Raw genomic sequence first — 57,262 nt, forward strand, 5'->3', positions numbered from 1 at the left:
TTGTTGCGGCCCTAATCACCTGCAATCAAACTGCGCTGGCAGTGATGCCACCACTCCCGATAAAACAGCCAGAAGTTAGTGCTGAAGAAATATGGGCACAAGGGGCGTGGAAGCCGCCATTTCCGTTCACCCCCGATGATATTCAAGAAAAACTGATACAAGTGTTGCGGACACCCGCTGACGATCTGTCGAAAGAAAAAATCGAAAAGATTTTTGATATGACGATTCAGAATTCAGAAAAACTATATCCTGCGTCACTTAATGCTGACAGCAGGTGGTACAAGGTTTTTAGCAATGCCACCGTCGACTGGTATTTCGGAACGGGAATTACTGTTGTGCCCAAAGCCAGCTATTTCGGATTTGATTGGTGGGACCGCGGAAGGTCTCCTTATCCCTACGTGGTACCTATGTGTCTGGATGCTCGTTCGTTGGCGGATAAGATCGCATCTCTGAATTTGGGGTGGATTGAAGAAAAGTCCGATCCATTACAGATGCCTCAACTCGATGCCTATTTTTTTATAGAAAAAGAGGAGAGCGCATATCGATAAATTATTTACATTTCACAAGGTGCATGACCCTCTTCAGCTTTTCCGTCAGGACTAACCACTAGGGCCTGATCATCCTGACCGGTAACAAACATGCGAGTGAGCGTGATTAACACAAAGCGGGGAAGGGTTGCATTAAGGAAAAAGCGCACGGCATGGGGGAGTAGGACCTTCAAATTTTTTCTAAAAAATCCCTTGAAAACCAAAATCCCCATCCCTAGATCGGTACCAGCAGATGCTCGACGTTGAGGTCTGCGACGAAAACATCGCTTAACTGAAAGGATATTTTTATGCGTACTTTTGATCTCTCCCCCCTGTACCGTACCGCTATCGGCTTCGATCGCCTGGCCCAGATGTTCGACAACGCCCAGCGCGCTGATCAGCCCAGCTATCCGCCGTACAACATTGAACTGGTGGCCGAGGACAAATACCGGATCACCATGGCCGTGGCCGGTTTCGCCCGCAGCGAAATCGACATCGAGACCGAAAACGAAACCCTCAAGATCACCGGCCGCAAGCAGAAGGAAGACAAGCAGGTCAACTTCCTGCACCGTGGCATCGCCGCCCGTGACTTCGAACAGCGCTTCCAGCTGGCCAACCACATCAAGGTGGTCGGTGCCAATCTGGAAAACGGCCTGCTCAACATCGAGCTGGTCCGTGAAATCCCCGAAGCGCTGAAGCCGCGCAAGATCGAAATCGGTGCCGCCGAGGACAGCAACGTCCAGCGCCTGGAACGCGCTGCCTGATCGCTTCACTGCAGCAGGGTGCGGCCTTCGTCTGCAGGGCCGCACTTCCATCAACCGCCCGTCTCACCGGGCGGTTTTTTGCGTGCGTCACCACGGTTGTGATTGACGACAGTTACCTGCTTGGTTACGTTACACACTTCACCGTACTTCAGTCACCGCTCACGACCCGGCACGCCCGTACGTCGGACCAGCTGCTCAAAACAAATTGGCACAGGAGCAATATCTTGCGTATATTGCGTCGGCCACAGGGAGAAACGCGTGAACGACCACCGATACCAGCACATCAACCCCGAACCCTTGCTCGATGCCATGGGTGGCGATGCCGCTGCCTGCCGCCACATGTTCGGCACCTTCGCCCAGAGCGCCCCCGCCACCTTCGACCGGCTGGCGCAAGCCATCCGCGCCGATGACGCAGCCCAGGTCAAACGCGAGGCACACAGCCTCAAAAGTATGACCGCCCTGGTCGGGGCCGGCGTGCTGACCGAACTGCTCAAGAGCGTGGAAACCCAGTCCCGCGCCGAACCGCCCCAAAGCGCCCAGCCGCAGCTGCCCGAATTGCAGAGCTTGTTCACCGCCGTTGCCGCCGAAGTGCGCCATTACGTCGACCAGGTCGGCGTGGCGCAATAAAGCACGCTGCCCGGCGCGTCTTTCCGCATTTTTCGCACTTTTTGCACTTCCCCCCGCAGACGCCTTCCCTCAGGCCTCCCCTCGTCACATCCTTCATAAATTACCGACTCATCAGTCAGTAACCTGACGTACATCAATCGGGTTTCCAGCAGGGCTCTTCATAATGTGGTCACTCCAGATGAAGCTTTTGACGAAGCTTTCCGTCGCTCCATTTCCTGCCGATGCCGAGAATCACGATGTGCGAACCCTCTCTGCGAATCCGTCCCTTGCTGGCTGCCTTGCCGCTCCTGCTGGTGGCCTGCCAGTCGATGGCGCCGGATTACCAGCGGCCCGCTGCACCGGTGGCGGCGCACTATCCGCAGCAGGCCGATGGCGCGGGTGAAGCCGCACCGGCACTCGGCTGGCAAGCCTGGTTCCGCGATCCGCAACTGCAAGCCCTCATTACCCAGGCTCTGGCCAACAACCGCGACCTGCGGGCAGCGGCCTTGCGGGTCGAGGAGGCGAGGGCGCTCTACGGCATCCAGCGCGCCGACCTGTTTCCCACCGTTGGCGCACAGGCAGGCCTGGATCGCTCGCGCACTCCGGCCGACCTCAACCTGACCGGACGCCCGCTGGTCGGCAGCGCCTATCAGGCCGGCGTGGGCCTGAGCACCTGGGAGCTGGACCTGTGGGGCCGCCTGCGCAGCCTGGATGACGCCGCGCTGCAAACCGCGTTGGCCAGCGAAGCCACCCGCCGTGCCGCGGCCCTGAGCCTGGTGGCCCAGGTGGCCGATGCCTGGCTGGAGCTGGCCGAGATCGACGAACGCCTGGCCATTGCCCGCGATACCATCGCCAGCCGCCAGGAGAGCTATCGCATCTTTGCGCGCCGGGTCGAGGTCGGGGCCACCTCGCGTCTGAACCTGACCCAGATCGAAACCCTGCTCACGCAAGCCCAGGCCTTGGGCGCACAGCTGGAGCAGCAACGCGCACAACGTCTGAATGCACTCACGCTGCTGGTCGGTTCGCCGCTGGAGCTGCCAGTCGGCCAGGCGCGGCCGGCACTGGAGTCTGCGTTCCCGGAGCTGCCGCCCGGCACGCCCTCGCTGCTGCTGACCCGCCGCCCCGACGTGGCCGCTGCCGAACATCGCCTGCAAGCGGCCAATGCCAACATTGGTGCGGCACGCGCGGCCTTCTTTCCCGGCATTTCGCTCACAGGCAACCTTGGCACGGCCAGCGCTGAACTGAGCGGATTGTTCCGCGATGGCAGCCATGCCTGGAGTTTCTCGCCCAGCCTGTCGCTGCCGATCTTCACGGCAGGCCGCCTGCGCAACAACCTGAACCTGGCCGAAGTGCGGCGCGACCTGGCCGTGGCCAATTACGAAAAAACCATCCAGTCCGCCTTCCGCGACGTCGCCGATGCGCTGGCCGCGCGCCAGTGGCTGACCCGCCAGCTGGCCATTGCCGAGACGGCTGTGCAAGTGCAGACCGAGCGGGCGCGCCTGTCCACGCTGCGCTATGACAACGGCGCTGCGCCTTTCCTCGACGTGCTCGATGCCCAGCGCGACCTGCTCAGCGCACGCCAGCAGCGGGTGCAGATCCGGCGTGCGCTGCTGTCCTCGTCGGTGGCGCTGTATGCGGCGCTGGGTGGCGACAGCAATGCGCCTGCGGCTTTCCCCCTTTCTTCCGGACCCCGACCATGACGCTCCCTCACGCCAAGAAACCCCTGCTGGCCGCCGCGCTGGCCGTGCTCCTCGCCGGCGGTGCGGCCTATGCCTGGCTGCGCCTGCATCACAGCGGCCCCGGCGAGGGATTCGCCAGCGGCAACGGCCGCATCGAAGCCACCGAAGTGGATGTGGCCACCAAGCTGGGTGGCCGGGTCGATGCCATCCTCGTCAATGAAGGCGACTTCGTCGCAGCCGGCCAGCCGCTGGCCCGCATGCAGGTACTCTCGCTGGAAGCCCAGCGCGACGAGGCCCAGGCGCGCCAGCAGCAATCGGTCTCGGCCGTGGCCAGTGCCGAGGCCCAGGTGGCCGTGCGCGAGAGCGATCATCAGGCCGCGCTGGCCCAGGCCGCGCAGCGCGCCAGCGAGCTGGATGCGGCACGGCGCCGCCTGGCGCGCTCGGAGGTGCTGGTCAAGGAAGGCGCCTCCTCGCTGCAGGAAGTGGACGATGACCGTGCCCGCGTGCTCAGCATGGAAGCGGCCGTCACCGCCGCCAAGGCACAAGTGACCGCCGCCCAGGCTGCCGTCGCTGCCGCCCGCACCCAGGTCAGCGGCGCGCGCGCCACGGTCACCGCTGCTGTGGCCACGGTCCAGCGCATCAAGGTCGACATCGACGACAGCACGCTCGTGGCCCCGCGCGCCGGACGCGTGCAATACCGCATCGCTCAGCCGGGTGAAGTGCTGGGCGGGGGCGGCAAGCTGCTCAACCTGGTGGACTTGAGCGATGTCTACATGACCTTCTTCGTTCCCGAGACCGTCGCCGGCAAGCTGGCGCTGGGTGGCGAGGCACGCATCGTGCTGGACGCCGCCCCGCAATACGTGATCCCGGCGCGTATTTCGTTCGTGGCCAGTACCGCGCAGTTCACGCCCAAGACGGTAGAGACCGCCAGCGAGCGGCAGAAGCTGATGTTTCGCGTCAAGGCGCAGATCGATCCGGCGCTGCTGCGCCAGCACCTGACCCTGGTCAAGACCGGCTTGCCCGGCGTGGCCTGGGTGCGGACCGACAATGCGCGTGACTGGCCCGCCACGCTGGCGGTGAAGGTCCCGCAATGACAGAGAGCCTTGGCCAGAGCCTGGTGGCGCGCCTGTCGGGCGTGTCGCTGCGCTATGGCCAGAAGCCGGCCTTGCAGGCGATCTCGCTGGAGATTCCGGCCGGCTGCATGGTCGGCCTGATCGGGCCCGATGGCGTGGGCAAATCCAGCCTGCTCTCGCTGGTGGCCGGTGCACGCGCCCTGCAGGAAGGGGACGTGGAGGTCCTCGGTGGCGACATGCGCCGCGCCGCACATCGTGAAGCGGTCTGCCCGCGCATTGCCTACATGCCGCAGGGTCTGGGCAAGAATCTGTATCCGACGCTGTCGGTGGAGGAGAACCTGCAATTCTTTGGCCGACTCTTCGGCCAGTCCGCGCAGGAGCGTCGCCAGCGCATCGATACGCTCACCGCCGGCACCGGCCTGTCGCCTTTCCTGGCGCGGCCGGCGGGCAAGCTCTCCGGCGGCATGAAGCAGAAGCTGGGGTTGTGCTGTTCGCTGATCCACGACCCTGACCTGCTGATCCTGGACGAGCCCACCACCGGCGTCGATCCGCTCTCGCGTGCGCAGTTCTGGGACCTCATCGCGCATATACGCCAGCAGCGGCCCGGCATGAGCGTCATCGTGGCGACGGCCTACATGGAAGAAGCCGACCGCTTCGATTTCCTGGTGGCCATGGATGACGGCCAGATCCTGGCCACCGGCACGCCTGCCGAGCTGCATGCGCGCACCGGCACGGCGGCACTGGAAGAGGCCTTCATCGCCTTGCTGCCACCCGATAAACGGCGCGGCCACCAGCCCGTGCAGGTGACACCGCTGGACCCGGCGCGGCAAGCCGAGATCGCCATCGAAGCGCGCGGACTGACCATGCGCTTCGGCGATTTCGTGGCGGTGGACCATGTGGACTTCCGCATCCGGCGCGGCGAGATCTTCGGATTCCTGGGCTCCAACGGCTGCGGCAAATCCACCACCATGAAAATGCTGACCGGCCTCCTGCCTGCCAGCGAAGGCCAGGCCTGGCTGTTCGGCCAAGCCGTCGATCCGCACGACATGGCTACGCGGGCGCGTGTGGGCTACATGTCGCAGGCCTTTTCGCTGTATGGCGAATTGAGCGTGCGCCAGAACCTGGTGCTGCATGCGCGGCTGTATCGCGTGCCGCAGGAGCAGATCGCGGCGCGCACCGACGAGATGGCGCAGCGCTTCGGCCTGCAGGAGGTGATGGACAGCCTGCCCGAAAGCCTGCCGCTGGGCATCCGCCAGCGGCTCTCGCTGGCCGTGGCGATGGTGCACAAGCCGGAGCTGCTGATCCTGGATGAACCGACTTCGGGCGTGGACCCGATCGCGCGCGACCTGTTCTGGCAATTGATGATCGATCTCGCGCGGCGCGACCAGGTGACGATTTTCATCTCCACCCATTTCATGAACGAGGCCCAGCGCTGCGACCGCATTTCGCTCATGCACGCCGGGCGCGTGCTGGTCAGCGCCACGCCGGAGGAACTGATCCGCCAGCGCGGGTCGGCTACTTTGGAACAAGCCTTCATTGGGTACCTGGAAGAAGCGGCCGGGAAGGGCGCAATGCCGTCTGCGCCTGAAGTAAAAGTCACATCGGCCCGGAACCCCGCGCCAGCTGGCGATGGCCGCCTGCGCACCAGCCTGGGCCGCGCCCTCAGCTACAGCCAGCGCGAAAGCCTGGAACTGCGGCGCGACCCGGTGCGCGCCACCCTGGCCTTGCTGGGCACGGTGATCCTGATGTTCATCATCGGCTATGGCATCAACCTCGACGTGGAAAACCTCAGCTATGCCGTACTCGACCGCGACCAGACCGGCCTGAGCCAGAACTATGCGCTGAACCTGTCGGGTTCGCGCTACTTCATCGAGCAGCCGCCCATCCGCGATTACCAGGACCTGGACCGCCGCATGCGCAGCGGCGAGATCTCCCTGGCCATTGAAATCCCGCCCGGCTTCGCCCGTGACATCGCACGCGGCAAGCCGGTGGAAGTAGGGGCCTGGGTCGATGGTGCCATGCCCACGCGCGCCGAGACCGTGCGCGGCTATGTGCAGGGCATGCATCAGCTGTGGCTGGCCGACATGGCTACGCACCGGCTGGGCCAGCGCCTGGCGCAGCCGGCCACCATCGAGACGCGCTATCGCTACAACCCTGACGTCAAGAGCCTCCCGGCCATGGTGCCGGCCATCATCCCGCTGCTGCTGATGATGATCCCTGCCATGCTGACGGCGCTGTCGGTGGTGCGCGAGAAGGAGCTGGGCTCCATCCTCAACCTCTACGTCACGCCGGTTACGCGCACTGAATTCCTGCTGGGCAAGCAGCTGCCGTATCTGGTGCTGGGCATGCTCAATTTCGCCATGTTGACCCTGCTGGCCGTGACCGTGTTCGGGGTGCCGATCAAGGGCAGTCTCTTCACGCTGACGCTGGCAGCGCTGGTGTTCATCATCTGCTCGACCGGCTTCGGGCTGCTTGCCTCGACCTTTACGCGCAGCCAGATTGCGGCCCTCTTCGTGACCATGATCGGCACCATCATTCCGTGCGTGCAGTTCGCCGGACTGTTGAATCCGGTCTCTTCGCTCGAAGGCATGGGTGCGCTGATCGGACAGGTCTATCCGGCCACGCATTTCCTCACCATCAGCCGTGGCGTGTTCAGCAAGGCGCTGGCGGTGGGTGACCTGGGCGCCTCGTTCTGGCCGCTGGTGCTGGCGGCCCCCGTGATCCTGGGGTTGTCGGTGTGGCTGCTGAAGAAGCAGGAGCAATGAGATGCGCCGCGCGCCTGCCAGCCTGTCCAACATTTTTCGTCTCGGCGTCAAGGAGCTGTGGAGCCTGCTGCGCGATCCGGCCATGCTGGTGCTGATCGCCTACACCTTCACGCTCTCCATCTATGTCGCCGCCACGGCCATGCCGGAGAGCCTGCACAATGCCGCCATCGCCATCGTCGACAACGATGGCTCGCCGCTGTCGGCACGCATTGCGTCCTTGTTCTATCCCCCGCATTTCAAGGTGGCCCGGCTGGTGACGGCGCGCGAGGCCGATGCCGGGCTCGATGCAGGAGACTACACCTTCGTCTTGGACATCCCGGCGGATTTCCAGCGTGACGTGCTGGCCGGACGCGCGCCGGCGGTCCAGCTGAACGTGGATGCCACGCGCATGAGCCAGGCTTTCACCGGCAACAGCTACATCCAGCAGATGGTCAGCAACGAGGTCACGCAATTCGTGCGGCGTAGCGAGGCCGCAGGCGATGCGCCGGTGGGACTGGCCTTGCGCATGCGCTTCAATCCCAACCTGGAGCAATCCTGGTTCGGTTCGCTCATGGAGATCATCAACAACGTCACCATGCTCTCCATCATCCTGACGGGGGCGGCACTCATCCGCGAGCGCGAGCACGGCACCATCGAACACCTGCTGGTGATGCCGGTGAGTCCGGCCGAGATCATGCTGGCCAAGGTGTGGGCGATGGGCTCGGTCGTGGCACTGGCGGCCTTGATGTCTTTGCTGCTGATCGTGCGGGGCGCCTTGCAGGTGCCCATCGAGGGCTCGCTGGCGCTGTTCATGCTGGTGACGGTGCTGCATCTGTTTGCCACTACCTCGATGGGCATCTTCATGGCCACGCTGGCACGTTCGATGCCGCAGTTCGGGATGCTCACCGTACTGGTGCTGTTGCCGCTGCAATTGCTGTCGGGCGGCTCCACGCCGCGCGAGAGCATGCCTGTACCGGTACAGGACATCATGCTGGCTGCCCCGACGACACATTTTGTCGCGGCGGGGCAAGCCATACTGTACCGGGGCGCTGGCCTGGAAGTGATCTGGCCGCAACTGCTGGCCATCCTGGCAATTGGCCTGGTCCTGTTTGTAGCTGCACTGGGCCGGTTCAGAAAGACCATCAGCCAGATGGCGTGATGGAGGAGGGCGCGCGCAACTGCGCTGCCCACATGACTAGCGATGCAATCAACCGGGAGCAATCACCATGGACTTCAACAGCCCCTCTACCTGGATACCGCTCATCAGCATTGCGCTGCTGCTGATCGGCTACGGCCAGCGCGCGCAACGCTGGGCACCTTATTGCATGCTGGCGGGGGCGTTTGGATTGCTGGGGGTGTTGGTGTATCGGGTGTCGGTGGCGATTGGGTGACGCGGTTTCAGGTGCCGCCATCACCATACGCTTTACTGATGGCGCGCAGTGCCAGCAACGCGGCAGGGAGGTCATCCGGACTGTCCAGTGACTCCACAGCGGCCTTCAGGTACTCGATGGCCAGTACAGGGTTCGCGCGCAGTTCGGCGATTTCACGCTCGTGGTGAGAAACCGCAGCCTTGATCTTGTTCATGGTTGACTCACTGATGTCGCCTGTTGCTGGCATAAATCATTTAAATAATATTTCCGGTCATCATTGGCAGGCGCGGGGCCTTGCAGATCTTCGTTCGGGAGTCGCTTGAAAGAAGACCAATGTTTCCGTGGCAGTGATACGAATCCGCTTTGGCACAGGGCTGGAATCACTTGCGGTTTTTCGCTACAACGCAGGTCATTGTTGATGACACAGCGTTCAGCCTCGGCGATGCCCAGTGCGGGGAGTGGGTCCTCTGAAATCACCATGAGGCTGTATTCGATATCCGGGAAAACCTGCTTGCCATGCAGTCTCCAATATTTCTCATGAAGGCTGCAGGCATACATCGCGAGGGCCGGTAGCAGGACGGTGGCTGCCAGTGCCACGGCAACCAGCATGGTATTGGCGACCGTTTGCCGTGTCTTTTTGAGCAGAAGATGGCCGATAAGGGGAAATGTGATGGAACATCCCAGCGCCCACAGCAGCGGGTCGTCCGGGCAACTTTCTCCGCAATTCGTAATGAAGGCGGTATTGAGCGCTCCCGCTGCAGTTCCGCCTGCAATGCCCACGAGGCTTAGAAATGGAAGCGCAAAGCAACTCTTCATTTTCAAAGCGCGTCTCTTAAAGCCTTACAGCGCGGCGAGGCAGTGTCGACGTCGCAAGTCAGGTTGGCATACTCTGATTCAGCTCTCTCGCCGGCGCACTCCTTGATATCAGTCCATTCGTGAAAATAATCCTCGGCCCTGCCGCCCGGGAAATTTGCTTTGGTGCCATCCGCAGACCAATAGAAGACGTCGGCTCCCATGGCCACCGCCACCAGCGAGTTGGCTTCCAGACCGGGGACGATTTGAGTGGTGGAGTCCCGGATGATCTTGCCTGTACGCAGATCGGTAATCGTATAAAACGCATCCCCGGACGCCAGAAGGAACCAGCGATATGGGTCAGTCCAGTACCAGCGCTCGCCTCCCCGGAAATTGTATTCAGTCAGAGCACACGTGCCTGCAGGATTAAGGGCGATGGAGATAGGTGGATAGTGTGGGCGTATCAGTGTGCTGTATTTGCGCAGGGTGCCGTAGGAGAGCAACAGCACTATGGCCGCTGCAAGGAGATAGTTCATCGGACGTGCCATTACGCCTCACTCATCTGAGGTCGGTGGGCCGCAAATGTATGGACGCGGTGGGGAAAGATGTAGCGTAATCGAGCCACGAGGCTCTTGGATTTGTCCGGGATTCTGTCTTTCACTGGGATGTTTCTCATCTTGCACGCTCCTCACTTTCAACAATGAGCGCGCATTCTCCCCAGCTGGCGTTGGCTCTTCCACGCCAACACCCAAAACTCCACCCCGCATTCGAAATGCTTCGACCACCCCTTGCCCACGAAGCAATCAGTTGTGCAAGCCATCAAAAAAATCGCCCCCTGCCAAACTGCGCAGGGGGCGACTTCACCGCAAAAAGAAACCGGGTATCAACCCTGCGAACGCAACCCCGTCGCCTTGATGCGCGATTCCAGCACGCGGCCCTTGCGTGCGCGCTTGCCCACGTGCGCCAGCAGCTTCTCGCCGCTCAAGGCAATCTCCTTGGGCTTGCTCATGTTGCCGGTGCCATGGACCACCACACCCTTCTGGCTGATGGCCTGGGCGGCGACCAGCTTCTCGTTCTTTTCCAGTTCCATCAGATTCACGCCACGGCCACCGGAAGACAGCGTCTTCATCTCATCGAGGCCAAACACCAGCAGGCGGCCATTGGCCGACACGCAGGCCACGGCGCTGGCATCGGCCGCCACCGGCGTCGGTGCCAGCGGCAGCGCACCTTCATCGAGCGTGAAGAAGCTCTTGCCGCCCTTGACGCGGCCAAACATGTCGGAGGCCTTGGCAATGAAACCAGCCGCCGCATCAGAGGCCAGCAACAGCGTGGTATCGGCCGGACCGGCAAAGTAATGCTGGATGCTGCTGCCGCTGGCCAGTTCGATCAGCGTGGTCACAGGCACACCATCGCCGCGCGCATTGGGCAGCGCGTTCACCGCAATCGTGTAGACCCGGCCGTTGGAGCCGAAGGCCAGCAGGTTGTCCACGGTGCGGCATTCAAACGCGCCATACAGGCTGTCACCGGCCTTGAAGGTGAACTGCGTCGCATCGTGGCCATGGCCGGTGCGCGCGCGCACCCAGCCCTTCTGCGAAATGATCACCGTCACCGGCTCATCGATCACCTTCTGCTCGAAGGTGGCGCGCTCGGCTTCTTCGATGATGGTGCGGCGGGCATCGCCGTAGGTCTTGGCGTCGCCTTCGATTTCCTTGATGACCAGACGCTTCATCGAGGACGGATTGTCCAGCAGGTCCTGCAGCGTGGTCTTCTCGTTGCGCAGTTCGGCCAGCTCCTGCTGGATCTTGATGGCTTCCAGTCGCGCCAACTGGCGCAGGCGGATTTCCAGGATGTCTTCGGCCTGGCGGTCGGAGAGCTTGAAGGCGTCCATCAGGGCCGGCTTCGGTTCGTCCGATTCGCGGATGATCTTGATGACCTTGTCGATGTTCAACAGCACCGCTTCCCGGCCTTCCAGGATGTGGATGCGGTCGTTGACCTTCTGCATGCGGAACTGCGTGCGGCGCGTCACCGTCTCGAAGCGGAAGCTGATCCACTCGGTGAGGATGTCAGTCAGGTTCTTCTGGCGCGGACGGCCATCGCCGCCGATCATCACCAGGTTCAGCGAGGCACTGGTCTCCAGCGAGGTCTGCGCCAGCAGCGTGTTCATGAACTCGGTCTGGTCCTGGTTCTTGGACTTGGGCTCGAACACCAGGCGCACCGGCGCTTCGCGGCCGGACTCGTCGCGCACCGCATCGAGCAGGCCCAGGATGGCCGCTTTCTGCGCCTGCTGTTCAGGCGTCAGTGACTTCTTGCCCAGCTTCAGCTTGGGGTTGGTCAGTTCTTCGATTTCTTCCAGCACGCGCTGCGAGGAAACACCCGGCGGCAGTTCGGTGATGACCGCCTGCCACTGGCCGCGCGCCAGGTCTTCGATCTTCCAGCGTGCTCGCACCTTCAGGCTGCCACGGCCGCTCTGGTACATCTCGGCGATGGTCGACTTCGGCGTGATGATCTGGCCGCCACCGGGGAAGTCCGGGCCGGGGATCAGTTCCATCAGCTCGGCGTGCGTGATCTTGGGATTGCGGATCATCGCCACGGCGGCCTTGGCCACTTCGGTCAGGTTGTGCGAGGGGATTTCAGTGGCCATGCCCACGGCAATGCCGGAGGCACCGTTCAACAGCAGGAAGGGCAGGCGCGCCGGCAGGAGGCGGGGCTCTTCGGTGGAGCCATCGTAGTTGGGCTGGAAATCCACCGTGCCCATGTCGATTTCATCGAGCAGCAGTTTGCTGATGGGCGTCAGACGGGCTTCGGTATAGCGCATCGCCGCTGCGCCATCGCCATCGCGCGAACCGAAGTTGCCGTGGCCGTCGATGAGAGGATAGCGCAGCGAGAAATCCTGCGCCATGCGCACCAGCGCGTCATACACCGACTGGTCGCCGTGCGGGTGCAGCTTGCCCAGCACGTCGCCGACCACGGCGGCGGACTTGCGCGGCTTGGCCGCCGAGTTCAGCGACAGTTCGTTCATCGCGTAGAGGATGCGGCGCTGTACCGGCTTCTGGCCGTCGGCGACATCAGGCAGGGCGCGGCCCTTGACCACCGAGATCGCGTAATCGAGATAGGCGCGTTCGGCGAAGGTGGACAGCGTCAGCGATTCGCCATCGGGCGCAGCCGGGGCTTGGTCAAACAGGGTCGGTTGATCGGTCATGGAGCTTGTCTTGTTGTGTTCGTGTTGACTGGGTTAATCGTTGATGGCGGGCTCGCGCGGGGGCAGCGTCACCTTCAGGCGCGCATTGCCGCTGGCATTGGCATTGGCGTTGCCGCGCTCGCCTGCGGCCAGGCGCAGCGCGCCGGCGGGCCGATACAGTTCATAGAACCGCGACACCAGCCGCACATAGCCCTGGGTCTCGGGATAGGGCGGGATCTTGTTGCCATACTTCTGCACCGCGCCTTCCCCGGCGTTGTAGGAGGCAATGGCCAGTTCCACGTGCTGCGGGAACATCGCCATCAGATCGCGCAGGTAGCGCGCGGCCAGGCGGATGTTGATTTTCGGATCGGTCAGCTTCTGGTGCAGCGTCTTGCGGCGATCTCCCTGCAGGCCGTAGCGCTCGGCGGTGTCGGGCAGGATCTGCATCAGGCCGACCGCGCCTTTGCTCGAGACGGCCGTGGCATTGAAGCCGGATTCGGCCGTCATCACCGCCTTCAGCAGCGCCGCATCCAGGCCGAATTCGCCGGCCGCTTCGGTGAGCAGGTCGTCGTACTTGCGCGCATCGCGATGAGCCAGCATGGTCCGCACGAAAGGCGGATCGGCCGGGGTCACCGCTTCCTTGCTGCCGGGATGGTTGAGCAGCGATGCACTGCTGGCCATGAGCTTGTCCGGGTCGTCCAGGGTCTGGGCATAGAAGTGCACCGCGCCATCGGCATCGGTGTACCGGTACACAATGGTCTTGGACTTCTTTGAAGCGGCAGCCGTACCGGTACTGTCCCGGCCACTGTCCGCTGCTTCCACCCGCATGTGCTGTACACCATCGGCATCGGTGTACCGGACCACTTGCTGCGACTGTACCGGTCCGGCACAGAGCAGCGCCGCCGCACCCAAAAGGGAGGCGAGAGCGCTGGTGTGCAGGAACGCGGGGCGGCGCATGTCAGATGTCCGCTTCGGCTTCGTTGCCGTGCTCTTCGATCCAGGCGCGACGGGAGGCCGCTTCGCCCTTGCCCATGAGCATGTTGAAGCGCTCTTCCGAGGTCTGCACGCCAGGCTCGCCGAAGCTGATCGGCAGCAGGCGGCGCGTGTCCGGGTTCATGGTGGTTTCCCACAGCTGCTCGGCATTCATCTCGCCCAGGCCTTTGAAGCGGGAAATGCTCCAGGCACCTTCCTTCAGGCCATCCTTGCGCAGCTTGTCTTCGATGGCTTCAAGTTCGCCATCGTCCAGCGCATAGAGCTTCTGCACCGGCTTCTTGCCGCGTGCAGGGGCATCGACCCGATAGAGCGGCGGGCGCGCCACGCAGATGTGGCCGTTCTCGATCAGCTTGGGGAAGTGACGGAAGAACAGCGTCAGCAGCAGCACCTGGATGTGCGAGCCGTCCACGTCCGCGTCCGAGAGGATGCAGATCTTGCCGTAGCGCAGGCCGGAGAGATCGGGCGTGTCGTTGATGCCATGCGGATCGACGCCGATGGCCACCGCGATATCGTGGATTTCATTGTTGGCGAAGAGGCGGTCGCGCTCGGTTTCCCAGGCGTTCAGGACCTTGCCGCGCAAGGGCAGGATGGCCTGGAATTCCTTGTCGCGGCCCATCTTGGCGGAGCCGCCGGCGGAGTCGCCCTCCACCAGGAAAATTTCATTGCGCGTTACATCCGAGGATTCGCAATCGGTCAGCTTGCCCGGCAGCACGGCCACGCCTGAAGATTTCTTCTTTTCGACCTTTTGCGCCGAGCGCAGGCGGCTTTGGGCCTGCTTGATGACCAGCTCGGCCAGCTTCTTGCCGTATTCCACGTGCTGGTTCAGCCACAGCTCCAGCGCCGGACGCGAGTAACCGGCGACCAGTCGCACGGCATCGCGCGAGTTCAGTCGTTCCTTGATCTGGCCCTGGAATTGCGGGTCCAGCACCTTGGCCGAGAGCACGAAGGAGACGCGCGCAAACACGTCCTCGGCCAGGAGTTTGACGCCCTTGGGCAGCAGCGAATGCATTTCCGCAAAACTCTTGACCGCCGAGAACAGGCCTTCGCGCAGGCCCGATTCGTGGGTGCCGCCGTTGGAGGTGGGGATCAGGTTGACGTAGGACTCCCGCACCACGGCACCTTCCTCGGTCCAGGCCACCACCCAGGATGCGCCTTCGCCCTCGGCGAAGCCTTCGGCATCCTTGCCGGCGAACTGTTCGCCTTCGAACAGCGGGATCAATGTTTCGCCGCTGCCGGTCTGCGCCAGTTGCTCCATCAGGTAGCCGCGCAGGCCTTGATCGTACTGCCAGTTCTGGGTGTCGCCGGTTTTGGCGTTGATCAGCGTGACCTTCACGCCCGGCAGCAGCACCGCCTTGGAACGCAGCAGGCGCTGCAGCTCGCCCAGCGGAATGGTGGCCGAGTCGAAATACTTGGCGTCCGGCCAGACGGTCACGCGGGTGCCGGACTTCTTGTCCTCGCGGGTGGCGGGGCGCGACTGCAGTTTCTCGATGACGTCGCCGCCCGAGAAGGCCAGCGTGTGCACGCCGCCTTCGCGCCAGACCGTGATTTCCAGGCGCGTGGCCAGCGCATTGGTGACCGAGACGCCCACGCCGTGCAGGCCGCCCGAGAAGGCATAGGCGCCACCGGAGCCCTTGTCGAACTTGCCGCCTGCATGCAGGCGGGTGAAGACGATCTCGACGGTGGGGACCTTTTCTTCCGGGTGCAGGCCGACCGGGATGCCGCGGCCATCGTCCTCCACGCTGACGCTGCCGTCGGCGTTGATGGTGACGATGATGCTCTTGCCGTAGCCGCCCAGCGCTTCGTCGGAGGCGTTGTCGATCACTTCCTGGAGGATGTGCAGCGGATTCTCGGTGCGCGTGTACATGCCCGGACGCTGCTTGACCGGCTCCAGTCCCTTGAGGACACGGATCGATGATTCACTGTAATCGGACGGGGTTGTTTTTTTGGTTGCCATGCAGATGAGTGGTCGTGGCTGATGCCGGAGGGTTGTTGTCTGTTCGTCCAGCGCAGCAGCCCGCCAAGGGGCCATCTTGCGCTGCAAAAGCGCATTCTAATGAAAATTCCGTGGATTCGGCGTCTGGCAAGGCGGAATGTTCCCTACCGGGCAGGACTTGTCGGTAACAGCATGTAAATGCGGCTAAAAGCGCGCACAAAAAAGGCTTGCGCGCACGCAAGCCTTGTCACGGGAGCAAATCTCCGGATCAGGCGGCCAGCAGTCCTTCCACCGCCAGGGCGATCGCCAACAGGCGCTTGTCCTCGCCGCCGGCCGCCGCCAGCGACAGTCCGACCGGGGCAGTGCCGGGCACATGGCAGGGCAGGGAAACGGCGCAGCCATCGAGGAAGTTGATCAGCGTCGGGTTGCGCAGGATCTTGCCATTGGCGGCGTAATAGGCATCGTCGCTGGCTTGCAGCTCGGCAATACGCGGCGCCACGATGGGTACGGTCGGCATCACCAGCGCATCGTAACCGGCCAGTTGCGCCTGCACTTCGGCGATCCAGCGCGGGCGGGCGTGCAGCACGTCGAGCAGGTCGGCGGCGCTCATGTCCTTGCCGCGCAGGATGCGCGAAACCACGCGCTGGTCATAGCCGGCGGCGTTCTCGGCGATCAGGGCGCGATGCCAGGCGTAGGCTTCGGCAGCGGTGAAGCCGCCCTTGGCGTTGATGGCGGCCAGGGCGTTGAAGGCCGGCACCTCAGCTTCGACGATGACGGCCCCGGAGGCGCGGAGTTTGTCCAGCGCGGCGCGATAGGCCTTGCCGACGGTCTCGTCCATGGCGTCCAGCACCACATTGGTCGGGGCCAGCAGGCGCAGGCCGCGCAGCGGGTGGGCGACTACGGACACATAGGCTTCACCGGCCAGTACAGCGTCCATGATGGCGCAGCACTCTACCGATACAGCCAGCGGGCCAATCGAGTCCAGGTAAGCGGACAGTGGCAGTACACCTTGCATGGACACCCGCGAGGCCGTGGGCTTGAATCCGGTCAGGCCGTTCAGTGCCGAGGGGATGCGCACGGAACCGCCGGTATCGGACCCGACCGCCGCAAAGGCCATGCCATCGGTGACCGAGATGGCCGCGCCGGAAGAAGAACCTCCGGGAATGCGGCCGCCTTCCACGTTGCGCTCCCAGGTGTTCTGCGGCGTACCGTAATGCGGATTGATGCCAAGACCCGAGTAGGCGAACTCGGTCATGTTGGTCTTGCCGATGACGATGGCACCGGCCTTCATCAGGTTCTGCACCACGGCCGCATGTGCGGTGGCAGCGGGCTTGCCGCGCAGGACCACGGAACCGGCCAAGGTGGTTTCGCCGGCCACGTCAAACAGATCCTTGACCGAGACCGGTACACCTTCCAGCGGCGACCGGCACAGTTTGGCCGCGCGCAGGGTATCGGAAGCGCGGGCAGCGGCGCGCGCCTGGTCGGCGTAGACGCTGGTGAAGACGCGCGCGCCTTCGCCGGCCGGATCGGCGATGCGGGCCAGGGCTTGTTCGGTCAATTGCAAGGAAGTGATGCGGCCGGCATTGAGGTCGGCGGCCAGTTGGGAGAGTGTGCTCGGCATGATGAGGGAGTCGGTGTGGTCGGAGGACAAATTCGCAGATGCGCAAGTATCGCATTGCCTGGCGCATCCAACAAAGGCGCATGGGCGGCCCCTTGGGCCGCCCCGGAAATTCAGGCCACCTCGGCCAGCGACTCGGCCACGTAATGGTGGCGCAGGGCGCGTTGGCGGCGCGGGTCGAACAGTTCCATCGTGAAGGAGGCGGCCGGACGGATGCCGCCGATGGCTCCCACGGTGCCGCAGGTCATGCCGCAGCCCTCGGGCAGGGTGGCGCCGCCTTGCGTGAAGCGCGCGATCAGGTCGCCGGGCGTACGCAGCGAGGCCAGCGTGCCTTCCTGGTAGAGCTTGGTTGCGCCGTCTTCCTCGATCCAGGAGCGGATCACCAGTTCATCCCAGTACTCGGCCACTTCCGAGAGCTTCCACGCGCTGTTGCCCACGGGCTTCACGCACGCCTGCTTGGAGAAGGCCACGCTGTGCGCTTCCAGCTTGCGGTCGGTGTGGTCGGAGGCAATCGAGACATACAGCTCGCCACCGCTGTTGAAGACGAAGGTCTCCACTTCACCGGACGACGCCTCGCCCAGCACCTGCACCTGCGCGGCTTGCGAGAGCTGGTTGGCCGAGACGCGGTAGAACAGCGGCACCGCGCTGGGACGCGAGATGCCCAGGGCCTCCAGTTCTTCGATGTGATGCTCGATGGCCGCCATGTCGCGGCCGGCCCAGCCGGCGATGACCAGGGTATCGATCTCGGCGTGGAGGGGGGATTGGTCGGGGAGGGTAAAGGTCAGCTTCATGAGTTTCTGTTCCTACAGGGTGATTCAGGAGAGGCTGGCCGGGGAGACGGCCAGCCTGGGGAGAGAGATCAGTGCTTCTTGACGAACACCACCACCAGGAAGCTGGCGAGGAATTCGAGGGCGGCCACGAAATACAGGCCGGAGGAGAGCGAGCCGGTGCTGGTCTTCAACGCGCCGATCATGTAAGGGGCGACGAAGCCGGCCAGGTTGCCGATGGAGTTGATGAGGGCGATGCCGCCAGCGGCTGCCGTGCCGGCCAGGAAGGCGCCGGGAATCGACCAGAACACCGGGAAGGCCGCCAGGATGCCGATGGCCGCCAGCGTCAGCGAGCACAGGGCCAGCGTCGCATTGCCCAGCGTCATGCCGGTGGCGATCAAGCCGATACAGGCGATGAGCGTGGCGATGGCGCTGTGCAGGCGGCGCTCGCCGGTCTTGTCGGAGTGGAAGCCGTTCCACACCATCGCCAGCGTGCCGGCCACGAAGGGGATGGCCGAGATCAGGCCGATCTGCAGGTTACCCTTGACGCCGATTTCCTTGATGATGGACGGTGCCCAGAAAGCGATGGTGGCATTGCCGCTGACCACGCAGAAATACACGGCGGCGCAGATCCAGACGCGGTAGTTGGCACAGGCATCCTTGAAGGAGAAATGCTTGCCCGGTGCGCTGTTCTCGGCGGCCAGCACTTGCGTGACGGCAGTTTTTTCAGCATCGCTCAGCCACTTGGCATTGGCCGGTTTTTCCGGCAGCCAGGCCAGCACGGCGAAGCCCGCCAGGATCGACGGAATGCCCTCGATGATGAAGAGCCATTGCCAGTTGGCCAGATGGCCCACGCCTTCCATGCCGCTCATGATGAGCCCGGCAATCGGGCCGCCGACTGCACCGGCGATGGCAAAGGAGGTCATGAAGAGGCCATTGACGCGGGCACGGCGCTTGGCCGGGAACCAGTAGGTGAGATACAGCACCACACCGGGGAAGAAGCCCGCTTCAAAGATGCCCAGCAGGAAACGCAGCACATAGAAACTGGTCGGCGTGGTGACGTAGGCCATGGCCATCGAGGCCAGACCCCAGAGGATGGTGATGCGCGCCAGCGTCTTGCGGGCGCCGATCTTTTCCAGCAGCAGGTTGCTTGGCACTTCGAAGAGGAAATAGCCGATGAAGAAGATGCCCGCGCCCAGGCCATACACCGCCTCCGAGAACTGCAGGTCCTGCAGCATCTGCAGCTTGGCGAAGCCGACATTGACGCGGTCGATCCAGGCCAGCACGAACAGGAAGACCAGGAAGGGAATCAGGCGCCAGGCGATCTTGCCGTAGGTCGCCTCGAGGCTGGCACTGCTGCTGGCCGGGGGCACCGCGGTGGCCGCAGCGGATGGGGAATACGACATGGAAAACCTCCTCAAGTGTGGCCGGCGTCCGTGTGACGGCGCCGTGTTGTGTTCTGCATGGATGGGATGGGAGCGGCGGCAAGTACTGCTGGGCCGGGCATGTTCCGGTGCCAGCCCGAAGGCGCCGGTCTGAATTCAGTATGGGGATGCAGGGCAGGCGCTGTCCAACAAGAAAATCTGAACGGCCTTGATTGAAAAATCTTATGAGCAAAAGCAGGGCGCTGTTTGCGTCAGGATGGTGCTGTTCATGCGTGCCCGCGCATCGGCGCGCCGGGCAGCGTGCAGGCGGGAGGGCGGGCGATCTCAGCCGAGCGGGGCGGGCAGCCGCGCAATCTCCTGGCCCCAATTGAGTGCGAAGTCGGACGCCGTTTCCTGCGCGATGCGCGCCACGGTTTCGGTCAGCGGATTCTCATGGTCCGAGCGGAAGCAGGCGATCAGTGCCAGTGCCGGGAACTCGGTATCCACGCGCAGCAGGTGCAGGCTCTCTTCGTTGAGTTCGCGCTGGATGATGGCCGGCGGCACGGCCGTGATGCCGAATCCATCGGTGGCCAGGCGGATCATGGTGGCCACCGAGGCGATGCAGTTGATGTGCAATGTGCGCTCACCCCGCTCGCTGCCCGAGAACAAGCGCTCGATGACTGCATGCGGCCCCGAATTGCGGGCGAAGCTGATGATGGGGAAGGCCGCCAGGTCCGCCAGCGACAGCGTCTCGCTGCCGATGTCGAGCTTGGGGCTGCCGACCCAGCGCATGGGGAATTCGCACAGCGCGATGTTGCTGACCTGCGGCCCGATCACCGGTTCGGCCTGCAGCACCAGGTCCAGGTTGCTCTTGCTGAACTGTTCGTGCAGGTGGATGGTGGTGTCGCTGACGATCTCGATCTGCAGGCGCGGAAAGGCCTTGTGAAGGCGTCCGAGAAAATCCGGAAACCAGCTGTGCACGATGGATTCGATCACGCCAATGCGAATGACGCCGGCAAACACTTCGCGGTCGGACATGTCGTCCTTCATCTCGCGCATGAGCTTGACCATGCGCTCGGCATACACCAGCGCCTTGCTGCCATCGGCGGTCAGCGCCACCTCGCGCGCGCTGCGGTCGAACAGGCGCACGCCGAAATCCTGTTCCAGTGAGGCGATGCGGCTGGAGACGGCGGCCTGCGTGGTGTGCAGCCGCTCGGCCGTGAGCCGGAAATTGCGCAGCCGGGCCAGCCAGACGAAGGTTTCAAGGAAGCGGATATTCATGAGCGGGCAGGGCGGAGTGAAGGGGCGTATTTTATCGCCTTCAGGTCGTGATCCAGGCCGTCATTTTTGGTGCACTGCGCAATGAATCTTCGTTCATCTGGCGCACATCTGGTGCATTTCATGTTGGCAATCGCGTGCTTCTGGTGCGTTATAAGGATATTCGGTTTTTGAAAGTATTTTTTCTTTACTCGCCGCGAAAATGAAAATATATTTACATTTTTTTTGGCGGGACTGATGCAAATGACAAGTCCTGCGCGATGATAAATACGCCCGGATCAGCGGGCGCAACAGCACAAGAACATTGCAAGAACAGTGGTGGCAGGGCGCTCTGCAAATGAAATAAATGATTTAAACGATTTATTTTTTTTGCGTTTTTTTGCAGAGGGCAGTGAATTCAATGACGACGGGGTAGCGGGCGGTGACACAACAGCCGAAGAACATCAGTTTGCAGGGAGCCGGTGCGGTAGCACAGGCCGTGGGCAAGCTGTATCCGCAATTGTCCAAGTCGCACCGCAAGACGGCGGACTACGTGCTGGGCAACCCCTTCCGCGCCGCCACCATGACCATCGACGAACTCTCGGAAGCCGCCGGTATCTCGGTGGCCACCGCCAATCGCTTCGCCCATGCGCTGGGCTTCGACGGTTATGCCTCGTTCCGTGCTGCGCTGGTCTCGGATTTCGCGACCACCCTGGCGCCCGTGGAAAAGCTGCGCGAGCAGGTGCAGCGCACCGCCACCAGCGCCGAGATCATGGCGGCCGCCTTTGACAGCGACATTGCCAACATCGAGGCGACGCGCCGCATGCTCACGCCGGAACACTGCGAGCAGGCGGTCGACATGATCCTCTCGGCGCAGCGCATCTTCATCACCGGCTTTGGCGCCTCGGCCTATCTCTCCGGCCTGATGGCCCATACGCTGGAGCCCTATGTGCGCACCGTCAGTTCGGTGGCCATGGCAGGCGGACCCTCGCAGGCGGCGCGCCAGTTTTTCAAGCTCGACAGCGATGACCTGGTGATTGCGATGGTTTTCCCGCGCTATGCGGCTGACACCGTCTGGCTCACCCAGCGTGCGGTGGAGAAGGGCGCACGCGTGATCGCACTCACCGACACGCCCGGCTCGCCGCTGGTGCCGCTGGCCGATGTCGCCTTGTATGCCCAGACCGACGGCCGCCTGGCGCCCACTTCCGATGCGGCCGCACTGATCCTGATCCAGGCCCTGTGCGATGCCGTGGCGCATCGCGCACGCCGCTCGGTGCAGGCCGCCACGCAAATGGCTGAATTCGTGCTGCCGTGGCTGTACCTGGCCCAGCAGCAACAGCGCGCCGGCACCACGCCGGTCGGCAAGCCCGCGCGGGCGGCCGCCAAGCGCGCCCCAACCAAAGGAAAGACCAACGCATGACCACTCCGGTAATTGCCATCCACGGCGGCGCAGGCACCATCACGCGCGCTTCGCTTTCGGCCGAGGACGAGGCCCGCTATCACCAGGCGCTGTCCGACATCGTCGCCGCCGGCCAGGCCGTGCTCAATGCCGGCGGTTCGGCACTGGAAGCCGTCACCGAAGCCGTGCGCCTGCTGGAAGACTGCCCGCTCTTCAATGCCGGCCATGGTGCCGTCTACACCAGCGAAGGCAAGCATGAGCTGGACGCCTGTGTCATGAACGGTGCCGACCTCTCCTCGGGCGCGGTGGCCTGCGTGACCAATCTGCGCAATCCCATCCTGGCCGCACGCACGGTGATGGAAAAGAGCGAACACGTGCTGCTGGTTGGTCCTGCCGCCGAAGCCTTTGCGGCGCGCCATGGTGCGGTCACGGTCGAGCCCGATTATTTCCATACCGACGCCCGCCACGAACAATGGCAGCGCGTGCGCGGCCAGTCGCGCGCGATGCTGGACCACGATGCCTCCTCCTTCGCCTTCGCAGAAAAAGCTGCCGAGCCCAAGGAACCCATCGATCCGGACAACAAGTTCGGCACCGTCGGTGCCGTCGCACTGGACCAGTTCGGCAACCTTGCTGCGGCCACCTCGACCGGCGGCATCACCAACAAGCAGCCTGGCCGCGTAGGCGATTCGCCCATCATCGGCGCCGGCTGCTATGCCAACAACGCCACCGTGGCCGTGTCGGCCACCGGCACCGGCGAAGCTTTCATGCGCACCGCCGCCTGCTACGACATCGGCGCGCGCATGGCCTATGCCGGCCAGTCGCTGGAAGAAGCCAGCCGCGCCGTGGTCTTCGAGACCCTGCCCAAGGTGGGCGGACGCGGTGGCGTCATCGCCATTGACTGCCACGGCAACCTGGCCTTGCCCTTCAATACCGAAGGCATGTATCGCGCCTGGGGCTGTGGCGAACTGGCCCCGGTCACCGCCATTTACGCAGCACCGGCCTGAAGCGGCCGAGCAGGAGAGAATCAAGATGCAACAGTCCCAACGCGTGCTGGATGTCCGTCAGCTCAATGTCCGCTTTGCCACCTCCGAACGGACGGTCGATGCGGTGCGCGACCTGTCCTTCCACGTCAACCAGGGCGAGACCCTGGCCATCGTCGGTGAATCGGGCTCGGGCAAGTCGGTGTCCTCGCTGGCCATCATGCGCCTGATCGAACACGGCGGTGGCAAGATCGCCAGCGGCAGCATGCAGTTCCTGCGCCGCAGCGGCCAGTCGCTGGACCTGGCGCAGGCTGACAACGCCACCATGCGCAGCATCCGGGGCGCGGAGATCGCCATGATCTTCCAGGAACCGATGACCTCGCTCAATCCGGTCTTCACCGTCGGCGAGCAGATTGCCGAATCGATCCGCCTGCACCAGGGCATGAGCCGCGCCGCCGCCCAGGCCGAGGCGCTGCGCATGCTGGAGATGGTGCGCATTCCTGAAGCGAAGCGCGTACTGGGCCGCCATCCGCACCAGCTTTCCGGCGGCATGCGCCAGCGCGTGATGATCGCCATGGCGCTGTCCTGCAAGCCCTCGCTGCTCATCGCCGATGAACCGACCACGGCACTGGATGTGACCATCCAGGCCCAGATCCTGCAACTGATCCGCTCGCTGCAGCAGGAGATGCAGATGGGCGTGATCTTCATCACCCACGACATGGGCGTGGTGGCCGAAGTGGCCGACCGCGTGGTGGTGATGTGCCGGGGCGAGAAGGTGGAAGAGAACGAAGTCAAGCAACTCTTTGCCGCGCCCGCGCATCCTTATACGCAATCCCTGCTGGCGGCCGTGCCGCGCCTGGGCTCCATGCGCGGCACCGACAAGCCGCTGCGCTTCGGCATCGCGCCGCAGGCCGAGGTGCGTCCCGACCTGATCGCCAGCGAACTGCAGGCGCAGGCGGAGATTGCCGCGCAGCGCCAGCCCATCCTCAAGGTACGCGACCTGACGACACGCTTCGACGTGAAGAGCGGCATCTTCGGCCGCGTCAAGCAGCGCGTGCATGCGGTCGAGAAGGTGAGCTTCGATCTCTATTCCGGCGAGACCCTGGCCATCGTCGGCGAATCCGGTTGCGGCAAGTCCACCACCGGGCGCTCGCTGCTGCGCCTGGTCGACATCGCCGGCGGCAAGGTCGAGTTCGGCGGCCGCGACCTGGCGCAACTGCCGCGTTCGGAATTGCGCGAGCTGCGCCGCGATATCCAGTTCATCTTCCAGGATCCCTTCGCCTCGCTCGATCCGCGCATGACCGTGGGCTACTCCATCATGGAGCCGATGCTGGTGCACGGCCTGAAGGAGGGCGCACAAGAGCGCGTGGATGCACTGCTGACCCGCGTGGGCCTGACGCCCGAGCATGGCCAGCGCTATCCGCATGAATTTTCCGGTGGCCAGCGCCAGCGCATCTGCATCGCCCGCGCGCTGGCGTTGAATCCCAAGATCGTCATCGCCGATGAATCGGTGTCGGCGCTGGACGTGTCGATCCAGGCCCAGATCGTCAACCTGATGCTGGATTTGCAGGCCGAGCTGGGCATCTCCTTCATCTTCATCTCGCACGACATGGCGGTGGTGGAGCGCATCAGCCATCGGGTGGCGGTGATGTACCTGGGCCAGATCGTGGAGATCGGACCGCGCCGCGCCATCTTCGAAAATCCCCAGCACCCGTACACGCGCAAGCTGATGGCGGCCGTTCCGGTGGCCGATCCGACCCTGCGCCAGCCGGGCAAGAAACTGATGACCGATGAAATTCCCAGCCCGATCCGGCTGGTGGGCGATGAGCCCAAGGTGGAGCCGCTGCGGGAAGTGGCTCCGGGGCACTTCGTGGCCCAGCACCGTATTGCCGGCGCTTTTTGAGCGCAGGCGTGATGTTCCCCAGTCGTATCTGTAATTTGGTAAATGCAGTCAGCGCAGTAATCTCAATCAAGCTGTAACCACTCAAGCGTCACTGATCAGGAGAGACCAATGTCCGCATCCGCAAAAAACAAAGCAATGAGCGCCGCCAAATGGCTGGCCCTGGGTACCCTGGGCGCCGCCCTGCAGTTCGGCGCAGCCAATGCCTTCGCCGCCAAGACTGCTACCGTGGCGGTAGCGTCGACCTTCACCACGATGGACCCGTATGACGCCAACGATACGCTGTCGCTGTCGGTGATGAAGTCCTTCTACCAGGGCCTCTATGGCTTCGACAAGGACATGAAGCTGATCCCGGTGCTGGCCGAAGGCTACCTGGTGAGCAAGGATGGTTTGGAATACACCATTCGCCTCAAGCAAGGCGTGAAGTTCCATGACGGTACCGTCTTCAAGGCCGACGCCGTCAAGGCCGTCTTCGACCGCGTGACCAACCCGGACAACAAGTTGAAGCGCTACAACCTCTTCAACCGCATCGCCAAGACCGAAGTGCTCAACGACTACACCGTCAAGGTCGTGCTGAAGGAACCGTTCTCGGCCTTCATCAACGTGCTGGCGCACCCGTCGGCCGCGATGATCTCCCCGGCTGCGCTGAAGCAGTACGGCAACAAGGACATCGCCTTCCACCCGGTCGGTACCGGTCCCTTCAAGTTCGTGGAGTGGAAGCAGACCGACTACGTGAAGGTGGCCAAGTTCGACGGTTACTGGAAGCAGGGCTACCCCAAGGTCGACGAGATCCTGTGGAAGCCGGTGGTGGACAACAACTCGCGCTCGGCCATGCTGCAGACCGGCGAAGCCCAGTTCACCTATCCGCTGCCCTACGAACAGGCTGACCTGCTCAAGGGCAAGGGCAACCTGGATGTGATCGCCGGTCCCTCCATCATCCAGCGCTACATGTCGATGAACGTCAAGCAGAAGCCGTTCGACAACCCGAAGGTGCGCGAAGCGATCAACTACGCCATCAACAAGGATGCCCTGGCCAAGGTCGCGTTCAATGGCTATGCCACCCCGATGGATGGCGTGCTGCCGCAGGGCGTGGATTACGCCTTCAAGACCGGCCCGTGGCCCTATGACGTGAAGAAGGCCAAGGCCCTGCTGGCCGAAGCCGGATATCCGAACGGCTTCGAGACCGAACTGTGGTCGGCCTACACCCATACCACCGCCATGAAGGTGATCCAGTTCCTGCAGCAGCAGCTGGCGCAAGTGGGCATCAAGGCCAAGATCCAGGCCCTGGAAGCCGGCCAGCGCGTGGAGCGTGTGGAAAGCTGGCAGGATCCCGCCACTGCCCCGATCCGCCTGTTCTATGTGGGCTGGTCGTCCTCGACCGGTGAAGCCGACTGGGGCCTGCGTCCGCTGCTGGCATCGGAATCCTTCCCGCCGCGTCTGTTCAACACCGCTTACTACAAGAGCGACAAGGTCGATGCCGACATCGCCAAGGCCCTGACCGTCTCCGACCGCAAGGAAAAGGAAGCGCTGTACAAGGACGCGCAGCAGGAAGTCTGGAAGGATGCACCGTGGGCCTTCTTGGTCACCGAAAAGCTGCTGTATGCCCGTGCCAAGAACCTCAAGGGCATCTACATCATGCCGGACCAGGCTTACGAATTTGAGAACATCGAGTTCACCAAGTAAGCAGGCGCCGTGTTTTCGGCCCTTGCGGGCCGATGCAAAAATGCAGTGCTGTGAGACCGCGTCATGCAGTTTTGCAGCACTGGGCAGGTTCTCTGCATCGTCGTAACGAGCAGAAAAGAGCAGCAATGAAGCGGGGAGGGTGGCTGGCCATCCTCCCCCACAGATTCACGATGCGTTGCCATGCAAGCCGGCAGCGCAGGGAGCGACTCCACCGCAGGGTGTGGACACACCAGCGACGGGCAGCCTTATTCAGAGAGTCCCATGTTTTCCTATGTCATCAAACGCCTGTTAGGCCTCATTCCCACGCTGTTGCTGGTGGCGGTGCTGGTTTTCCTGTTCGTGCACTTGTTGCCGGGCGACCCGGCACGCCTGGCCGCCGGCCCCGAAGCCGATGAAAAGACGGTCGCCCTGGTGCGCGCCGACCTCGGCCTGGACAAGCCGCTGCCGGAGCAGTTCGTCAACTTCTTCATCAATGCCGCCCACGGCGACTTTGGACGCTCCATCCGCAGCAAGCGCCCGGTCTCCGAAGAGATCGCCGCGCGCTTCTGGCCCACGCTGTGGCTGACCATCGTGGCCATGATCTGGGCGGTGCTGTTCGGTCTCATCATCGGCATCTCCTCTGCCGTGTGGCGCAACAAGTGGCCGGATCGCCTGGGCATGACGCTGGCGGTCTCCGGCATTTCCTTCCCGGCGTTTTCGCTGGGCATCCTGCTCATGCAGGTCTTCTCGGTCGAACTAGGCTGGCTGCCCACCGTCGGCGATGAGACCTGGCGCCACTACATCCTGCCTTCGCTGACGCTGGGCGCGGCGGTGGCCGCCGTGATGGCGCGCTTCACCCGTTCTTCCTTCATCGAAATCCTGCAAGAGGACTTCGTGCGGACCGCCCGTGCCAAGGGCCTGACCGAGACCGTGGTGGTCATCAAGCACTGCCTGCGCAATGCGCTCATTCCGGTGGTGACGATGATGGGCCTGCAGTTCGGCTTCCTGCTGGGCGGCTCCATCCTGGTCGAGGTGGTGTTCAACTGGCCGGGCATGGGACGCCTCTTGGTCGATGCCGTCGAGATGCGTGACTACCCCATCATCCAGGCCGAGATCCTGCTGTTCTCGCTGGAATTCATTTTCATCAACCTGGTGGTGGACGTGCTTTATGCCGTGATCAACCCCAGCATTCGTTTCAAGTGAGGGGAATCATGTCGCTCTCCAATTCGCCTCTGGCCACTACCTCCGAAACCGGCGCGCCGCTGCCGCCGCCCGATCCGGCTGCAGTCGCCGCCTCCGGCCAGAAGATCCGCACCCCGTGGCGCGAGTTCTGGCGCAAGTTCAAGAAGCAGCGCCTGGCCGTCTATGCGGGCGTGTTCATCCTGCTGCTGATCCTGATCGCCATCCTGGCGCCCTGGATCGTGCCCTTCGATGCCGAAAACTTCTTCGACTACGACGCCCTCAATTCGCCGCCGACCTGGACCCACTGGTTCGGGGTCGATTCGCTGGGCCGCGACATCTTCAGCCGCATCCTGATGGGGGCACGCATCTCGCTGGCCTCGGGCTTCTTCTCGGTGGCCATCGGTGCCGTGATCGGTACCGTCTTCGGCTTGCTGGCCGGCTACTATGAAGGCTGGTGGGACCGCATCGTCATGCGCATCTGCGACGTGCTGTTCGCCTTCCCCGGCATCCTGCTGGCCATCGGTATCGTCGCCATCCTGGGCGGCGGCATGATCAACGTCATCATCTCGGTGTCGGTGTTCAGTATCCCGGCCTTTGCTCGCCTGGTGCGCGGCAATACGCTGCAGCTGAAAAACCTGACCTACATCGAGGCTACCCGCAGCATCGGTGCGTCCGACACCACCATCATGTGGAAGCACATCTTCCCCGGCACCATCTCGGCCATCGTGGTGTATTTCACCATGCGTATCGGCACCTCCATCATCACGGCGGCCGGCCTGTCCTTCCTCGGCCTGGGCGCGCAATCGCCCACACCCGAGTGGGGCCTGATGCTCAACGAAGCCCGCGCCGACATGGTCACCTCGCCGCACGTGGCGCTGGTGCCCAGCATCGCGATCTTCCTGACCGTGCTGGCCTTCAACCTGCTGGGAGACGGCTTGCGCGACGCGCTCGATCCCAAGATCGACCAGCGCTGATGATGAACCTGCAGGTGCCGCTGCAGGTGCCACATATTGGCCGCTTGCCCGCCGGTGCGCGCAACAGCATCACCGATGTCGAGGGTGTGCGCGTCGGTCATTGCACCCTCGATGCCGGTGCGGTGCAGACCGGCGTGACCGTGATTGCGCCGCATGGCGGCAATCTCTTCACGCACAAGCTGCCGGCGGCGGCGGCCGTCATCAATGGCTTTGGCAAGAGTGCGGGGCTGGTGCAGCTGGAGGAACTGGGTTTGCTGGAAACACCCATCGCGCTTTCCAACACCTTTGCCGTGGGGACGCTGCTCAATGCGCAGATCGCCCACACGGTGCGCGGCAATCCGGAATGCGGACGCAGCCTGCCGACGGTCAACGGGCTGGTGCTGGAATGCAATGACGGCTATCTCAACGACTTGCAGGCCATGGCCGTGCAGCCCGAGCATTTTGAGGCAGCGATGGCAGCCTTGTCGGTCGAGGTTCTGCAAGGCGCGGTCGGGGCGGGACGGGGCATGTCCAGCTTTGGTTTGAAAGGCGGTATCGGTACCGCTTCGCGCGTGGCTGCCTTGGATTCGTCGGAGCAGTCCTATACCGTCGGCGCGCTGGTCCTCTCCAACTTCGGGCGACTGCCCGAATTGATCCTGGCGGGCGATCCGCTGGGCGCGCGATTGGCGGCCAGCGAGACACCCGACACCGCGCCCGAAAAGGGCTCCATCATCATGATCCTGGCCACCGATGCGCCGCTGGATGCGCGGCAGTTGAAACGCCTGGCCACCCGCGCCGGGGCCGGACTGGCGCGCACCGGGTCCGCCTACGGCCATGGCAGCGGCGATATTGCGCTGGCCTTCTCCACGGCCCAGACCATCGAGGCCGAGGCCGATTGCCTGCACCTGGCGCTGCTGGCCGATCATCTGCTGGACCCGCTGTTCCATGCCGCCGCTGATTGCGTCGAACAAGCCATCGTGCATGCGCTCTTTGCGGCCGAGACCGTGCGCGGACGTGATGGCCATGTCCGTGTGAGCCTGCGCGAGCGCCTGGCTTCCTGAATTGCTTCCCCTGAAAGACCGCCTCATGAACAAGCGTGCCAACATCCTGGTTTCTGTCGACATCGAAGGCGTGGCCGGGGTTTTCCACACCGAGCAGACCCGCGCCGGCAACGGCGAATATGAACGCGCCCGGCGCTGGATGACCGAGGAGGCCAATGCCGTCATCCGTGGCGCACTGGCGGCTGGTGCAACGGCGATCAAGGTCAACGATTCGCATGGCGGCTTCCGCAACCTGCTGCCGGACCTGTTGCACCCGGAGGCGCGCATGGTGCTGGGCAAGCCGCGCGTGCTGGGCATGATGGGCGGCGTGGATCACGATATCGATGCGGTCATGCTGGTGGGTTACCACTCGCGCGCACAAGGGCGCGGCATCCTGGCCCACACCACCAACAGCTTTGCCTTCGCCCGCGTGTGGCTCGGCGGGCAGGAACTGGGCGAGGCCGGGCTGTATGGCGCACTGGCGGCCGAACATGGCGTGCCGGTGATCTTCGGCAGCGGCGATGATGCCTTCATCGAAGAGAATCAACCGCTGTTCCCGCATGCGATCTTCGCCGAGACCAAGAAGGCCTATGGTGCCAACAGCGGCGATTCGCTCACGCCCCAGCAGTCCTGCATGCTGCTGGAAGAACGTGCGCGCCAGGCGGTCACCGCGCTGGTGGCCAACCCGGCGGCCATGCCGGTGCTTCCTATGCGCGGCCCGCTGCGTTGCCGCCTGCAGGCGCAGACGGTGGCACTGACTGACCTCTTCAGCCAGTTGCCGATTCTTGAACGTACCGACAACGTCACCGTCGAATTCGATGCGCCCACGGCGGAATATGCGGTGCGGGTGCTCAACAGTTTGTCGGCGATGTCGGCCATGTTGCGCTGATCGCTGGAAACTCTCATTTGATGGGAGATTGACGCTCATTTGGGAAGCTTCTAAGATGAGAGTCTGCATCTGACCAAATGAGAGGTTCAACATGGCAACACGTGCCACGGTCGACTCCGCCGCCAGCAAGCGTTCCCCCGGATTGGGTGCCAAACCGCGCGACTTCGAACGGTTTGCCCGCATGGATCCGATCACCCAGGGCCGCACCATCCGCGACGGCATGGATGCCATCATTGCCGAGCGCGTCGCCAGGGAACTGTTGCAGATTCCCTTGCAGACCTTGCTCTCGGGCTTGGGGCTGCCCAGTTCCACCATCCTGCGCAAGATTTCCCGCAAGGAACGGCTCTCCGGTTCCGAGTCAGATCGCATCGCCCGTGTGCTCTACATCCGTGAACAGGCCGCCGATGTGTTCGAGGACGAGGACCTGGCGGCACAGTGGATGCGTCGCGGCAATGCGGCGCTGGGAGGATTGACCCCGCTGGAAGTGCTCGATACCCAGCCGGGTTATGACCGGGTGCGCGACATCCTGGCGCGCATTGCCTTCGGGGTGGCGGCTTGAAGGTATACCGGCTGGCCAAGGACAAGCCGGGGCACTATGCGGCCGATGACTTGTCCGGCAATGGTGCAGCACTCAGCGGCGGCCGCTGGAATCCGCGCGGCTTGCGCGTGCTCTACACCTGCTGCAGCGCTTCGACGGCCTTGCTGGAGTCGCTCGTGCACATGGCCGGGCTGATGCCGCGCGCCAACTACTTCCTCATCGTGCTGGAGATACCGGACGCCGACGTGCGCAAGGCCTATGTGCCCGGCCTGCCGCCGGACTGGTCCGACATCGCGCGCGATCCGGCCAGCACCGCCGCCATCGGCCAGCACTGGATCGAACAGGGCAAGCAACTGGTGATGAAGGTGCCATCGGTGGTGAGCCCAACCGATTTCAATCTCTTGCTCAATCCGCTGCATGCGCAGATGGCCAGCGTCAAGGTGCTGGAAAAGAAACTGTTCCGTTTCGACGCCCGGCTCTTCGGTTGAGTCCTTTGCCTGCTTTCAGCGCGCCTTGCTCTCGATCAGCTTGACCAGCGCATGCACGGTCAGGTTGACCGGCGTGGCAATGCCATGCGCCTGTCCCCGCCGCACGATGTAGCCGTTGAGGTGATCGATTTCGCTGGGCTTGCCGCGCGCCACGTCCTGCGCGGTGGAAGAGAATTGCGTGGGCATGGTCTCGATGATCTTGCGGATGGCCACATCCACGTCCCCGGCCAGGGTCACGCCCTCGGCGGCGGCCACGGCCTTGCATTCGCTGACCAGGTAACCCATCACTTCCGGCACGCCCACGCCTTCGACCAGCTTGCCGTAGGGCAGCTGGGTGATGGCGGAAAGCGCGTTGTAGGCGCAGTTGATGATGAGTTTCAACCACAGCGCGCCGCGCACGTTGTCGGAAATTTCGGTCGGCACGCCTGCCGCAATCAGGGCCTCGGCCGCCTGCTGGCTGCGTGCGGCCGGTTCGATCACCAGCTCGCCACGGCCGTGGTGCTTGACGTGGCCGGCTCCGGCCATCTCGGTGGCGACGTAGACCACCGCCGCCGAGACCGGTTGCGGGATCACCGTGCGCAGGCGCTCGGCATTGTCGGTGCCGTTCTGCAGGGTCAGCACCAGTGTATCGGGGGCGAGGTGCGGCCGCAGTTGCGCGCCAGCCGTTTCGGTATCGGGGGATTTGACGCAGAAGAGTACCAGGTCGGCACCCGCCACGATGGCGGGATCGGTGCTGGCCTTGACGGGGATGGTCTCATCGAAGGTTTTGGCTTCCAGCCGCAGGCCCTTGGTATTGAATGCCTCCACGTGCTGCGGCCGGCCCACCAGTACTACTTCGTGTCCCGCCCGCGCCAGCATCCCGGCGAAATAACATCCCACGGCACCTGCGCCCATGACGGCAACTTTCATGTGTATCTCCCGGCTTGGCAAATTGAAGTCAGGCGGGAAGCCTAACACAGCAGCGCCAGGCTTTCAGTGCATGGTCAGCATCGGTCAGAACGACCGCCGCACCCTTACCGACACATAAGCCGGCGGCTTGGTGGTCGCCGTCGCCCGCGCACTATGCAGCCGATGCAAGGTGATCTGGTTGACCTCCGCATGGCTGCCATCGATGTGCTCGCCCATCAGGCGCATTGCGCCCTCGGCGTCGCCGGCGGCGATGCTGTCGAGGATGGCGGCATGTTCCTCGTAGGTTGAGTGCAGGCAATCACCGTACAGGAAATCCAATCGCCGCACGATGCGGATGCGGTCGGTCAAACGGTCAAATGACTCGGCCATCTCCTGGTTGCCGGCCGCGCGCACCAGCGTCTGGTGGAAAACTTCATCGAGCAGGGCTGCCTTGGGTCCATCCGGTTCGCGTGCCTCGGCAGCCACGCACCAGGTGGCGCGCAGACCGGCCAGCACCGACTGGTCTCCGGCTTGCGCGCACAGGCGGCGCACCGCGTGTGTCTCGATGAGCTTGCGCATTTCATAGAGATCGGAAAAACGCTTGAAGTCGATCGGCACCACCTCCCAGCCACCGCGTACATAGCCCTGCATCAGGCCATCGTTCTGCAGGCGTTGCAGCGCCTGCCGCACCGGCGTGCGCGAGACCTTGAAATACGCCGCGATTTCGGTTTCGGTGATCTGGTCGCCCGGCAAGAGGCGCATGTCGAAAATGTCCTGCCGCAATTGCGCATAGACATATTCGGGCAGGGAGCCATTGCGCACCAGCGCGTCTTCGCCCTCAAGATCGGAGGCGAGCGCGTCGGCGTCAGCGGCGGGGGCGGGAGCAGCCAGGCTTTTCACGATGGGCTTTCTTTACCAGGCGGCCACGCTGCCATCGGTACGCGGTTCGGTCCCGCCGCACAGCACGCCTTCATCATTGCGCCAGATGATCTGGCCGCGGCCGAAGCCCAGCTGGTTGCCCGACCACGCCACTTCATGGCCCAGCCCGCCCAGACCACGGAAGAGATGTTCGGCCGTGCTGTGTTCGATGCTGACCTTGTTTCCTTTCTCCCATTCCCAGCGCGGCGCATCCAGCGCGGCTTGCGGGTTGAGGCCGAAGTCGACCGTGTTCATCACCATCTGCACGTGGCCCTGCGGCTGCATGAAACCGCCCATCACGCCGAAGGGGCCGACGGCCTGGCCATTGCGCGTCATGAAGCCGGGGATGATGGTGTGATACGGACGCTTGCCCGGAGCCAGCACATTGGGATGCCCGGCTTCCAAGGTGAAATTGTTGCCGCGATTGTGGAGCGCAATGCCGGTGCCCGGTACCACCAGGCCCGAGCCAAAGCCCATGTAGTTGCTCTGGATGAAGGACACCATGTTGCCCTCGGCATCTGCCGTGCACAGGTACACGGTGCCGCCGCGCGAAGGGTCGCCTGCCACCGGCAGCGTGGCGCGCGGGCCGATCAGCTTGCGGCGTTCGTCGGCATAGGCGTCCGAGAGCAATTGCTCCACCGTCACCCTCATGTGCGCGGGATCGGCGATATGCGCCAGGCCATCGGCGTAGGCCAGCTTGATGGCTTCGATCTGGCGGTGGTAGGTCGCCAGCGTGTCGCGTTCGGAGAAGTCGTAAGCCTTCAGCAGATTCAGCGCCATCAGGGCCACCATGCCGTGGCCATTGGGCGGGATTTCCCAAACGTCATATCCGCGATAATTCATGCCGATGGGGTCCACCCATTCCGGCTGGAATGCGGCCAGGTCAGAGGCCTGCATGTAGCCGCCGGCCTGCTGCAGGAAGGCGGCAATCTTTTCCGCGAGGGCACCGCGATAAAAGCCCTCGGCATTGTCTTCGGCAATCGCCTGCAGGGTGGCAGCATGGCCCGCCGAGCGCCACAGCTGGCCGGCTTGCGGTGCCTGGCCATCGATGCAGAAGGTATCGAACCACGATTGGAAATGCGGCTCCTTGAACTCGCGCCTGAAGTTCTGCTGCGCCACCTGCCAGGCATGCGCCACCATCGGGGAGACCGGGAAGCCCTCGCGCGCCAGGCTGATGGCACCGGCCATGGAATCAGTCAGCGCCAGCTTGCCGAAGCGCTTGGCCATGGCGGCCCAGGCACTGGGCGTGCCGGGCACGGTCACGGGCAGGGCGCCGTACTTGGGTACGTCCTTCAGGCCAGCGCTGGTGAGCTTGTCGGCGGAGATCGATTGCGGGGCCGGGCCGCTGGCGTTCAGGCCATGCAGCTTGCCGCCATGCCAGACCAGCGCGAAGGCATCGCCACCGATGCCGTTGGCCGTCGGTTCCACCACCGTCAATGCGGCAGCGGCTGCGATGGCCGCATCGATGGCATTGCCGCCGCGCTGCAGGACTTCCAGCCCGGCCTGCGCGGCCAGCGGTTGCGAGGTCGCCACCATGCCGCGCCGGGCATAGACGGCGCTGCGGCGCGAGAAGTAGGGATAGTGGTTGCTGCTGAAGTCGGGGAAGGCGGGCATGGCGGTCTCTCGTTCTTGGTTCAGGGGCGTATTTTATCGGTTGGCTTGCGTATTACGTCGGTCGCAGCGTCAGCTCGGGCCGGCTCAGGTGGCAGGCTACGGTATGGGTGGCACTGACCTTGACCGCAGGCGGTGCTTCGGTCTTGCACACCTCCATGCAGGACGGGCAGCGCGGGTGGAAATGACAGCCCGAAGGCGGGGCGGCCGGGTTGGGGATGCTGCCTTGCAGGATGATGCGCTCACGCTGTTGGCGCGGATGTTCACGTGGTATGGCCGACAGCAGCGCCTGCGTGTAGGGATGGCGCGGCCGGGTGTAGACCTCTTCACATGTGCCCGATTCCACCATGCGTCCGAGATACATCACGCCGATGCTGTCGCTGACATGGCGGATCACGGCCAGGTCGTGCGAGACGAAAAGATAGGTCAACCCCAGCTCCTGCTGCAACTCACGCAGAAGATTCAGGATCTGCGCCTGGATCGAGACATCGAGGGCCGACACGGCTTCATCGGCCACCACCAGCTTGGGCCGCGTGATGATGGCGCGGGCAATGCCTACGCGCTGGCGCTGGCCACCGGAGAATTCATGCGGATGGCGCGCCGCGTAGGCCGGGTTGAGCCCGACCATCTCCAGTGCCTCGGCCACCTTGCGCTTGCGGGTGGCGCGGTCGTGCAGCTTGTGCACGATCAATGGTTCTTCCAGCACTTCGCCAATGGTCATGCGCGGGTTCAGCGAGGCATACGGATCCTGGAACACCATCTGCATGTGACGGCGCATGGTACGCAGCTGGCCCTCGGGCAGCAGAGTCAGTTCCTGGCCCATGAAGCGCACGCTGCCTTCGCTGGGTTCGATCAGGCGCAGCACGCTGCGCCCGGTGGTGGACTTGCCGCAGCCGGATTCACCGACCAGGCCCAGGGTCTGGCCTTCAGCCAGGCTGAAGGAGACATCGTCAACGGCCTTGACGGTGCTGCTGCCGGAAGCGAAATATTTTTTCAGTCCGTGGACTTCGAGCAGGGGAGGAAGTGTCGTCATGATCGGGCCTTCTATACCTTCAATGCGGATACCAGCAGCGCACGCTGTGGCCATCACCCAGGTTTTCCAATGCCGGCATCTCCTGGCGGCAGATGTCCTGGGCGCGCGCGCAACGAGCGGCGAAGCGGCAGCCTTGCGTGACGGTGCCGGGCGGCGGCACGCTGCCAGGGATGGCGGTCAGGGGCGCACCGGGCGTAGCATCCAGCGCCGGTCGTGCGCGCATCAGTGCATGCGTATAAGGATGGGCGGGGCGGTCGAAAAGATCTTCCACGCTGCTCTGCTCCACCACCTGGCCGGCATACATCACCACTACGCGCTGGCACATTTCGGCCACTACGCCGAGGTCATGGGTGATCATGAGGATGGAGGTCTTCTGCTCGCGCTTGAGGTCGCGCATCAGGTCGAGGATCTGCGCCTGGATGGTCACGTCCAGTGCAGTCGTCGGTTCATCGCAGATCAACAGGCGCGGCTGGCACAGCAAGGCCATGGCGATCATGACGCGCTGGCGCATGCCGCCGGAGAGGCTGTGCGGATATTCGTCCACCAGTTGCGCCGCGCGCGAGAGGCCCACGCGTTCCAGCATGGCGACGACCTTGGCGTCGATCTCCTGGCGCGGCAGGGCGGTGTGGATGCGCAGCATCTCGCCCAATTGCTCGCCGATGCGATGCAGCGGGTTCAGCGAGGTCATCGGCTCCTGGAAGATCATGGCGATCTCCTTGCCGCGGATGCTGCGCAGGGTGGCATCGTCGGCCTGCAGCAGGTCGCGCTCGCCAAAGCGGATCGCACCCGACAGCCTGGCCTGGCTGGCCATGGGGAACAGGCGCAGGATGGACAGGGCGGTGACGCTCTTGCCGCAGCCGGATTCACCCAGCAGGCCCACGGTTTCATCTTGCCCCAGTGAGAAGGAAACGCCATCGACGGGCGCAACGCGGCGGCCGTGGCTGAGGAATTCGATCTTGAGATTCTCGATGGTGAGCATGGCGGTTCCTCAGCGGCTCAGTTTGGGATCGAACACTTCACGGATGCCATCGCCCAGCAGGTTGAAGCCCAGCACCACCAGGAAGATCGCCAGCCCCGGCCACATGGCCAGCATCGGCGTGGTGTTCAGGTAGCCCTGGGCGATGTGCAGCATGGAACCCCAGCTCGGATCTTCCGGCTTGGCCCCCAGGCCGAGGTAGGACAGCCCGGCTTCGGCGATGATGGCCGTGCCCATGGCAAAGGTGGCCTGGATCACCAGGGGCGCCAGCGAATTGGGGAGGATATAGCGCCACATGATGCGCAGGTGCCCGGCACCGATGGAGCGTGCCGCCATCACGTAGTCGAGGTTGCGGATGGTCATGGCCTGCCCGCGCGCCAGCCGTACGAAGGACGAGGTGAAGCCGATGCCGACGGCCACCATGGCATTGTAGAAACCGCCCCCCAGCGCGGCGGCCAGGGCCAGCGCCAGGATCAGCGAAGGAAAGGCCTGCAGCGCATCGACCACGCGCATGACGATGGCATCGACCGCGCCACGATAGTAGCCGCTGACGATGCCGATGGGCACGCCCAGTGAAAAGGCCAGCCCGACCGAGATCAGCGCGGCCTGCAGCGAGATGCGCGAACCGTACAGCATGCGGGTATAGATGTCGCGGCCCAGGTCATCCGTACCGAGCCAGTGCTCGGCGCTGGGGCCAGACAGCAGGTTGCCGTAGTCCTGGTCAAAGATGGGATCGTACCGGGCCAGTACCGGTGCAGTGATGGCCAACAGTACCAGTACAGTGATGATCACCGCACCGATCACCGCCAGACGGTTGCGGCTGAAGCGGCGCAGGGTACGCCAGCGGGGCAGCGCCGGCAGGACCTGCGCAGGGGAGGGAGAGTTCATGTCGGGAGACGTCATGGTTGGAGGCGTTGGGCAGACTTCAGCGGGCGATGCGCGGGTCGATCACGCTGTAGAGCAGGTCCACGCACAGGTTGACGATGACCACCATGACGGTGGCGGCCAGTACACCGGCCTGTACAGTCACGTAGTCGCGCTGGAAGATGGCGTCGACGATCATCTTGCCCATGCCGGGAATGCCGAAGATGCTTTCGGTGATGACCAGTCCGCCCAGCATGCCCGAGACCATCAGGCCGCTGGCCGTAACCACCGGGATCATGGCATTGCGCAGCGCATGGCCCAGCACCACCTGCCAGTCGCGCAGGCCCTTGGAGAAGGCGGTGCGGATGTAATCCTCGTTGAGCACTTCCAGCAAACTGCTGCGCACCATGCGCATGAGGATGGCCGATTCACGCAGGCCGGTCACGACCATGGGCATGATCATGGCGATCAGGTTGGCGTGCCAGTCCACCGACAACGGCACGAAGCCCGAGGCCGGCAGCCAGCCCAGCTTGACCGCAAAGAGGATGATGAACAGCATGCCCAGCCAGAAGTGCGGCACCGACATGCCGAACAGCGCAATCAGGGTGCCGATGGCATTGGCCCAGCCACGCGGACGGGCTGCCGACAGGATGCCCGCCGGCACCGCAATCACGACGGCCACCAGGAAGCTGCCGATGGCCAGTTCGATGGTCACCGGCAGGCGCTGCCACAAGGCATCGGCGACCGGGGTGTTGTCGATGAAGGAGCGGCCGAGGTCGCCATGCAGCACGGCCCACAGCCAGCGCCCGTACTGCACCAGCAGCGGATCATCCAGCCCCAGTTTCAGGCGCAGGGCGGCGGCCGCTTCCGGCGTGGCTTCCATGCCGAGGATGGCGGCCACCGGATCACCCGGCAGCACCGCCAGCAGGGAAAACACCACCATGCTCACCAGCAGCAAGGTAGGGACCGACAGCAGCAGGCGCCGGGCCAGCTTGGGCAGCTTGATCGTCGTGGCCATGAGACTTACTTGGATACAGTCGCAGTGCGGATCACGCCATCGGGCACGTACTGGAAGCCCTTGACCGACTTGGCGATGCCGAACAGCACGTTGTCATGCACGGTGTAGACGTAGGGCACTTCCTTGACCAGGATCGCCATGGCCTGGTCGTAGAGCGCCTTGCGCTTGGCCTGGTCGCCTTCCACGCGGGCCTGCTGCAACAGGTCGTCCACTTCCTTGGCGCCGAAGTGCGAATAGTTCAGCGAGCCGTTGGTGGTGACGAAGTCATAAATGTTCTGGTCCGGATCGGGACGGCCGCTCCAGCCCACGAACAGGCCTTCGAAGTTGCCGGTCTTGCCGGCCTCGATCTGGGTGGCCAGTTCGGTCTTCTCCAGCGTGACGGTGATGCCGGCCGGGCGCAGCATGCCCTGGATCATCTGGCCGACCTGCAATTCATCGGGCGTGGTCGGCAGGGTCAGCTTGAAGCTGAAGCCGCCTTCCTTGCCGGCGGCCTTGAGCAGGGCCTTGGCGCGGGCCACGTCGACCTTGGGCGGCACGTCGCTGGGGCCATTGGCAAACTGCGCCTTGGAGAAGGGCGAATGGCCGGCGGCCACCGCGTTGTTGTAGACCACCTTGGCGATGGCGTTGCGGTCGATCAGGATGTCCACGGCTTCGCGCACTTCCTTCTTGTCGAAGGGCGGCTTGCCGGTGTTCATGTAGAAGCCGCGGAAGCCCAGCGACGGCTTGTTGAGCACCGTGTAGCTGGCGTTGGCCGGGACGTTGGTGATTTCCTTGTAGGGGAAGCGGTTGCTGATGTCGACCTGGCCGCTGCGCAGGTTGTTGAAGGCTACATTGACGTCCGGCATGATCTTGTAGACCACTTCATCCACCTTGGGCAGGCCGGCGCGCCAGTACTCGGGGTTCTTCTTGAGCGTGATGGTGGCACCCTTCAGGCGGCCTTCGTAGACGAAGGGGCCGGTGCCGACCGGATGGTTGACGTAGTCTTCTCCGTATTTCTTCACGGCGGCCGGTGACGACATCATGCCGGCGCGGTCGGTGAGGATGGAGAGGAAGGGCGCGAAAGGCGTGGACAGGTCCAGCTTGACGGTGTGCTCATCGACCACCGTGATCTTGGTGACGTATTTCAGTTCATTGCGGCGTAGGGAGGTCTTCTCCTGGCCGCGCAGCAGGTTGAATTCCACCGCCTTGGCATCGAAAGGCGTGCCGTCCTGGAATTTGACGCCCTTGCGCAGATACAGCGTGTAGGTTTTCTGATCCTCGGACACGGTCCAGCGCTCGGCCAGCATGGGGATGATCTTGCCCTCGCCATCCAGGTCCACCAGCTTGTCGAAGATGCTCTGGTAGACGATGCGCTCGTTGAGCATGGAGGACTGCGTGGGGTCGAGCTTGCCGGGGTCGGCGTCCAGCGAGATATTGAGCGTCACCGCCCAGGCGGGCAGGGTACAGGCGGCCAGCACGGCCGAGGACATCGCGGACAGCAGGAAACGGGAGACACGCTGGTTCATTCGTTTTTCCTTTCAGAAGTCATCACGGATCGAGCGCAACCGGCCTGGACGGCAAGCCCGCCTGCCACGGCCATCGGGCCAGCTTAGGCGATGGACACGGTGAAGGCAAGCACGGATACGTCAATGTATACAACGAAGAAGACATGCAGGAAGCGTGCCATGGCGTCAGCTTCGCGTCAGTCGGCCAGGCGGTATCAGCAGCCGGGAATGCAGGCGGGGCGGGCCTCCCGCCGGATGGCTGCAAAGAGGGAAATAGCCTGCAACGCTCATCATTCATCGTGCCAGTGCAGGCCTGCTTCGCGATGGTGCGCAATCGCGGCCCAGTCCGCCCGCGGAAGGGGCGTGGCGAAGTGGCGACGGCCAAGCGTAAATATTTTGATTAAATCGCTTGCTATTTAATTTTGGCCTCGCTAAACTGCGCTGCATGAATTCGAAAACAGACAAACGCAAGTCGGCCCCGCTGCTGGATGCCCAGTTGTGTTTTGCGCTGTACTCGACTTCGCTGTCGATGAGCAAGCTCTATCGCAAGCTGTTGCGCAACATGGGCATCACCTATTCGCAGTATCTGGTGCTGATGGTGTTGTGGGAGCAGGACCAGCTGACGGTGTCCGATATCGGTGAACGCCTGGTGCTGGATTCAGCCACGCTGACCCCGCTGCTCAAGCGCATGGAAGCGCAGGGCCTGGTGACCCGGGAACGCGCGGCCAGCGATGAACGGCAGGTTGTCATCTCGCTCACTGCAGAAGGTGACAAGCTGCGCGAACAGGCGGTGGAACTGCCCCGTGAAGTGTTGCGGGCAACCGAGTCGACGGCGGCGGAACTGACCGCGATGAAGGAAGAATTGATGGCCTTGCGTGCGCGCTTGCACAAGAATACGGGCGAGTGAGCAGGGCAGATTGAAGGGATGCGGCGACCGGGCCAAGTCCCTTTTTGAAAGTCAAATATATAGTGCACTATCAAATAGTGATTTATATAGTTGCTGGATTGCTCGCAACAATGCCAGATAAGCGGCATCGGCAGACGGAATGGAATGGCGGCATTGTCCCGCCCTCCGAGCGGTCGTTATACGCAGAGCCAATAGCGTCAACTAAGTAGTTTGCTATTTAATAGGATTTTAGTTTTATCGTGGTGTCGACAGTTTTCCTGGCCGCCAACGGCCGGTGCAGTACCGCAGTACCAGGCAGCACAGCAACAAGTACGCAGTTCCCTCGCAGCACTTACCCGGTGAATCCACCGATTCGCTCATCTGAGATTAGAGAAAAGGAAGAAGATCATGACCTCGTTCAAGCAACTCGCCGCCGTCGCCGCCATCGGCCTGGTTTTTGGCAATGCCTATGCCGCCGGTGATGCCGGTGTGGAACCGACCACCCAATCCTTCTTGCAGGCGCTGGAGGCCGGCGGTGGCAAGCCCCTGGAACAGCTCTCGCCGGAGGATGCGCGCGCCGTGCTGGTCGGTGCGCAAGCCAGCGTGAAGCTGGAGTTGCCCAAGGCGGACGTGTCGGAAAAGACCATCACCGCCGACGGCCAGCAGATCAAGCTGACCATCGTGCGTCCGGCAGGCGTGACCAAGACCTTGCCGGCCTTCATGTTCTTCCACGGCGGCGGCTGGGTGCTGGGCGACTTCCCGACCCACGAACGCCTGGTGCGTGACCTGGTGGCCAATTCCGGTGCGGTGGCTGTGTTCGTGAACTACACGCCGTCGCCGGAAGCCGGCTACGGCGTGGCCATCAACCAGGCGTATGCCGCCACCAAGTGGGTGGCCGAGCACGGCAAGGAAATCAAGGTCGATGGCAAACGCCTGGCCGTGGCCGGCAACAGCGTCGGTGGCAACATGGCTGCGGTCGTGGCCCTGATGGCCAAGGACAAGGGCGGCCCCGCCCTGCGTTCGGAAGTGCTGCTGTGGCCGGTGACCGATGCCAACTTCGAAACGGCTTCCTACAACCAGTTCGCCAATGGCTACTTCCTCACCAAGAACATGATGAAGTGGTTCTGGGACAGCTACACCACCGACGCCGCCAAGCGCAAGGAAATCACCGCCTCGCCCTTGAATGCGACCCCGGCGCAACTGGCCGGCCTGCCGCCGACCCTGATCCAGACCGCCGAAAACGACGTGCTGCGTGATGAAGGCGAGGCCTATGGCCGCAAGCTGCAAGCCGCCGGCGTGGCCGTGACCAGCGTGCGCTACAACGGCATGATCCACGACTTCGGCCTGCTGAACGTACTGGCCAAGGTGCCTGCCGTGCAGACCGCGATGCGCCAAGCGGGCGAGGAACTGAAGTTCCGCCTCAAGTAATTGCAAGGCTGCCCTGCGCGTAACACTGCGCAGGGAAAACGACAACGCCCCCGCACGAGTGCATCGTGCGGGGGCGTTGTCATTGCGATTGCAGTTGCTGGTGTAGAGCGCTCGGACTCAGGCCAGGACCTTGGTCAGCCACGCCCCGATATCCTCGACTTCTTCGCCGCACACCGAATGCTGCATCGGATAGTCATGCCACTCGACCTTGTGGCCCAGCTGGGTCAGCAATTCGCGCGACTTGACGGCGCGCTCCAGCACCACCACCGGATCCATGGTGCCGTGGGCCATGAAGATGGGGGTGTCGTGGTTGGCACCGTGGCGTTCGGCCTCGATGGTGGCGGCCAGCGGTAGATAGCCGGACAGGCACATCAGGCCGGCCAGGCGCTCCGGGTGGCGCAGGCCGGTCTGCAAGGTCATGGCGCAGCCTTGCGAGAAACCCGCCAGCACGATGCGCTCGGAGGGGATGCCGCGTGCACGCTCTTGTGCGATCAGTGTTTCGATGGCGGCCTGCGAGGCACGCAGGCCGGGTTCGTCCTCACGGCGGACCAGGTCGGGCGCGAAGATGTCGTACCAGGCGCGCATCACGTAGCCGCCGTTGATGGTCACCGGCATGGTCGGCGCGGTCGGGAAGATGAAACGGATGGGTGGGCAGCCCGACAGGTCCAGCTCGCGCACGATGGGCACGAAGTCCGAACCATCGGCTCCCAGGCCGTGCAGCCAGATGACGGAGGCAGTGGGATTGGGGGCGGTATCGATCTGTATCGTTTCGAGGGGAGCGGACATAAGCGTGCGGTTCCTGTTGCGGTGGGTGGATGAAAGGGCGGGGCGCGGCATTTGTGTCTGTCCCGGCGCGGGAGCACAATACGGCCTTGCCCGTGGTCATGCGCAGCGTCTGTGCTGCAATGGGCTCACATCATACGATGAACGCCGCCGCGATGGCGGCGCTGCAAAAGGAAAACCCATGAAGTGCATCCCATCGCATCGCCTGCTGGCCCCGCTGCTGGCCTTCCTGCTGGCCATGGCACCCCTGGCCGGCCATGCCGAAGCCGAAGGCCGATTGTTCCAGCCGCGCGGCGAAAACCTGATGATCTCGCCTCCGCCGGGCTGGCGGCTGGCCTACATGGACGGCGATCCTGACGGCAATTACGTGGTCGATTTCCTGCCGCCCAACGAAGCGCACGACTCCTGGCGCGAGGGCTACATGGGCGTGCAGCGTCGGGGCTATCCCGATGCCGGACTGGTCGCCAACATCCAGGCGCGCAACCTGACCGTGGCACAGGTGGCCTTGACTGAAGTGATGCAGGGAGCCCAGCGCAATTGCCCGGGCCGCTTCGTGGCGATGGCGCAGAAGGATGGCAGCACCAACAATATTCCCGTCTCTGTCAGCGGCGGCTTCTGCGACCGTACCGGGCCAGTTGCGCCCTATGGCGAGGGAACTGTACTGGCGGTGTATCAGGGCAAGCAGCAACTGTTCGTGGTGCAGTTCAGCTGGCGTCCGCCGACCGAAAACGCGTTCAGGCAGTATCCCTACCGGATCTCGCCGGCAGCGTTGCAACAGTATTTGGATCTGCTGAATGCGGCCGCGCTGTGCGGCGGGCCGGATGAGGGGAAATGTCCGAACTGAGGGGAGGGCGGGCCCGCATCGTGGTGCGGGCCGCTGAGGTGCTGTTACTTGCTTGCGGGCCGGATGGCCGACTTGGGACGGAAGGCCTTGCAGACGCTCTCATCGGTTTCGATGTAAGGACCGCCGATGAGGTCGATGCAGTAGGGGATGGCGGCGAAGATGCCGGGCACCTTGACCTTGCCGTCCTGGTCCTTCAATCCTTCCAGTGTTTCGCGGATGGACTTGGGCTGGCCGGGCAGATTCAGCACCAGCGCGGCATGGCCGTCGGTCTCGCGGATGACGGCGACCTGGCGCGAGAGAATCGCGGTCGGTACGAACTGCAGGCTGATCTGGCGCATCTGTTCGCCAAAGCCTGGCATTTCCTTGGTACCGATGGCCAGCGTGGCTTCGGGCGTGACATCGCGGCGCGACGGACCGGTGCCGCCCGTGGTCAGCACCAGGTCGCAGCGGGCCACATCGACCAGTTCCACCAGGGTCTGTTCGATCTGTGCGCGTTCATCTGGGATCAGGCGGGTCTCGACTTCAAAAGCGCTGGTGAGCGCTTTGCCCAGCCATTCCTGCAGGGCCGGGATGCCCTGGTCCTGGTAGACGCCACCGGAGGCGCGGTCGGAGATGGAGACCAGTCCGACCCGCAGCACCTCACGGGCGATCGTCGTTACAGCCTCAACGCTCATCGTCATCCTGCTCGTCCGCCTCGTCCTCGGCGGCTTCGCTCTTGGCGCGTGCAGCCTGCGCCTGCAATTGCTTGAGGATCTGGAAGATTTCGCGGTAAGCCTTGGGCGGCTTGTTTTCCGCCTGCTCCTTGCGGGCATTGCGGATCAGCGTGCGCATGTGCTGCACGTCGACGTCGGGATGGCGGTTCAGCAGTTCGGTCAGCGCCTGGTCATCGGCCAGCAGCTTTTCGCGGCGGCGTTCGAGGGCGTGCATGGCGGCGGTTTCGGCCTTGGAGGCACCGTGCCAGCTGTCGATGGTCTTCTGGATGATGGCGATCTCGTCGGCTTCCAGCGTGCGCATCTTCTTGCCCACGTATTGCATCTGGCGGCGACGGCCTTCGTGGTCCTTGATCTGCTGGCATTCGAGGATGGCGTCGCGCACGTCTTCGGGCATGGGGACGCGCTTGACGCGGTCGCGCGGTTCATTGACCAGCGATTCGCCGAGCTTTTGCAGGGCATCCATCTCGCGCTTGAGCTGGGACTTGGAGGGGCGGTCGTATTCCTGTTCGAATTCGCTGGATTGGAATCCGACAGCACCGCGGTTGGCATTGGGCATATCGTGACTTCGAGAAATAAAGCTTAACGGCTGCTATGATAACCGTTTTACCCGCATTTCAGAGAAAACAGGCTCATGAGCGATACCCCATTCACGCACAGTCAGGACCAGTTGAAGCAGTTGGCGCAGGATGTCCTGCGTTATGCCCGGGACAAGGGCGCCTCGGACGCCGCCGTCGACATCAGCGAGGGCAGCGGCCTTTCGGTAGCGGTGCGCAAGGGCAAGATCGAGACCATCGAGCAGAACAAGGACAAGGGCATCGGCGTCACCGTGTTCCTCGGAGAAGGCCGCCAGGTGCGGCGCGGCAACGCCAGCACCTCGGATTTCTCGCAGCAGGCATTGAAGGAAACGGTCGAGGCCGCCTACAACATCGCACGCTTCACCGCCATCGATGACTGCGCCGGCCTGCCCGACGCCGAGATGCTGGAAATGGCTCCGCGCGACCTGAAACTGTTTTCGCCGTGGAATATTTCCGCCGAAGAAGCTGTGGCGCTGGCCCAACGCTGCGAAACCGCAGCCCTCGAGACCGACCCGCGCATTACCAACAGCGAAGGCGCTGGCGTCTACGTGCAGCACTCGCATTTCATCGCGGCCAACAGCCGTGGTTTCATGGGCGGCTATCCGTTCTCGCGCCACACCATCTCGGTCGCGCCCATCGCCGGCAAGGGCGCGGGCATGCAGCGCGATGACTGGTATTCGTCCAAACGCGATCCGAAGAAACTCGCCAAGCCCGAAGCCATCGGCCGCTACGCTGCCGAACGTGCGCTGGCCCGCCTGAACGCGCGCAAGCTCACGACCCGCAAATGCCCGGTGCTGTTCGAAGCGCCGCTCGCAGCGGGTCTGCTGGGGGCCTTTGTACAAGCGGTGTCGGGCGGTGCGCTGTATCGCAAGTCGACCTTCCTGCTCGATTCGCTGGGTCAGCAGGTTTTCCCCGAGCACATCCAGATCCTGGAAGATCCGCACGTGGTCGGCGGTGTGGGTTCCGCGCCCTTCGATGAAGAAGGCGTGCGCACCGTAAAGCGCGAGGTGATCAAGGATGGCGTGGTGCAGGGCTACTTCCTGTCGACGTATTCTGCCCGCAAGCTGGGCATGCAGACCACCGGCAACTCCGGCGGCTCGCACAACCTGACGCTGCGCTCTGACTTGACCACCAAGGCCGATACCTTCAAGGGCATGCTGAAGAAGATGGGCACCGGCCTCCTGGTGACCGAGCTGATGGGGCAGGGCGTGAACTACGTGACGGGTGACTATTCGCGTGGTGCCTCGGGTTATTGGGTTGAGAATGGCGTGATCCAGTATCCGGTGGAAGAAATCACCATCGCGGGCAACATGAAGGACATGCTGCGCCATATCGTGGCCGTGGGTAACGACACGCTCATTCGCGGCACCAAGGAAACGGGTTCCATCCTGCTGGAAAACATGACCATCGCTGGCGACTGATCGTGCAGCACGCTGCCCGGCCGCCGCTGGCGAGCCGGGTGGCGCCACGGCCGGCGCCGCCCATTTCGGGGAGGCAAGCCATGGACGACATCCACATCCGGCGCGGCTATCTGCCAGGCGCCATCGGACGTGTAGCCGAGCTGCACGCCGCGTATTACACCGAAAACTGGAGCTTCGGCGTGTATTTCGAAGCCCGCATCGCCACCGAACTGGCGGCCTTCATGAGCCGCTACGACGACAGCCGCGATGGCTTCTGGACTGCCACCGTGCATGGCCGCGTCGAAGGTTCGCTGACCATCGACGGCCAGCATGCGCAGCAGCAAGGCGCGTGGCTGCGCTGGTTCATCTCTTCCGAAAAACTGCGCGGTCGCGGCGTGGGTGATGCCCTGCTGACCGAGGCCATCCGTTTCTGCGCGGAGTGTGATTTTCCATCGATTTATCTCTGGACCTTCGAAGGTTTGCACGCCGCGCACAACCTGTACCAGCGCCACGGATTCGTGCTGGCCGAGGAGCGCATCGGCTCGCATTGGGGCGTCAAGCTCAACGAGCAGCGTTACGAGCTGCTGCTGTAGCGCGCAGGGCAAGCCATGCCGTGCGGCGCTAGAATGACGGATTGGCGCACACGCGCAACTTCGGACATTCATCCTCCGCACATGGCCCTACACACCGACGCCGCCCACTCCAGCGGCCAAGTCCTGCCGTTCCGCGAATCCCTGCTGGCCACGCTGGGCATCTGCTTCGTCATCATGCTGGTGGCCCTGGACCAGACCATCGTCGGCACCGCCCTGCCGACCATCGTGGCTGAACTGAAGGGCTTCGATCTCTATGCCTGGGTCGCCACGGCCTATCTGCTGACCTCGGTCATTACCGTGCCCATCTTCGGACGGCTCGGCGATTACTTCGGGCGCAAGCCGTTCGTGATTGCGTCCATCGTCGTGTTCGTCGGCGCTTCCGCCTTGTGCGGCATGGCCAACAGCATGCTGTTCCTGGTGCTTGCGCGCGGGCTGCAGGGCATCGGTGGGGGCATGCTGGTGGGCACCTGTTTCGCTTCCATCGCTGACCTGTTTCCGGATCCGCGCGTGCGGCTGCGCTGGCAGATCATCCTGTCGGCCTCCTTCGGCATTGCCACGGCTGTCGGTCCTTCGCTGGGCGGCTTCCTCACGCAAGGGCTGGGCTGGCGCTGGGTGTTCTACTGCAACCTGCCCATCGGCGTGCTGTCGCTGTATTTCGTCTGGCGCTTCGTGCCGCATATCCGCCACATGCAACACGCCGGCAAGATGCGGCTGGACTGGCCCGGCGCGCTGCTGATTTCACTGTCGCTGGGCAGCCTGCAATTGCTGGTGGAACTGCTGCCCAAGCGCGGCATCACGGGCGGCATGTTGGTGTTGCTGGCCGTGTCGGTGGCGGCCTTCTACGCCTTGTGGAAGTGGGAGCAGCGCGCCGCGCAGCCCATCCTGCCCTTCGAGATGATGCGCGACAAGGCGCTGGCCAGCCTGTTCGTCTTGTCGGTGCTGGCGGGCTTTGCCATGTTCTCGCTGCTGATGTATGCGCCGTTGCTGTTCCAGGGCGGATTCGGGTTGAGCCCGCGTGAAGCGGGGCTGCTCATCACGCCGCTGGTGGCCTGTATTACCGTGGCCAGCATCGTCAATGGCCGCATCATCACGCGCATTCCCAACCCCAACCTGATGATGAACCTGGGCTTTGCGCTGATTGCTGCTTCCTGTCTCGGCGTGGTGCTGTGTGATCGCACCACCGGCAATGGTTTTTTGCTGACAGTGATGCTGGCCGGTGGTTTCGGGCTGGGACTGGTCTTGCCCAATCTCACCGTATTTGCGCAGCAGGCCGCTGCACGCGAGCACCTGGGTATCGCTACCGCCTTGCTGCAGTCCTTGCGCATGATCGGGGGCATGCTGGGCACGGCCATCACCGGCACGCTGGTGAGCCAGATGTATGGCGCAGGCGTGCAGAAGGCCCTGGAAGGAGATCACGCGGCGCAGTGGCTCAAGGATTTCAGCGATCCTGAAGTACTGGTCAATCATGACATCCAGTCGGTGCTGCTGGCCCAGCTGATGCAGGCCGGGCATGACAGTTCGGCCTTGCTGGAAGCGGCGCGCGAGGCGCTGGTCGGGGCCATTCACATGGGCATCGCCATTGCCATCGTGGCCGCGCTGGTGGGGTTGTGGATGGTAAGGCGCGTGCCGCCGATCCGCTTTGACCAGGACAAGAAGGTGGAGCCGGTGATGTCGGAATAAGCGGCTGGCCGCATGCAAAAACGGACCCGTGGGTCCGTTTTTTTTCTTGAGGTGGAGCGTGCGCTTATTCGGTCTTCTCCGTCTTCTTCACCACCGCATAGCGCGCCAGCGTGCGCTCACGCGCCTCGGCATGGTCGACGATAGGGCGCGGATAGTTCGTCCCCAGCGTCACGCCGGCCGACATGCGCTCATCGGGTGTGGCCGTCCACGGCGCATGGATGCGCTTGTCGGAAAGCTTGGCCAGTTGCGGCAGATAGCGGCGGATGAACTTGCCGTCCGGATCAAACTTCTCCGATTGCGTGACCGGATTGAAGATGCGGAAGTAGGGCTGCGCATCACAGCCTGAAGACGATGCCCACTGCCAGCCGCCATTGTTGGCCGAGAGGTCGAAGTCGTTGAGATGGATCGCGAAATATTTCTCACCCCAGCGCCAGTCGATGCCCAGGTCCTTGGTGAGGAAACTGGCCACCACCATGCGCAGGCGGTTGTGCATGTAGCCGGTCTGGTTGATCTGGGCCATGGCCGCATCCACCAGCGGATAGCCGGTGCGTCCCTCGCACCAGGCGGCGAACAGTTCTTCGGCATGCTTGCCGTGCTCCCATTTGATCGCATCGTACTCGGGCTTGAAGGCCTTGGCGGTCACGCGCGGATGGTGGTGCAGGATCATGAAATAGAAATCGCGCCAGGTCAGTTCCGACAGCCACACAGCCGCACCGGCCGCGCCTTGGCCCGCATGCATGGCCTGCATCGCAGCCCGCGCGAGCGTGCGGATGGAGACCGTGCCGAAGCGCAGGTGGATCGACAGATAGGACGGACCCTTCACTGCCGGAAAATCGCGCGCCGTGCCGTAGGCACCGATGCGGCCCAGGAAGTCCTCCAGCAGGGCCTGGGCACCGGACATGCCAGTAGGAATCTTCAGTTCCTGCAAATTGCTGGGGTGGAAGCCCAGTGCCTTGTGCGAAGGCAATCCGTGGTGCGCCTTGCCCGGCGGTTTGGCCAGGGCCTTGAAGTAGTTCTCGACCGGATAGGGTTTGAGATAGAAGTCGCCACCGGCGGCGGCCAGCTTGGCCATCCACGCATTCTTGTAAGGCGTGAAAACGGAGAAGGGCTTGGCGGACTGGGTCAGCACCTCGTCCTTTTCAAAGATCACCTGGTCCTTGTAGCTCAGCAATTGCGCGCCATGTTTTTTCAGGGCCTTGTCGACTGCCGCATCGCGTTCCACTGCGGCGGGCTCGTAGTCGGTGTTGACGAAGACCGCCTGCACCGCCAGTTCGGCAGCCAGTTCCGGAATGCACCTGGCGGCCGCTCCGTGCAGCACGATCAGCCCGCCGCCCGCCTTGCGCAGCGCCTCGTCCAGTTCGGCCACGCTGGCCAGCAGGAAATCAACGCGGCGATCCTGCGCTACACCCTCGGCTTTGAGCGCATCGAGAATGTCGGTATCGAAGACGAACACGCACCACACGGACTGGCTCTGCGAGAGTGCGTAGTAAAGGGCGGCATGATCGGTGTGGCGCAGGTCACGGCGGAACCAGACCAGGGACTTGTCGAATTGGGGCATTGCGTTGGTGTTCTTCTTCAATGGGTTGGTCTTCGCCCCGTGGGGCCAGCGGGATCACATTCCGGCGGTGGCTACTGATTGGTAGCATTCGTGTGAATGATAAAAGATTTTCATCGATTTGACCCGTCGCATCTCAAGGGGACTATCGTCTGGCCGATAATGACGCATCCGCATACGATGCGGAGAACGAGGGAGGGCGCTGCGATCCGCATGCATCTCGTGCAATGGGAGATGGGGAAACAATGAAGAAGATGACGATCGGCACTCGGCTGGGGCTGGGTTTTGCCGCGATTCTGGGTTTGATGCTGGTGATTGCCGCCATTGGCGTGGGGCGGCTGCAGGCGGTGAGGAGCCTCAATGACACGATGGTCAATGATGCGCTGGTCAAGGAGAGGCTGGTCGTTACCTTCTATCGCTCCATCGAACTCAACGTCGGCCGCATCGTGGCGGCCGCCAAGAATCCGGATGTCGAACAGCAGAAGTTCTACAAGCAGGAGATCGGCGCCACCATCAGCAAGAACAATGAGCTGGTCAAGCGCATGGAAGAGCTGATCACCGATGACGCCGGGCGCGCTGCCCTGGCCGAGATCAACGAACGCCGGAAGGTGGTGTTGGCGGCCAATGCGCAGGTCTTCAGGGAAAAGGAGGCGGGCAACGAAGAGGGTGCTCGCAAGGCAGTGGACGAGCAGCTGCTGCCGAGTACGCGCGTCTATCTGGCCGCCATCGACAAGCTGGCCGTGATGCAGTCCGACCGCATCAAGAACCAGACTGCGGAAATTGACAGTCTCTTCCGCAATGCGCGCACGCTCATGATCGTGCTGGGCGCAGTGGCACTGCTGCTGGGCGTGGCGCTGGCATGGGCCATCACGCGGTCGATCACGGCACCGCTGCACAAGGCGGTCAACGTGGCCAGCCGTGTGGCCAACGGCCACCTGGACAACCAGATCGAGGTGCGCAGCCTGGACGAAACCGGCCAGCTCATGCGCGCACTCAAGGAAATGAATGACAACCTGGTGGGCATCGTCACCCGTGTACGCCAGGGTACGGATACCATCGCCACCGCCTCCAGCGAGATCGCCGATGGCAACCTGGACCTGTCCAATCGCACCGAGCAGCAGGCCAGCTCGCTGGAAGAGACCGCGTCGGCGATGGAAGAACTGACCTCGACCGTGAAGCAGAACGCCGACAACGCACGCCAGGCCAATCAGCTGGCGGTGTCGGCATCGGAGGTGGCGGTGCAGGGCGGTTCGGTGGTCTCGGAAGTGGTGGCCACGATGGGCTCGATCAATGATTCCTCGCGCAAGATCGTGGACATCATTGCGGTCATCGATGGCATCGCCTTCCAGACCAATATCCTCGCGCTCAACGCCGCCGTGGAAGCCGCGCGTGCGGGTGAGCAAGGGCGGGGCTTTGCGGTGGTCGCCTCCGAAGTGCGCACTCTGGCGCAGCGCTCTGCCAGCGCGGCCAAGGAGATCAAGGAACTCATCGGCGACTCGGTGGGCAAGGTGGAGGCGGGCAGCAGGCTGGTCGAGCAGGCCGGTTCGACGATGGAAGAGGTGGTGGCCAGCGTGCGCCGCGTGACCGACATCGTGGCCGAAATCACCTCGGCGTCGCAGGAGCAGAGTGACGGGATCGAACAGGTCAACCAGGCCATCAACCTGATGGACGAAGCGACCCAGCAGAATGCGGCGCTGGTGGAACAGGCAGCCGCGGCGGCGCGGCAGATGCAGGAGCAGGCAGCAGGGCTGAGCGAGACCGTGAGCGTGTTCCGTTTGAGGGGGTAAGAAAATAGAGGGGAGGCGATGATGTCTTGCCCCTATTTTTCTTGAAGCCAAAAAACAAAAAAGGCTAAATGATTTTCATCATTCGGCCTTTTTTGTTTGCTGCCCATGGAGGACCTCGGTCACGTCCCGCGACCCCGTCCGGCCTTGCAAGGCCGGACTTTCTCGTCCCTCCCGCAAAGCGCGCAGGCGCTTTGCTCGTGGACCCCAAAATACAAAAGGCCGACTGACTTTCGTCAATCGACCTTTTCTATTTTGGTGCCCACGGAGGGACTCGAACCCCCACACCTCGCGGCACATGGACCTGAACCATGCGCGTCTACCAATTCCGCCACGTGGGCTGCGCTGTAAAGCGAAGACCGTGATTATAGACGGTCTAAAAGTGCTGTCAACAACTTTTTCGCTTCCATGGCATCATTTTCGTTGCAATACGATGCTTCACCCCTGTTTTACCCCCGTATTGCGGTTAGGTAAATGGCCGCAACTCCGTTACACTAGGCACATCCGTCCGCCTGGGCGAGCTTCGCCTTGGCATTTATAACAATTGCGCGAAACGAAACTTTTGAGCCAATTCCCCTATTCCATTCCCAGCCGGGAAGAGATCCTCGGCATACTGCGTACTTCCTCGGGCGCGCAAAACGCTGCCGCCCTGGCCGCCGCGCTCGGCGTCAAGCCGGAAGAAATGGACGGCCTGACGCGCCGCCTCAACGCCATGGAACGCGACGGCCAGATCAAGCCGGATCGCGCCGGCAACTACAAGCTGACCCACTCGCCCGACTTCATCCTGGGCCGCGTCTCCGCCCATCGCGATGGCTTCGGTTTCCTGCTGCCCGATGAAGGGGCCGATGATCTGTTCCTGCCCGAGAAGGAAATGCAGAAGGTCATGCACGGCGACCGCGTGCAGGCCCGCATCACCGGCACCGACCGCCGTGGCCGTCCGGAAGGCACCATCGTCGAAGTGGTGGAACGCGCCAATACCCACGTGATCGGCCGTCTGCTCAATGAGAACGGCGTCTGGGTGGTCGCCCCCGAAGACAAGCGCATCGGCCACGACGTGCTGCTGGCCGGCCCCCCGGGCAAGGCCAAGGCAGGGCAGGTGGTCAGCGTGGAGCTGACCGAACATCCTTCCCGCTACACGCAACCCGTGGGCAAGATCGTCGAGATCCTGGGCGATATCGACGACCCCGGCATGGAAATCGAAATCGCCGTGCGCAAGTACGGCGTGCCGCACGAATTCTCGGAAGCCGCCAAGAAGCTGGCTTCCAAGCTGCCCAGCGAAGTCAAGGCGGCCGACCTCAAGGACCGCGTCGACCTGCGTGACGTGCCGCTGGTCACTATCGATGGTGAAGACGCGCGCGATTTCGATGACGCGGTCTACTGCGAACCGGTCAAGATCGGCCGCACCAAGGGCTATCGCCTGATCGTCGCGATTGCCGACGTGAGCCACTACGTCAAGCCCAACGATGCGCTGGACGTGGACGCGCTGGAGCGCAGCACCTCGGTGTATTTCCCGCGCCGGGTGATCCCGATGCTGCCGGAAAAGCTCTCCAACGGCCTCTGCTCGCTGAACCCGGACGTGGACCGCCTGACCCTGGTGTGCGATGCCGTCATCACCGCCAAGGGCGAGATCAAGGCCTACCAGTTCTATCCGGCCGTGATCCACTCCGCAGCTCGCCTGACCTATACCGAAGTGGCCTCGATCCTGGCCAATACCAAGGGCCCGGAAGCAGCGCGCCGCATCGGCCTGGTGCCGCACCTGACGCATCTGTACGAAGTCTTCCAGGTGCTGCTGACGGCACGCCAGGCGCGCGGTGCGATCGACTTCGAGACCACCGAGACCTACATCGTCTGCAACGCTGCCGGCAAGATCGAGAAGATCCTGCCGCGCACCCGCAACGACGCGCACCGCCTGATCGAGGAATGCATGCTGGCCGCCAACGTCTGCGCGGCCGACCTGCTGAAGCGCCACGATCACCCGGCGCTGTACCGCATCCACGCCGGTCCGACGAAGGAAAAGCTGACGCAGCTGCGCACCTTCCTCAAACAGATCGGCCTGACCCTGGGCGGTGGCGACACCCCCAGCGCCTCCGATTACGCCGAGCTCATGCCCAAGGTCAAGGCGCGTCCGGATGCGGTGCTGATCCAGACCATGCTGCTGCGCTCGATGCAGCAGGCGGTCTACAGCCCGGACAACATCGGTCACTTCGGCCTGTCCTATGAATCCTATGCGCACTTCACCAGCCCGATCCGCCGCTATCCCGACCTGCTGACGCACCGTGCGATCAAGGCCGTGCTGCAAGGCAAGCGTTACGAGCCCAAGGGTATCGACAGCACGGCGCTGAACACCTCGATCTCGCCCGCCGCCCGCAAGGCGCAGGCACTGCAGCGCGCCACCGACAAGGCGGCCGGCAAGAAGCCGCGCGGCGAGAGCGCACTGGCGATCTGGGAAGCCCTGGGCCTGCACTGTTCGGCCAATGAGCGCCGTGCCGATGAGGCTTCGCGCGATGTGGAAGCCTGGCTCAAGTGCTACTTCATCCGCGACAAGCTGGGCGAGGAATTCACCGGCACCATCGCCGGCGTGGCCACCTTCGGCATCTTCGTTCAACTGGATGCGCTCTACATCGAAGGTTTGGTGCACGTCACCGAGCTGGGTGCGGATTACTTCCAGTACGACGAAGCGCGCCACGAACTGCGCGGCGAACGTACCGGCATCCGCTACCAGCTGACCGACCGCGTCACCGTGCAGGTCAGCCGCGTGGACCTGGATGCACGCAAGATCGACCTGGCACTGGTCAACGAGCCGGGCATCCGTACCCTCATCAAGAACGAAGCCAAGCGCGCTGAAAACGCCGCGCGCGGCAAGTCCGGTGGCGGCAGGCAGAGTGCCGATGAAGCTCAGCCGGCAGCCCGTGGCAAGAGGGGTGCGGCCAAGCCAGCTGCCGCTGCAGCGGGCAGCAAGCCCAAGGGTGGCGCCAAGGCCAAGGCCGGTGCCGCGCGCACCGCCACGGCACGCCCCGGCGAAGCTGACCGCAAGCGCGCTGCATCCAAGGGCTACACCAAGGGCAAGAAGAAGCGATGAGCATGTCCCCGGACCTGCGCGATGCGCAGGCCGGGTTTGATGGAACGCGGGGCAGTTGCCCCGAGCAAGACGAAAGACACAAGCAGGATCTATGAAGAGCAAAATGATTTTCGGCTTCCATGCCGTGACCTCCCGCATCCGCCACGAGGCTTCCTCGGTGGAAGAGATTTACGTGGATGCCGAGCGCCGCGACCGCCGCATGCTGGATTTGCTGCATGCCGCCAAGGAAGCCAATGTGCGCATCATCCAGGCCGACGACCAGCGCCTGGCCGCCATGGTCGGCACGCGCCGTCACCAGGGCGTGGTGGCCAAGGCCGCCGCGCTGTCGCTGGCGCGCACCCTCGATGAACTGCTGGATGCCGTGGTCGGTCCGCCGCTGCTGCTGATCCTCGACGGCATCACCGATCCGCACAACCTCGGCGCCTGCCTGCGCGTGGCCGATGGTGCCGGCGCGCATGCCGTGATCGCCCCCAAGGATCGCGCCGTGGGCTTGAATGCCACGGCCATGAAGGTCTCCAGCGGTGCGTCCGACACCGTGCCCTACATCACCGTCACCAACCTGGCCCGCACCATGCGCGACCTGAAGGAGCGCGGCGTGTGGATCATCGGCACCTCCGATGATGCCGAGAAGGGCCTCTACGAAGGCGACTTCGCTGGCCCCACCGCACTGGTGATGGGCTCCGAAGGCGAAGGCATGCGCCGTCTCACCCGCGAGACCTGCGACGTGCTGGTCAACATCCCCATGTTCGGTTCGGTCGAGAGCCTCAACGTCTCCGTGGCTTCCGGCGTCTGTCTGTACGAGGCGCGACGCCAGCGCTTGCCCAAGTAAGTCCGGTCATCCCGCATGACACCATCGCCGGACTTCGCGTCCGGCGATTTTTTTTTGCCGTTCCATTGCCGGATCACTTCAATTTCACTTCAGTAGCCGTTTTCATTCAACGTTTCAGGAAACACACCATGTTCAGCCGACTCAGAGAAGACATCGCCAGCATCCGTGAGCGCGACCCCGCCGCGCGCAACAGCTGGGAGGTGCTGACCTGTTACCCGGGCCTGCATGCGGTGATCCTGCATCGCTGGGCCCAGGCTTGCTGGAAGGCCGAGATGAAGTGGCTGGGACGCTTCATCTCGCAGCTGGGCCGTACCCTCACCGGCATCGAGATCCATCCCGGTGCCACCATCGGCCGCCGTGTCTTCATTGATCACGGCATGGGCGTGGTGATCGGCGAGACCGCCATTGTCGGTGACGATTCCACCATCTACCAGGGCGTGACCTTGGGCGGCACTTCGCTGGCCAAGGGAGCCAAGCGCCATCCGACACTGGGGCGCGGCGTCATCATCGGTGCCGGGGCCAAGGTGCTGGGCGGCTTTACGGTCGGGGACGGGGCCAAGGTCGGTTCCAATGCGGTGGTCACCAAGGAAGTGCCGGCCGGCGCCACCGCCGTGGGCAACCCGGC

50 protein-coding genes and 1 tRNA gene (2 of these 51 only partly in view) are annotated in these 57,262 nt (G+C 63.5%); 28 read left to right on the forward strand and 23 right to left on the reverse strand.

Features of this window, described 5'->3' with window-relative positions; translation table 11 throughout:
- From JOD78_RS17230 to JOD78_RS17265, 8 genes are all read left to right on the forward strand, one after another.
- On the forward strand, positions 1 to 548 hold the 3' portion of the coding sequence (locus JOD78_RS17230) for a hypothetical protein (RefSeq protein WP_209568358.1). Its footprint begins 40 nt before the window's first position; 548 of the gene's 588 nt are visible here — the last part of the coding sequence; its start codon lies off the left edge, out of view; it ends in the stop codon at positions 546 to 548.
- Positions 549 to 835: 287 nt separating this feature from the next.
- Complete coding sequence (locus JOD78_RS17235; RefSeq protein WP_034336500.1) at positions 836 to 1,291, forward strand: Hsp20 family protein; 456 nt, start codon at positions 836 to 838, stop codon at positions 1,289 to 1,291.
- Between the two features lie 258 nt (positions 1,292 to 1,549).
- Positions 1,550 to 1,918 (forward strand): Hpt domain-containing protein, encoded by a 369-nt coding sequence (locus JOD78_RS17240; RefSeq protein WP_134222026.1) that lies wholly within the window; start codon positions 1,550 to 1,552, stop codon positions 1,916 to 1,918.
- Between the two features lie 236 nt (positions 1,919 to 2,154).
- Positions 2,155 to 3,597: an efflux transporter outer membrane subunit gene (locus JOD78_RS17245; RefSeq protein ID WP_199725012.1), complete on the forward strand. Its 1,443-nt coding sequence runs from the start codon at positions 2,155 to 2,157 to the stop codon at positions 3,595 to 3,597.
- On the forward strand, positions 3,594 to 4,670 hold the full coding sequence (locus JOD78_RS17250; RefSeq protein ID WP_121039308.1) for an efflux RND transporter periplasmic adaptor subunit: 1,077 nt from the start codon (positions 3,594 to 3,596) through the stop codon (positions 4,668 to 4,670). Before JOD78_RS17245 ends, JOD78_RS17250 begins: the two co-directional genes overlap by 4 nt.
- The gene (gene rbbA / locus JOD78_RS17255) at positions 4,667 to 7,414 is read left to right on the forward strand and encodes a ribosome-associated ATPase/putative transporter RbbA (RefSeq protein ID WP_121039311.1); all 2,748 of its coding nucleotides are present in this window, start codon (positions 4,667 to 4,669) and stop codon (positions 7,412 to 7,414) included. The genes JOD78_RS17250 and rbbA overlap by 4 nt, the downstream gene beginning before the upstream one ends.
- Position 7,415: 1 nt before the next feature.
- On the forward strand, positions 7,416 to 8,552 hold the full coding sequence (locus tag JOD78_RS17260; RefSeq protein WP_121039314.1) for an ABC transporter permease: 1,137 nt from the start codon (positions 7,416 to 7,418) through the stop codon (positions 8,550 to 8,552).
- A 67-nt stretch (positions 8,553 to 8,619) separates the two neighbouring features.
- Positions 8,620 to 8,784, forward strand: coding sequence for a hypothetical protein (locus JOD78_RS17265; protein ID WP_157845743.1), 165 nt, complete (start codon positions 8,620 to 8,622; stop codon positions 8,782 to 8,784).
- 7 nt (positions 8,785 to 8,791) lie between these two features.
- Here JOD78_RS17265 and JOD78_RS17270 read toward each other — a convergent pair whose 3' ends face one another.
- The 10 genes from JOD78_RS17270 to JOD78_RS17315 all read right to left on the reverse strand — a co-directional run bounded on the left by JOD78_RS17270 (position 8,792) and on the right by JOD78_RS17315 (position 20,689).
- Complete coding sequence (locus JOD78_RS17270) at positions 8,792 to 8,977, reverse strand: hypothetical protein (RefSeq protein WP_199725013.1); 186 nt, start codon at positions 8,975 to 8,977, stop codon at positions 8,792 to 8,794.
- Positions 8,974 to 9,585, reverse strand: a complete 612-nt coding sequence (locus JOD78_RS17275; protein ID WP_134040162.1) for a hypothetical protein — start codon at positions 9,583 to 9,585, stop codon at positions 8,974 to 8,976. Before JOD78_RS17275 ends, JOD78_RS17270 begins: the two co-directional genes overlap by 4 nt.
- Positions 9,582 to 10,091 carry a hypothetical protein gene (locus JOD78_RS17280; protein ID WP_134040164.1) on the reverse strand — a complete coding sequence of 170 codons (510 nt, stop codon included), beginning with the start codon at positions 10,089 to 10,091 and terminating at the stop codon, positions 9,582 to 9,584. The genes JOD78_RS17275 and JOD78_RS17280 overlap by 4 nt, the downstream gene beginning before the upstream one ends.
- Positions 10,092 to 10,438: 347 nt before the next feature.
- A complete protein-coding gene (gene parC, locus JOD78_RS17285; RefSeq protein WP_209568355.1) occupies positions 10,439 to 12,754 on the reverse strand; it encodes a DNA topoisomerase IV subunit A in 2,316 nt (771 codons plus the stop codon).
- Between the two features lie 33 nt (positions 12,755 to 12,787).
- Complete coding sequence (locus JOD78_RS17290) at positions 12,788 to 13,690, reverse strand: lytic transglycosylase domain-containing protein (protein WP_121039326.1); 903 nt, start codon at positions 13,688 to 13,690, stop codon at positions 12,788 to 12,790.
- A 1-nt stretch (position 13,691) separates the two neighbouring features.
- Positions 13,692 to 15,680: a DNA topoisomerase IV subunit B gene (locus JOD78_RS17295; RefSeq protein WP_121039329.1), complete on the reverse strand. Its 1,989-nt coding sequence runs from the start codon at positions 15,678 to 15,680 to the stop codon at positions 13,692 to 13,694.
- Positions 15,681 to 15,927: 247 nt separating this feature from the next.
- Positions 15,928 to 17,280: an amidase gene (locus tag JOD78_RS17300; RefSeq protein ID WP_209568353.1), complete on the reverse strand. Its 1,353-nt coding sequence runs from the start codon at positions 17,278 to 17,280 to the stop codon at positions 15,928 to 15,930.
- 110 nt (positions 17,281 to 17,390) lie between these two features.
- Complete coding sequence (locus JOD78_RS17305; protein ID WP_121039332.1) at positions 17,391 to 18,068, reverse strand: DUF2848 domain-containing protein; 678 nt, start codon at positions 18,066 to 18,068, stop codon at positions 17,391 to 17,393.
- A gap of 68 nt (positions 18,069 to 18,136) precedes the next feature.
- Positions 18,137 to 19,450: an MFS transporter gene (locus JOD78_RS17310; protein ID WP_121039335.1), complete on the reverse strand. Its 1,314-nt coding sequence runs from the start codon at positions 19,448 to 19,450 to the stop codon at positions 18,137 to 18,139.
- Positions 19,451 to 19,753: 303 nt separating this feature from the next.
- Entirely contained in the window at positions 19,754 to 20,689 is a 936-nt protein-coding gene (locus JOD78_RS17315) for a LysR family transcriptional regulator (RefSeq protein ID WP_039786540.1), read from the reverse strand.
- A gap of 418 nt (positions 20,690 to 21,107) precedes the next feature.
- On the opposite strand from JOD78_RS17315, the gene JOD78_RS17320 reads away from it, so the two are divergent.
- From JOD78_RS17320 to JOD78_RS17365, 10 genes are all read left to right on the forward strand, one after another.
- A complete protein-coding gene (locus JOD78_RS17320) occupies positions 21,108 to 22,085 on the forward strand; it encodes a MurR/RpiR family transcriptional regulator (protein WP_121039338.1) in 978 nt (325 codons plus the stop codon).
- Positions 22,082 to 23,068, forward strand: coding sequence for an isoaspartyl peptidase/L-asparaginase (locus JOD78_RS17325; protein ID WP_209568351.1), 987 nt, complete (start codon positions 22,082 to 22,084; stop codon positions 23,066 to 23,068). The genes JOD78_RS17320 and JOD78_RS17325 overlap by 4 nt, the downstream gene beginning before the upstream one ends.
- A 25-nt stretch (positions 23,069 to 23,093) precedes the next feature.
- Entirely contained in the window at positions 23,094 to 24,947 is a 1,854-nt protein-coding gene (locus JOD78_RS17330; RefSeq protein ID WP_121039344.1) for a dipeptide ABC transporter ATP-binding protein, read from the forward strand.
- A 108-nt stretch (positions 24,948 to 25,055) separates the two neighbouring features.
- The gene (gsiB, locus tag JOD78_RS17335; protein WP_039786533.1) at positions 25,056 to 26,627 is read left to right on the forward strand and encodes a glutathione ABC transporter substrate-binding protein GsiB; all 1,572 of its coding nucleotides are present in this window, start codon (positions 25,056 to 25,058) and stop codon (positions 26,625 to 26,627) included.
- A 261-nt stretch (positions 26,628 to 26,888) separates the two neighbouring features.
- On the forward strand, positions 26,889 to 27,809 hold the full coding sequence (gene gsiC, locus JOD78_RS17340; RefSeq protein ID WP_039786532.1) for a glutathione ABC transporter permease GsiC: 921 nt from the start codon (positions 26,889 to 26,891) through the stop codon (positions 27,807 to 27,809).
- An 8-nt stretch (positions 27,810 to 27,817) separates the two neighbouring features.
- Positions 27,818 to 28,762 carry a glutathione ABC transporter permease GsiD gene (gsiD, locus tag JOD78_RS17345; protein WP_034337513.1) on the forward strand — a complete coding sequence of 315 codons (945 nt, stop codon included), beginning with the start codon at positions 27,818 to 27,820 and terminating at the stop codon, positions 28,760 to 28,762.
- A complete protein-coding gene (locus tag JOD78_RS17350) occupies positions 28,762 to 29,802 on the forward strand; it encodes a P1 family peptidase (RefSeq protein WP_209568349.1) in 1,041 nt (346 codons plus the stop codon). Before gsiD ends, JOD78_RS17350 begins: the two co-directional genes overlap by 1 nt.
- 25 nt (positions 29,803 to 29,827) lie before the next feature.
- Positions 29,828 to 30,670, forward strand: a complete 843-nt coding sequence (locus tag JOD78_RS17355) for a M55 family metallopeptidase (protein WP_209568347.1) — start codon at positions 29,828 to 29,830, stop codon at positions 30,668 to 30,670.
- 91 nt (positions 30,671 to 30,761) lie between these two features.
- On the forward strand, positions 30,762 to 31,229 hold the full coding sequence (locus JOD78_RS17360) for an antitoxin Xre/MbcA/ParS toxin-binding domain-containing protein (protein WP_121039353.1): 468 nt from the start codon (positions 30,762 to 30,764) through the stop codon (positions 31,227 to 31,229).
- Entirely contained in the window at positions 31,226 to 31,696 is a 471-nt protein-coding gene (locus JOD78_RS17365) for an RES family NAD+ phosphorylase (RefSeq protein WP_034337523.1), read from the forward strand. Before JOD78_RS17360 ends, JOD78_RS17365 begins: the two co-directional genes overlap by 4 nt.
- 15 nt (positions 31,697 to 31,711) lie before the next feature.
- Here JOD78_RS17365 and JOD78_RS17370 read toward each other — a convergent pair whose 3' ends face one another.
- The 8 genes from JOD78_RS17370 to JOD78_RS17405 form a co-directional block, all read right to left on the reverse strand.
- Complete coding sequence (locus JOD78_RS17370; protein ID WP_121039356.1) at positions 31,712 to 32,605, reverse strand: 2-dehydropantoate 2-reductase; 894 nt, start codon at positions 32,603 to 32,605, stop codon at positions 31,712 to 31,714.
- Between the two features lie 84 nt (positions 32,606 to 32,689).
- The gene (locus tag JOD78_RS17375; RefSeq protein WP_121039359.1) at positions 32,690 to 33,484 is read right to left on the reverse strand and encodes a GntR family transcriptional regulator; all 795 of its coding nucleotides are present in this window, start codon (positions 33,482 to 33,484) and stop codon (positions 32,690 to 32,692) included.
- A 12-nt stretch (positions 33,485 to 33,496) separates the two neighbouring features.
- Positions 33,497 to 35,116: a gamma-glutamyltransferase family protein gene (locus JOD78_RS17380; protein ID WP_121039362.1), complete on the reverse strand. Its 1,620-nt coding sequence runs from the start codon at positions 35,114 to 35,116 to the stop codon at positions 33,497 to 33,499.
- A 52-nt stretch (positions 35,117 to 35,168) separates the two neighbouring features.
- The gene (locus JOD78_RS17385) at positions 35,169 to 36,146 is read right to left on the reverse strand and encodes a dipeptide ABC transporter ATP-binding protein (RefSeq protein ID WP_034337534.1); all 978 of its coding nucleotides are present in this window, start codon (positions 36,144 to 36,146) and stop codon (positions 35,169 to 35,171) included.
- 19 nt (positions 36,147 to 36,165) lie between these two features.
- Positions 36,166 to 37,125 carry an ABC transporter ATP-binding protein gene (locus JOD78_RS17390; RefSeq protein WP_209568344.1) on the reverse strand — a complete coding sequence of 320 codons (960 nt, stop codon included), beginning with the start codon at positions 37,123 to 37,125 and terminating at the stop codon, positions 36,166 to 36,168.
- 9 nt (positions 37,126 to 37,134) lie between these two features.
- The gene (locus tag JOD78_RS17395) at positions 37,135 to 38,010 is read right to left on the reverse strand and encodes an ABC transporter permease (protein WP_245202165.1); all 876 of its coding nucleotides are present in this window, start codon (positions 38,008 to 38,010) and stop codon (positions 37,135 to 37,137) included.
- Between the two features lie 37 nt (positions 38,011 to 38,047).
- Positions 38,048 to 39,004, reverse strand: a complete 957-nt coding sequence (locus JOD78_RS17400; protein WP_034337542.1) for an ABC transporter permease — start codon at positions 39,002 to 39,004, stop codon at positions 38,048 to 38,050.
- A gap of 5 nt (positions 39,005 to 39,009) precedes the next feature.
- Positions 39,010 to 40,509, reverse strand: a complete 1,500-nt coding sequence (locus JOD78_RS17405; protein WP_209568340.1) for an ABC transporter substrate-binding protein — start codon at positions 40,507 to 40,509, stop codon at positions 39,010 to 39,012.
- 424 nt (positions 40,510 to 40,933) lie between these two features.
- Between JOD78_RS17405 and JOD78_RS17410 the strand changes: the two genes are divergently transcribed.
- Positions 40,934 to 41,395, forward strand: coding sequence for a MarR family transcriptional regulator (locus tag JOD78_RS17410; RefSeq protein WP_039786512.1), 462 nt, complete (start codon positions 40,934 to 40,936; stop codon positions 41,393 to 41,395).
- Between the two features lie 387 nt (positions 41,396 to 41,782).
- A complete protein-coding gene (locus JOD78_RS17415; protein ID WP_209568338.1) occupies positions 41,783 to 42,802 on the forward strand; it encodes an alpha/beta hydrolase in 1,020 nt (339 codons plus the stop codon).
- Between the two features lie 117 nt (positions 42,803 to 42,919).
- Here JOD78_RS17415 and JOD78_RS17420 read toward each other — a convergent pair whose 3' ends face one another.
- Positions 42,920 to 43,588, reverse strand: coding sequence for an alpha/beta hydrolase (locus JOD78_RS17420; protein ID WP_209568336.1), 669 nt, complete (start codon positions 43,586 to 43,588; stop codon positions 42,920 to 42,922).
- A gap of 178 nt (positions 43,589 to 43,766) precedes the next feature.
- Between JOD78_RS17420 and JOD78_RS17425 the strand changes: the two genes are divergently transcribed.
- Positions 43,767 to 44,429, forward strand: coding sequence for a hypothetical protein (locus JOD78_RS17425; protein WP_209568334.1), 663 nt, complete (start codon positions 43,767 to 43,769; stop codon positions 44,427 to 44,429).
- Between the two features lie 44 nt (positions 44,430 to 44,473).
- Here JOD78_RS17425 and mog read toward each other — a convergent pair whose 3' ends face one another.
- Both mog and yjgA read right to left on the reverse strand, forming a co-directional pair.
- Positions 44,474 to 45,103: a molybdopterin adenylyltransferase gene (mog, locus tag JOD78_RS17430; RefSeq protein WP_121039379.1), complete on the reverse strand. Its 630-nt coding sequence runs from the start codon at positions 45,101 to 45,103 to the stop codon at positions 44,474 to 44,476.
- Positions 45,093 to 45,698: a ribosome biogenesis factor YjgA gene (gene yjgA / locus JOD78_RS17435; protein WP_034335392.1), complete on the reverse strand. Its 606-nt coding sequence runs from the start codon at positions 45,696 to 45,698 to the stop codon at positions 45,093 to 45,095. Before yjgA ends, mog begins: the two co-directional genes overlap by 11 nt.
- A 75-nt stretch (positions 45,699 to 45,773) precedes the next feature.
- On the opposite strand from yjgA, the gene pmbA reads away from it, so the two are divergent.
- From pmbA to JOD78_RS17450, 3 genes are all read left to right on the forward strand, one after another.
- Positions 45,774 to 47,138 carry a metalloprotease PmbA gene (gene pmbA / locus JOD78_RS17440; protein WP_209568332.1) on the forward strand — a complete coding sequence of 455 codons (1,365 nt, stop codon included), beginning with the start codon at positions 45,774 to 45,776 and terminating at the stop codon, positions 47,136 to 47,138.
- An 80-nt stretch (positions 47,139 to 47,218) separates the two neighbouring features.
- Positions 47,219 to 47,710 carry a GNAT family N-acetyltransferase gene (locus JOD78_RS17445; protein WP_051057585.1) on the forward strand — a complete coding sequence of 164 codons (492 nt, stop codon included), beginning with the start codon at positions 47,219 to 47,221 and terminating at the stop codon, positions 47,708 to 47,710.
- 81 nt (positions 47,711 to 47,791) lie between these two features.
- Positions 47,792 to 49,390, forward strand: coding sequence for an MDR family MFS transporter (locus JOD78_RS17450; RefSeq protein ID WP_209568331.1), 1,599 nt, complete (start codon positions 47,792 to 47,794; stop codon positions 49,388 to 49,390).
- Positions 49,391 to 49,454: 64 nt separating this feature from the next.
- On the opposite strand, the gene JOD78_RS17455 is transcribed toward JOD78_RS17450, so the two are convergent.
- Positions 49,455 to 50,948, reverse strand: coding sequence for a deoxyribodipyrimidine photo-lyase (locus tag JOD78_RS17455; RefSeq protein WP_209568329.1), 1,494 nt, complete (start codon positions 50,946 to 50,948; stop codon positions 49,455 to 49,457).
- 251 nt (positions 50,949 to 51,199) lie between these two features.
- Here JOD78_RS17455 and JOD78_RS17460 point away from each other — a divergent pair, with 251 nt between their 5' ends.
- A complete protein-coding gene (locus JOD78_RS17460) occupies positions 51,200 to 52,732 on the forward strand; it encodes a methyl-accepting chemotaxis protein (protein WP_348534270.1) in 1,533 nt (510 codons plus the stop codon).
- Positions 52,733 to 52,985: 253 nt separating this feature from the next.
- Here JOD78_RS17460 and JOD78_RS17465 read toward each other — a convergent pair.
- A tRNA-Leu gene (locus JOD78_RS17465) sits at positions 52,986 to 53,070 on the reverse strand.
- Between the two features lie 221 nt (positions 53,071 to 53,291).
- On the opposite strand from JOD78_RS17465, the gene rnr reads away from it, so the two are divergent.
- From rnr to cysE, 3 genes are all read left to right on the forward strand, one after another.
- Positions 53,292 to 55,808, forward strand: a complete 2,517-nt coding sequence (rnr, locus tag JOD78_RS17470; RefSeq protein WP_209568325.1) for a ribonuclease R — start codon at positions 53,292 to 53,294, stop codon at positions 55,806 to 55,808.
- Positions 55,809 to 55,899: 91 nt separating this feature from the next.
- Positions 55,900 to 56,637: a 23S rRNA (guanosine(2251)-2'-O)-methyltransferase RlmB gene (gene rlmB / locus JOD78_RS17475; RefSeq protein WP_209568323.1), complete on the forward strand. Its 738-nt coding sequence runs from the start codon at positions 55,900 to 55,902 to the stop codon at positions 56,635 to 56,637.
- 128 nt (positions 56,638 to 56,765) lie between these two features.
- Positions 56,766 to 57,262: the 5' portion of a serine O-acetyltransferase gene (cysE, locus tag JOD78_RS17480; protein ID WP_121039399.1), read on the forward strand. The gene runs 256 nt beyond the window's last position; the window shows 497 of its 753 coding nt (coding positions 1-497); its start codon is at positions 56,766 to 56,768; its stop codon lies off the right edge, out of view.

It is taken from the genome of Herbaspirillum sp. 1130, assembly GCF_017833835.1.
GTDB classification, from domain to species: Bacteria; Pseudomonadota; Gammaproteobacteria; order Burkholderiales; family Burkholderiaceae_D; genus Herbaspirillum; species Herbaspirillum huttiense.

Excerpts from the sequence above, each read along its gene's own strand:
- JOD78_RS17235 (WP_034336500.1), top strand. The coding sequence starts at position 836 with ATGCGTACTTTTGATCTCTCCCCCCTGTACCGTACCGCTATCGGCTTC.
- JOD78_RS17245 (WP_199725012.1), top strand. The coding sequence starts at position 2,155 with ATGTGCGAACCCTCTCTGCGAATCCGTCCCTTGCTGGCTGCCTTGCCG.
- JOD78_RS17250 (WP_121039308.1), top strand. The coding sequence starts at position 3,594 with ATGACGCTCCCTCACGCCAAGAAACCCCTGCTGGCCGCCGCGCTGGCC.
- rbbA (WP_121039311.1), top strand. The coding sequence starts at position 4,667 with ATGACAGAGAGCCTTGGCCAGAGCCTGGTGGCGCGCCTGTCGGGCGTG.
- JOD78_RS17260 (WP_121039314.1), top strand. The coding sequence starts at position 7,416 with ATGCGCCGCGCGCCTGCCAGCCTGTCCAACATTTTTCGTCTCGGCGTC.
- JOD78_RS17265 (WP_157845743.1), top strand. The coding sequence starts at position 8,620 with ATGGACTTCAACAGCCCCTCTACCTGGATACCGCTCATCAGCATTGCG.
- JOD78_RS17270 (WP_199725013.1), bottom strand. The coding sequence starts at position 8,977 with ATGAACAAGATCAAGGCTGCGGTTTCTCACCACGAGCGTGAAATCGCC.
- JOD78_RS17280 (WP_134040164.1), bottom strand. The coding sequence starts at position 10,091 with ATGAACTATCTCCTTGCAGCGGCCATAGTGCTGTTGCTCTCCTACGGC.
- parC (WP_209568355.1), bottom strand. The coding sequence starts at position 12,754 with ATGACCGATCAACCGACCCTGTTTGACCAAGCCCCGGCTGCGCCCGAT.
- JOD78_RS17290 (WP_121039326.1), bottom strand. The coding sequence starts at position 13,690 with ATGCGCCGCCCCGCGTTCCTGCACACCAGCGCTCTCGCCTCCCTTTTG.
- JOD78_RS17295 (WP_121039329.1), bottom strand. The coding sequence starts at position 15,680 with ATGGCAACCAAAAAAACAACCCCGTCCGATTACAGTGAATCATCGATC.
- JOD78_RS17300 (WP_209568353.1), bottom strand. The coding sequence starts at position 17,280 with ATGCCGAGCACACTCTCCCAACTGGCCGCCGACCTCAATGCCGGCCGC.
- JOD78_RS17305 (WP_121039332.1), bottom strand. The coding sequence starts at position 18,068 with ATGAAGCTGACCTTTACCCTCCCCGACCAATCCCCCCTCCACGCCGAG.
- JOD78_RS17310 (WP_121039335.1), bottom strand. The coding sequence starts at position 19,450 with ATGTCGTATTCCCCATCCGCTGCGGCCACCGCGGTGCCCCCGGCCAGC.
- JOD78_RS17315 (WP_039786540.1), bottom strand. The coding sequence starts at position 20,689 with ATGAATATCCGCTTCCTTGAAACCTTCGTCTGGCTGGCCCGGCTGCGC.
- JOD78_RS17325 (WP_209568351.1), top strand. The coding sequence starts at position 22,082 with ATGACCACTCCGGTAATTGCCATCCACGGCGGCGCAGGCACCATCACG.
- JOD78_RS17330 (WP_121039344.1), top strand. The coding sequence starts at position 23,094 with ATGCAACAGTCCCAACGCGTGCTGGATGTCCGTCAGCTCAATGTCCGC.
- gsiB (WP_039786533.1), top strand. The coding sequence starts at position 25,056 with ATGTCCGCATCCGCAAAAAACAAAGCAATGAGCGCCGCCAAATGGCTG.
- gsiC (WP_039786532.1), top strand. The coding sequence starts at position 26,889 with ATGTTTTCCTATGTCATCAAACGCCTGTTAGGCCTCATTCCCACGCTG.
- gsiD (WP_034337513.1), top strand. The coding sequence starts at position 27,818 with ATGTCGCTCTCCAATTCGCCTCTGGCCACTACCTCCGAAACCGGCGCG.
- JOD78_RS17350 (WP_209568349.1), top strand. The coding sequence starts at position 28,762 with ATGATGAACCTGCAGGTGCCGCTGCAGGTGCCACATATTGGCCGCTTG.
- JOD78_RS17355 (WP_209568347.1), top strand. The coding sequence starts at position 29,828 with ATGAACAAGCGTGCCAACATCCTGGTTTCTGTCGACATCGAAGGCGTG.
- JOD78_RS17360 (WP_121039353.1), top strand. The coding sequence starts at position 30,762 with ATGGCAACACGTGCCACGGTCGACTCCGCCGCCAGCAAGCGTTCCCCC.
- JOD78_RS17370 (WP_121039356.1), bottom strand. The coding sequence starts at position 32,605 with ATGAAAGTTGCCGTCATGGGCGCAGGTGCCGTGGGATGTTATTTCGCC.
- JOD78_RS17380 (WP_121039362.1), bottom strand. The coding sequence starts at position 35,116 with ATGCCCGCCTTCCCCGACTTCAGCAGCAACCACTATCCCTACTTCTCG.
- JOD78_RS17385 (WP_034337534.1), bottom strand. The coding sequence starts at position 36,146 with ATGACGACACTTCCTCCCCTGCTCGAAGTCCACGGACTGAAAAAATAT.
- JOD78_RS17390 (WP_209568344.1), bottom strand. The coding sequence starts at position 37,125 with ATGCTCACCATCGAGAATCTCAAGATCGAATTCCTCAGCCACGGCCGC.
- JOD78_RS17395 (WP_245202165.1), bottom strand. The coding sequence starts at position 38,010 with ATGAACTCTCCCTCCCCTGCGCAGGTCCTGCCGGCGCTGCCCCGCTGG.
- JOD78_RS17400 (WP_034337542.1), bottom strand. The coding sequence starts at position 39,004 with ATGGCCACGACGATCAAGCTGCCCAAGCTGGCCCGGCGCCTGCTGCTG.
- JOD78_RS17405 (WP_209568340.1), bottom strand. The coding sequence starts at position 40,509 with ATGAACCAGCGTGTCTCCCGTTTCCTGCTGTCCGCGATGTCCTCGGCC.
- JOD78_RS17410 (WP_039786512.1), top strand. The coding sequence starts at position 40,934 with ATGAATTCGAAAACAGACAAACGCAAGTCGGCCCCGCTGCTGGATGCC.
- JOD78_RS17415 (WP_209568338.1), top strand. The coding sequence starts at position 41,783 with ATGACCTCGTTCAAGCAACTCGCCGCCGTCGCCGCCATCGGCCTGGTT.
- JOD78_RS17420 (WP_209568336.1), bottom strand. The coding sequence starts at position 43,588 with ATGTCCGCTCCCCTCGAAACGATACAGATCGATACCGCCCCCAATCCC.
- JOD78_RS17425 (WP_209568334.1), top strand. The coding sequence starts at position 43,767 with ATGAAGTGCATCCCATCGCATCGCCTGCTGGCCCCGCTGCTGGCCTTC.
- mog (WP_121039379.1), bottom strand. The coding sequence starts at position 45,103 with ATGAGCGTTGAGGCTGTAACGACGATCGCCCGTGAGGTGCTGCGGGTC.
- yjgA (WP_034335392.1), bottom strand. The coding sequence starts at position 45,698 with ATGCCCAATGCCAACCGCGGTGCTGTCGGATTCCAATCCAGCGAATTC.
- pmbA (WP_209568332.1), top strand. The coding sequence starts at position 45,774 with ATGAGCGATACCCCATTCACGCACAGTCAGGACCAGTTGAAGCAGTTG.
- JOD78_RS17445 (WP_051057585.1), top strand. The coding sequence starts at position 47,219 with ATGGACGACATCCACATCCGGCGCGGCTATCTGCCAGGCGCCATCGGA.
- JOD78_RS17450 (WP_209568331.1), top strand. The coding sequence starts at position 47,792 with ATGGCCCTACACACCGACGCCGCCCACTCCAGCGGCCAAGTCCTGCCG.
- JOD78_RS17455 (WP_209568329.1), bottom strand. The coding sequence starts at position 50,948 with ATGCCCCAATTCGACAAGTCCCTGGTCTGGTTCCGCCGTGACCTGCGC.
- JOD78_RS17460 (WP_348534270.1), top strand. The coding sequence starts at position 51,200 with ATGACGATCGGCACTCGGCTGGGGCTGGGTTTTGCCGCGATTCTGGGT.
- rlmB (WP_209568323.1), top strand. The coding sequence starts at position 55,900 with ATGAAGAGCAAAATGATTTTCGGCTTCCATGCCGTGACCTCCCGCATC.